Here is a 56,021-nt window from a genome sequence, read left to right as displayed (position 1 = left end):
GCATCCGTTTGCGTTTCACTGTCTCGTCGGAACCCGTCATGAAATCCTTTCAGGCGTCATGCCAATCGGTGTCGATCTTGACCCGATGACCGACGCTCAGGCCCTGCATCAAGGTCGTTTCAATGAAGCACCCCTTTTTCGCAAAGGCAATCAGGCGCAACTGGTCGGCGGTGGATGCACTGCTATCCAGATCGATATCAAGGTGAAAACCGACCGGTGCGGTCACATAGGGGTCATTGCCGACCTGTTCCCCGGTCCAGTGCAGCCTTGCCTTCACCTCGACCGTGCCGATGTCGATCTTCAGGCGTTTCGCAAAAGCGCGGATCTGCGTCATAAGGCACCCGGTCAACGCGGCGGTGAACAGCGCCAGCGGCGGCGGGGCGGTGCCGTCGCCGCCGTGAAACGGGCCTTCGTCGGTGGCCAGATCGAAGCTTTCCTTCATCATCGGCCAGGTGACGTGGATGTCGTTGCGCATTTTGCCGGACGCGGTGCCGGTGCCTTCAAAGATCACGTCGAAGGTCTTGACGGTGGGGTCTGCCATAACGGTCCTCTCTGTTTGTTATCGAATGATAACATCATTTGCGCGTCGCGTCGCAAGCCCATTGACAGCCGCAACGAATTAATTTGTCATTCGATAAATAACTATGTCACTTAGGGGAGGAGGCGCGCCATGGCCCGTCTGACACGTCAGGATATCTACGACACCGCCAAGGTGCTTTCGAACTGGGGGCGTTGGGGCGACGACGATCAGATCGGCACCCTCAACAACGTCACGGCAGACGATATCGTCGCGGCGGCAGGGCTGATCCGCAAGGGCAAGACCTTTGCGCTGGGCCTTGATCTGAAGGAAAAGATCCAATCCGGGCTGTTCGGTGGACGTTGGAACCTGATCCACCAGATGCTGGCAACCGGCACCGACGCGGTCGTCGGCGCGCAGGATGGCGACGGCCGCGCGTATCTGCGTTACGCTGACGATGCGATAAACATGCCCTGTCAGGTCGGCACCCAATGGGATGCGCTGTGCCACATCTTTCTGGATGACAAGATGTACAACGGCTATCCCGCGACCGATGTGACGGTGAACGGCGCCGCACGTCTGGGCATCGAACATGTGCGCGGCAAGATGGTGGGGCGCGGCGTCCTTCTGGATGTGGCGCGCTGGAAAGGCGTCGACAGCCTGGATGACGGATATCCCATCACCAACGCCGATCTGGACGGCTGTGCCGCGGCGCAGGGTGTCGCAATCCGCAAGGGTGACTTCGTCATCGTGCGCACCGGGCATCAGGAGCGCTGCCTCGCGTCCGGCGACTGGACCGGCTACGCGGGCGGCGATGCGCCCGGTCTGGCGTTCGAAACCGCGCATTGGATCAAGCAGCACGACATCGCCGCGATCTGCGCCGACACCTGGGGGTGCGAGGTGCGCCCGAACGAGACCGACGAGGCGAACCAGCCGTGGCATTGGGTCGTCATCCCGGCCATCGGCATCTCGATGGGAGAGATATTCTACGTCAAGGAACTGGCCGAGGATTGCACCGAGGACGGCGTCTATGAATTCTTCTTTACCGCGCCGCCGCTGCACATCCCGGGCGCTGCGGGGTCGCCGATCAATCCGCAGGCTATCAAGTGATCCTCTGGGGGCGGGCCAGTTCGGTCAATGTGCAAAAGGTGCTGTGGGCGCTGGCAGAGCTTGACCTGACCTACGCGCACCGCACCGTCGGCGGCAAATATGGCGGGTTGGACGACCCCGCCTTTGCCGCGCTGACACCGGTGCGCAAGGTGCCGGTGCTGCAGGATGGCGATGTCGCGATCTGGGAGAGCCACGCGATCCTGCGCCATCTGGCGCGGCGGACCGGCCGACTGGGCGATCCGCCGGGTGCCGTGGACAGCTGGATGGAATTCGGATCGACCGCCTTGCAGCCACCGTTCATCGCCGTGTTCTGGCAGCGGGTCCGTCTGCTGCCCCAGGACCGGTCGGCCGGGGTCGAGGCGGACAGCCTGGCGGCGATCGCGTCCGCACTGGCCATGCTGGACACCGGCCTGTCCGACGGTCGGGCGCATCTGGCGGGCGACGCCTTTACCATCGCCGACATTGCTGTGGGCTGCCTGTTTCACCGCCTGCTGGACCTTTATCCCGACAGTCTGGCAGACACACCGCATGTGGCGGCATGGCACGCCCGGATCGCCGGGCGGCCGCATTACCGCGCATGGGTCGCGGTGTCCTACGATGAACTGCGGGTGCAGGGATGATCCCGAACCGCTATGCGCCGCTGGTGTTCGGGTTCTTTCTGTCGATGATCATGTCCGCCATCATCTCTGGCGTGGCGACGACGTCGGCCATAGGCTTCACCGCGGCCCTGCCTTCCATCTGGGTCGAGGCGTGGCTGTCGAGCTGGGTCATTGCCTATCCGTCGGTCCTGATCGTGGCACCACTCGCGCGGCGGATCGCGGGGCGGCTGGTCGCCGCCCCGGCACCACTTGAGGGTCACATCCGCAATTGACCCCGCGGATCACATCCGCAATTGATAGGTGGCCGGCACCCAGCGATAGCTGTCGCCGTGTCGTTCGACATAGCCGATCGCCGGAAACGGCATGTGATGACCGCTGACCAGCACGCGGTCGGTGGCCACCATGTCGAGCACACGTTTGCGCGTCGCGATCGCCATGTCCCGGTCGTCGTCGAAGGCCACTTGACTGTCCGGATACTGCAACGAAAAGACATAGTGATTGGTGACGTCGCCCCAGATCAGCAGGGAAGCCGCACCGTCGTCGACCCGGTACATCATGTGGCCCAGCGAATGACCAAAGGCCGCGATAGCCCTCAGGCCGGGAACCACCTCATCGCCGTCCTCCAGCAACGTCATGCGGGAGGCCAGTGGCGGGATCAGCCTCAGAAACATCTCTCTATTCTGGGCGCGTTGCGGCGGAATCTGCGAACCGTCGGACCAGGCGTCGAACTCGCGCCGTCCCATGACATAACGGGCGTTGGGAAAGGCCGGGGCACCATCCTCCATCACGCCGCCGATGTGATCGGGATGCATGTGGGTGAAGGCCACGATGTCGATGTCCTGCGGCGCATAGCCGGCCTGCGTCAGCCGGCGGCGCAGATTGCCGGCATGGCTGTCGCGGCCGCCTTCACCGAATCCCGTGTCGAACAGGACCAGTTGCCCGCCGATGCTGACGACCGTGGGGGTGTAGGTGTTTTCAAACCCGTGCGCCGGCAGGTTGTTGGCCTGCGCCACCGCAGCGATCTGATCCGCACTGCGGTCCAGCGCGAACGGCGGGTTGATCGGTTCGCGCCGGTGCGCGCCGTCAAGGATGGTCGTGATCTCGGCCGCGCCAAGGGCAAAGCGGTGGATCGTCGGGCGGTAGGGGCCTTTCGGTGTCGTGGTCATGGCATCGGCACCTCTGTGGTGAAATGGGGGACGGAGTAACCTTTCTGCACAGCCTGGCGTTCGGCAATCCGCAGATACCAGTCGCGCACGTTGGGAAAATCGTTCAGGTCGATCTCTTGCCATTCGAAGCGGGATATCCACGGCCAGCAGGCCATGTCGGCTATCGTGTATTGCCCGCGCCCGTCGCCGGCGATGTAGTCACGCCCCGCCAGACGCGCGTTCAGGACGCCGTAGAGCCTCCGGCCCTCGGTCGCATAGCGCTGTTCGCCGTATTCTGACTTGCCCTTGTTGTATTTGACGAAGTGATGGACCTGCCCCAGCATCGGGCCAAGCCCGCCCATCTGCCACATCAGCCATTCGACCATGCGCCAGTATTCCGGGCCTTCGCACTGGAATTTCTGATACTTGCCCGCGAGGTAGAGCATGATCGCCCCGGTCTCCATCATGCGGATGCCGGTGTCCTGATCCACGATGGCGGGAATGCGGTTGTTCGGCGCGATCGCCAGAAACGCGGGCGCGAATTGTTCGTCCTTGGAAATGTCGATGGCGTGGACCGTGTAGGGCACGCCCAGTTCCTCCAGCAGGATGGACACCTTGCGTCCATTCGGTGTCGTCCAGGTATAAAGATCAATCATCGCGTCGTCCCTCTGGTTTCAATGTCCGGTGGTCATGGCTTGCAGGGTGGTGCGCAGGTGGGCCTGCATCGCGTGTTTCGCGCCAGTGCCGTCGCGCGCGGCGATGGCCGTCACGATGGCGTCGTGTTCGTCGAAGGAGTGATAGTCCGGTGCCGGTCCCGCCACACCGGACGACAGCTGCCGCCACACGACCACCTGCCGCACGGCATTCATGATCATGTGCAATTCGTGCAGCAGGCCATTGCCGGCGCTTTGTGCGATCAGGTCGTGCAGCGCGTGGTCCAGACGTTCGTAATCGTCCCATGTCCCAACCTGCCGGAGATCGTCGGCCAGCGTCCGCAGGCGGCGGATATCGAGCGATGTGGCATGCAGGGCAGCCAGATTGGCCAATTCAGGTTCCAGCACAAGGCGCGCCATCATCGCGTCATAGGGGCTGGTGCGGGCAGTCAGGGCCGCCAGCCCGGCATAGGTCGTGGCGGGCGGTCTGGTGATGAAGGTGCCGCGTCCGACCTGTCGCAGGATGCGGCCCTCGGCCTCCAGCACGGCAAGCGCCTTGCGCAGCGCAGGGCGGGAGATCGACAGCGTCTCTGCCAGCTTGCGTTCCGGCGGCATCCGGGTGCCGATGTCGTGGTGGTTGACCCATTGGCGCAATCCGTCGAGCCTGTTTGGTTGACCAATCGTGTCGTCGTCGATCTGTCCTATCGTCATTTCATATGGGCAGTATTCAAATTAATCATGCTTACTCGCGTCCGATATCAGTCATTCTGTTCCGGGGAAGAGCTTCATGACTTTGGTTTCACGATTCGTAAAATTGGTCAACCAATCTTGTAAGGGTCATGCAGCAGGGAGGAATGGCAGATGGACGATGCACGCACATCCGCGACACCGGCAAATGGCGCGTCGATGACGTTGCCTGCGTCGATGCGCGCCTGGGTACTGGGGGACCCGGACCAATTGATGCTTGTGGATAAGCCGCTGCCTGTGCCGGGCAAGGCCGAGGTGCTGGTGCGCGTCGACGCCGTCGCGATCTGCGCGACCGATCTGGAGGTCATCTCCTACGGTACCCCTGCGATGGTCGAAGGCGGCGCGCCGTTCAACAAGAACTGGACGCCCGGTCACGAATACATGGGAACGGTCGCGGCGCTTGGCCCCGGCGTGGACGAATTCGCCATCGGCGACCGCGTCACCGTGGAAATCCATGCAGGCTGCGGACAATGCAAGCGATGCCGGATGGGGATGTATACGTCCTGCCACAACTACGGACTGAATTACGGCGACCGCAACAAGGGGCACCGCGCGAACGGCTTTACCACCAATGGCGGCTTTGCCGAATATGCGGTCAATCACGTCAACACCATGATCAAGGTGCCCGACGCCATGCCTGACGAGGTGGCGACGCTGGTCGTCACCGCAGGCACGTCGATGTACGGCCTGACGGAACTGGGCGGGCTGGTCGCGGGCGAAAGCGTCGTGGTGATCGGGCCGGGGCCGATCGGCCTGCTGGCCGTCGCCGTGGCCAAGGCGCTGGGAGCCAGTCCCGTCATTCTGGTCGGCACGCGCGAGAACCGCAACGAGATCGGCCGCCAACTGGGCGCGGATCACATCATCGACGGGCGCGGCGACGACGTCGTGGCGCAGGTCAAGGCGCTGACGGGCAAGGGAGCCGATTACGTCGTCGATTGCGCCGGAAACGAGGCGACAGTGAACGACGCGGTGCATATGACGAACCGGGGCGGGCGCGTCTGTCTGGCGGCCTTTCCGAAAAAACCCGTGACCTTCGATCTGGGATATCTGGCGGTGAACAACATCTATCTTTACGGAATCCGTGGCGAGGGCCGGTCGGCGACGCACCGCGCGATGGCCTTCATGGCCGAGGGACGCTTTGACGCGTCGGTCATCCACACCCACACCTTTCCGCTGGATCATCTGCCAGAGGCGCTGCGATACGCCCGCGAACGGGTAGACGACGCGATTAAGGTCGTGGTGTCGATGCGGGGCCACGGGACAGCCAGCGGGGCGAAACGATGAAGGCGCGGCGCGGTATCCACGCGGCGGCGGTCACGCCGTTCGATGCGGACGGGCGGGTCGCGGTGCCAAAGCTTGTGGCCTATTGCCGGCATCTGCTGGGCGAGGGTGGCTGCGATGCCGTGGCACCCACCGGCACGACGGGCGAGGGCACCTCGGTCGCGATGGCGGACCGGTTGGCGCTGCCCGGTGCCTTTGCCGATGCGGGGATCGCGCCCGACCGGGTGATCTTTGGCACCGGCGCCCCGGCGGCCGGCGACAGTCTGGCCCTGACGCGGGCCAGTTGCGACGCAGGGTTCACCAACGTGCTGGTGCTGCCGCCCTATTACTACAAATCGCCCAGCGACGACGGGCTTTTTGCCTACTACGCCCACCTCATCGACGGGATCGGCCGCGACGACCTGCGGGTCTATCTCTATCACTTTCCCCAGATGTCCGCCGTGCCGCTGACGGTGTCGCTGGTCCGGCGGCTGATCGACGCCTACGGCCCGATCGTGGCCGGCTTGAAGGATTCCAGTGGCGATTTTGCCCAGTCCGCCGCGTTTCTGAAGGCGACCGGCGGGGTAAGCAGCGATTTCGACGTCTATCCCTCGTCCGAGGCGATGCTGTGGGACGGCCTTGACCTTGGCAGCGCCGGGGTGATTTCGGGATCGACCAACATCTCGGCCCCCGTGGTGCAGATCGCGAGGCAGGCTGCGGCCGGACCGGACCGCGACGCTGCGATGGCGCGGGTCGGGGCGATCCGCGCGATGGCGGGCAAATATCCCCTGATGGCCGCGATGAAACAGGCCGAGGCCTGGCGGAGCGGTGATGACAGCTGGGCGCGCATGGCCCCGCCGCTGGTGCCGCTGACACCGGACCAGAAAACGGCCCTGCGTGCCGACCTCGATACCCATTTCGGACAGGAGTGACGATGATGAAGGACCATGAGCAACACGGCCCCCACCATATCGAGACGAACCCCGATCCGGCAGCATTCGCCCATTGGCCGGCAGGGATCCATGAGGAAATGCTGGCCAGTCACGACAACGGCTGCGTCGGATCGGTGCTGGTGTCCGAAACCGACCGTGTGCGGGTCTGGCATCTGCACATCCCGGTCGGGTCGCGCTGCGGCTTTCATCGGCATGTGAACCCCTATTTCTGGTCCGCGCTGACGGCCGGCGTGGCACGCGGATATTTCTCATCCGGGGCGGTGCGCGACACCACGCATTATGTCGGCGAAACCAGGCATTTCCACTATGGGCCGGGCGATTACATGCTGCACAGCGTGGAAAACATCGGCGACACACCCTTGTCGTTCGCCACAGTCGAGTTCCTTGACGGAACCAATCCGCCGCTGGCGATCCCCGACACGGTCAAGCTGGTGATCCCCGGCGCGACCTGACCGCTTGAACGCGCGGGAGGGCGCGACCGGGCGAGACGTGACGACAACGCTGCACATCTTGAAATCTGGGAGGATGGAATGAGAACACTTGCATACGGACTACTGGCGGGGACTGCCTTTGCCACGAACGCCGCGGCAGAGGATATCACCTTGCGCATCGGGTCCGGCCATCCGCCGGGCGTGGTGTATGCGGGTCTGATGATCGATTTCTTCCAGTCCGAGATGACCAAGCGGGTCGAAGAGCGCACGGATCACACCTTGACCTTCGTCGAAGGCTATTCCGGGTCCATCGTCACGACGTCCGAAACGCTGGAGGGGGTGCAGGACGGCATTCTGGACATCGGTGGTTTCTGTTTCTGTTTCGAGCCGTCGAACCTGCCGCTGCATGCCTTTCAGGTCATGCTGCCCTTCGGGACGATGGACCCGGAGACCAGTCTTCAGGTCGCCCAGGACGTCTACGCCGAAGTGCCCTATCTGACGGACGTCTTCCCCGAAGAGTTCAACCAGATCCTGCTCGCCCGGATATCGGACGGCGGCTATAATCTGGGGACCAACTTTGCGTGGACCGATCTGGCCGATCTGGCGGGGCAGAAGATCGCCGGGGCAGAAGATCGCCGGGGCCGGCATCAACCTGAACTGGCTGGAAAACGCCGGGATCGTGCCGGTGTCGTCGTCGCTGGCCACGTCCTATACGGAATTGACCACTGGCGTCTACAACGGCTGGATCATGTTCCCATCGGCCTGGGTGAACCTCAAGCTGTATGAACCGGCACCGTTCTATACGCTGATCGGGTTCGGGTCGATGACGTGGCACGGCATGACGATCAACAAGGACACCTACGACGCATTGCCCGCCGACGTGCAGGAGATCCTTCTGGAAGTGTCCGCCGAGTTCGAGACGCTGACCGGCTCTGCCAACAAGGAACAGTACGGCAAGCAGATCGAGACGCTGCGCGATCTGATCACTGTCACCGAAATCGATCCCGCCGTCCAACAGGAATGGGCGGAATCGCTGCAGCCCTGGGTGATCAGGACGGCTGCAGAACTGGAGGGTCAGGGTTTGCCGGCCAAGCAGGTGATGAACCTCGTGCTCGATCGGGCAGAAGTGCACGGGTATAGCTGGCCGGTCCGGTACGCGCTGGAATAGCACGCGGCCACGGGCGCGGGGGCACACGCCGCTGCGTCCGCCATTCCCACCCATAGCAGGGAAAAACGGCATGTTTCTTGTCCGTATGACCGATCGCCTGACCAAATTCCTGATGATCGTCGGGGCGCTCTGGGCGTTCGGGCTGTGCCTTGTCGCGCTGACCGACATCGTCCTGCGGGCCGCCAACATTCCGTTTTCCGGCACCAAGGAAATCGTGGCCAATTCCGTCGTCATCATCGTCTTCATGCAGGTCGGTTTTGCGGTGCGCAGCGGTTCGATGCTGCGCGCGGATTTTCTGGTCATCATGTTTCCCGCGGGGGTGCAGCGGGTGCTGCACGTTCTGGCCCTGCTGCTGGGAGCCGCATTCTTCCTCTTTCTGCTGTGGTCGTCCGTCGAACCCGCGATGCGGTCCTATGTGCGCGGCGAATTCGATGGGGCGGGGGCCTTGCAGGTGCCGGTCTGGCCCGCGCGCTGGGCCATCGTCGTCGGGGCCGGGCTGGCGGGGATCAATTATGTCCTTCTGACGCTGGTCGAAGCCTTTGGCCTGCGGATCGAAAGAATGGACCTGTGAACGGAACCCCGAGCGATGTTTGATTTTTCGACCGAAGGCGTGATTATCGTCCTGCTGCTGTCCCTGGTCATGCTGGGGGTGCATGTGGCCGTGTCGCTGGCCGTGACCAGCGCCGTCGGCATCTATCTGACCACGGGCAAGTTGCATGTCGTGCAGGCCACCGTCGCCTCCACCTCGGCAGAGGCGTTGCGCGACTTCACCTTTGCCGTGATCCCGCTGTTCATGCTGATGGGCGAATTCATGGGGCGGTCGGGGGCCGTGACCGACATCTACATCGCGATCAACCGCAGCCTGAGGACCGTGCCGGCCCGTCTGGGCATTGCCACGGTGCTGGGCAACACGGTGTTTTCCTTCGTGACCGGCGTCTCCATCGCGTCCGCCGCCGCCTTTGCGCGCATCGGTTATCCCGAGATGAAGGCGCACGGCTACAACAAGGGCTTTGCGCTTGGCACCATCGCGGGGTCCAGCGTGCTGGGCATGCTGATCCCGCCGTCGGTGCTGATGATCGTCTGGGGCATCCTGACGGAGCAATCCATCGGGCGGCTCTTCCTGGCGGGCGTGCTGCCGGGCATGTTGCTGGCGACGCTGTTCATCATCTACATCCTGATTGCCGCCCGCGTGCGCCCCGATCTGGTCGGCCAGCAGATGCAGGACGCGCCCGTGGTGCTGGAAGAGGGGGCCTTCGACAGCACGGCCCACGAGCTGAAGCCGGCGCAGTTCGTCGTGTCCGTCGTCGGTGTGCTGGGCATCATCTGCTCGGTGCTGGGTGGCATCTGGTTCGGCATCTTCACCCCGACCGAAGGGGCGGGCGCGGGTGCGGCGCTTGCCTTGCTGCTGGCGTTCGTCAAAGGCATGACGGGCCGCGGTTTCATCGACGCCATCTATGCCGTGGGCAAGACGTCGGCCCCGATCCTGATCCTGCTGCTGTGTGCGGCGCTCTATTCCCGCACGCTCGCGATGTCGGGCGTGACAACGGAAATCCGGTCGTTCTTCGTGGACTCCGGGTTCGGGGCCTGGACCGTGTTCGCGATCATCATCCTGATCTGGTTCATCCTTGGCATGATCATCGATAGCATCTCGATCATGCTGCTGACCGTGCCGATCGTGGAACCAGTCGCAATGGCCTTCGGGTTCGACCAGCTCACCTTTGCCATCGTCGGCATCATCGCGATCGAGGCTGGATTGCTGACGCCGCCCTTCGGCCTGCTGGTCTACACCGTCAAGGCTGCGATCCGCGACGACAGCGTCGGCGTCCAGCACATCTTCTGGTCGGCCATTCCCTACTGGCTGATCATGCTGGCTCTTGCGGCCGCGATGATGGCCTTTCCATTCATTACAAACGTTCTGCCCAACGCGCTCATGTAGCGCCTGTCATCACAGGAGGAACCATCATGCCAGCCTACTGGCTTGCCCGTTCACGGATCAACGACCCCGTCGCCTACAAGCGCTATACCGATCAGGTGCCCGGCATCATCGCCCGCCATGGCGGCAAGGTGTTGGCGCGGGGCGGCAAGTTCCAGATCATGGAAGGCCCGGACTATTTCCAGCGCTTCGTGGTCATCGAATTTCCGACGTTCGAGGCCGGCGTCGCCTGTTTCCAGTCGCCCGAATACGACGAGGCCGCCCGCCATCGCCGCGAGAACGGCGCGGGAGAGGTGCAGACCATCATGCTCGAAGCCGGCGAGTTCACCAAATAGGAGTGCAGGCGATGATAGCGACACGCGTCATGATGAAGACCCAGGGCGGGCCAGAGGTGATGCAGATCGAACGTTTCGATCTGACACCGCCACAGGCGGGAGAGGTGCAGATCAGGCAGACCGCGATCGGCCTGAACTACATGGACGTCTACCAACGCTCCGGTGCCTATGCCCTGCCGCTGCCCAGTCCACTGGGGCTGGAGGCCGCAGGAGAGGTCACAGCGCTCGGCGAAGGTGTGACATCCTTCAAGGTGGGTGACCGCGTCGTCTATGGCGGCGTGCTGGGGGCCTACGCCAGCCACCGCAATGCGCCCGCCGCCCGCTGCATCGCGATCCCGGACGGCATCTCGGACGAGGTGGCCGCCGCCGTGCTGATGAAGGGGATCACCGTCGAATACCTGCTGAACCGGTGCTACAAGGTCCAGCCCGGCCAATCTGTCCTGTTCTGGGCCGCGTCCGGCGGGGTCGGGCAATTGGCGGGGCAATGGGGCAAGCATCTGGGCGCGCGGATGATCGGCGTGACGGCGGGTGCCGACAACTGCGCCGCGATCCTGAAGCTGGGCTATGACGAAGCGATCGACCGCACCACGGAGGACGTCGCGGCGAGGGTCCGCGATCTGACGGACGGCAAGGGCGTGCCCGTGGTCTATGACAGCGTCGGCGCGGCCAGCTTCGATGCCTCGATCGACAGTCTGGCACCCTACGGCTATTTCGTGTCGTTCGGGGCGACGACCGGTCCGGCCCCCGACGTGTCGCCGCATCTGTTGCAGGTCAAGGGGTCGCTGTACTTCACACGCCCCACGCTGGCCAACTACGTCGCCGTCCGCGCCGATCTGGAACAAGCCGCATCCGAAACCTTTCGGCTGATTGCCGAAGGCGTGCTGCGGGTGAACATCAACCAGCGCCTGCGCCTGTCCGACATCGTCGCATCGCACAAGGCGCTTGAAAGCGGCACGACGACAGGGTCCACTGTCCTGATCCCATGACCGACTGGACCCGCATCGTGATACCGCAACTGACCACGGCGCGGGTCATCGTCTGGACGGCCGCGGCCCTGCTGGCCGGGGTGATGCTGACGACCGGGCCGGACGATGTGCTGGTGCGCGTCGGCGCGATCTCGGCGCTGTCCGTCGCCTTGTTTGCCACCCGCCTGCTGCCAGAGGCGGTGACGGCGCTGGGCACGTTCCTCGCATTCATCGCCATTGCCGCCGCCCCGAACGAGGTGATCTTTTCCGGGTTTGCCAGCAGCGGTTTCTGGCTGTTGTTCGCGGGCCTGATCATCGGCACCGCAATCACCGCCACCGGGCTGGGGATGCAACTGGCCGTCCGCATCTTTCAGCACACCGGCGATTCCTATCCCCGCGCGGCGCTGTTGCTGGCGTTCTGCGGGCTGGGTCTGGGCCTGCTGGTGCCGTCGACCCTGCCGCGCATGATCGTGCTGATGCCCATCGCCTTGTCGCTGGCGCAGACGATGGGCTATGCCATCCGGTCACGCGGCCATGTCGGCCTGACCGTGACGGCGGCGACGGCCACCCTGCTGCCGACCTATGCCTTTCTGACCGCCAACCTGCCGACGATCATCCAGTTCGGCGCGACCGAGACGCTTTACGGGATAAGGCCCTCCTACGCGCAGTATTTCGTGGAACAGGCCCCGCTCAATCTCGTGCGGCTGGCGGCCCTTCTGGCGCTGATGCTGCCCTATGCGGGCAGCAGGGCTATCGCGTTTGGAAATTTGAGCGCGAAGAGGGCGAACGGAGCGTGAACTTTTGGGCTCTCTCGCTGCGTTCGTGGTCAGTTTTCGATGATTTTCGACCTCTACGTGACGAGACATACCCAAACGCGATTCCCCTGATGCGGGCAGCCGCGCCGACAGCGCATCCCGGATCGAGGTGCCGAAGCCCTTTGACGCCGTGCAGTGGCGTCTCCTGATCCTGCTCGGTATCGCGATCGGTTTCTGGGTGACGGACACGTGGCACGGCATCTCGCCCGCGTGGGTGGCACTGGGCCTTGCGGCGATTCTGCTGGTGCCGGCCTTTGGCATGCTCGACGCCGCCGCGATGAAGACCAAGATCGACCTGTCGCCCGCCCTGTTTCTGGCCGCCGTCTTTGCGATCAGCGCCGTGGCCCAATCCACCGGACTGGGGACAGCCGTGGCCCGGACACTGACCCCCTTGCTGGGTCTCGGCTCTGGCGGCGGGCTGCGTGATCTCTATGCGGTGACGGGACTGTCGGTCCTGCTGTCGCACCTGACGACGGCCCCTGCCGCCCCCGCCGTTCTGGTGCCCTTGGCTGCCGCCTTCGCGACCGAGACGGGCTGGTCCGTGGAAACCGTGGCAATGGCGCAGGTCATCGGGATTTCGACGCCGATCCTGCCGTATCAGGCCCCGCCGCTGATCGTGGCGATGGCATTGGCGTCGATCCCGATGGCGGCGCTGCTGCGGGTCTGCGCCGTGCTGGCACTGGTCGTGGCGGTGGTGGGCCTGCCCGTGACCTATGTCTGGTGGACGTGGCTGGGCATGTTTCAATGAAGCAGGATGTGACCTTCGATCTGAACGGCGCGCCAGTGACCGTGACAGCCATGCCCGGGATGCCGCTGATCCATGCGTTGCGGGGCGCGCTGGATCACAAGGGAACCCGGCTGGGTTGCGGCAGCGGCGATTGCGGGGCCTGCACCGTCACGCTGGACGGCGTGCCTGTCACCTCCTGCGACCTGCCGCTGTCGGCGGTGGCGGGCCGTCAGGTCGGCACTGTCGAAGGGGTCTTGGCCGCGCGGCATCCGCTGGTGGACGCCCTGATTAGCCATCAGGCCGGACAATGTGGCTACTGCCTACCGGGCATTCTGACGCGCGCGGCGGCGTTGATCGATCAGGGCCAGACGGCGGACCAGATCCGTCACGCGCTGGATGCCAACCTGTGCCGCTGCGGTGCGCAGACGCGCATCATGGCCGCCATCGCGTCGGTCACGGCATGACCGTGCCGGGGCCTTTGCTGGATTTTCCGAATGTCGATCAATGGCTGACCTTCGGCGACGACGGTGGGGTTCATCTGCTGTCGGGACGAGTCGAGTTGGGGCAGGGAATTTCCACAGCACTGGCCCAGATCGCGGCGGACGAGCTGGACGTTGCGATTGCATCGATCCGCCTGACGCAGGGCCATACCGCGCTGTCACCCGCCGAAGGGCCGACGGTCGGCAGCCTGTCCGTGACACTTGGCGGCCAATCCGTCCGCATCGCCGCCGCCGCCGCGCGGTCGTTGATGCTGCATCACGCAGCCGGGCTCTTGCAGTCGACGGTGGATCGCCTGACGGTCCGCGACGGACACGTCCTGAACGACGGGGTCGAGACAGGGTTGCATTACGGCAACCTGGCGGCTGCCGTCGATCTGGCCGTGCCGGCCGTGGATCACGGCACGCCAAAGCAGCCCGCGGACCGGTATCTGGCCGGCACATCGGTGCCGCGCATCGATCTGGCGGCGCGGCTGGGTGCGGGGCATCTGCTGCATGACATGACACTTGACGGTCTGTTGCACGGCCGCGTCGTGCAGCCGCCGCGTCTGGACGCCACGGCCGGGCCGCTGTCTGACACCGACCTGCCCGAGGGTGTGCAACTGGTGCGCGACGGCCAGTTCATCGCCGTCGTCGCGGCCTGCGAATACGCCGCCCAGCAGGCAGCGCAGCACCTTGCCGCGCGGATCGTCTGGGACCATGCGCCTGAAATCCGCCTGCATCCCGTGGATGCGCTGACCGCCGGTATCGCCAGCGAGGAGGTTCCGCACGAGCGCGGCGATCTGACTGCAGGTGACCGGGTCGTGCAGGTCACGCTGACCAAGCCTGCGCTGCACCACGCCTCCATCGGGCCATCCTGCGCCGTGGCGCGGTGGGACGACGGGCGGCTGACGGTCTGGGCGCACAGCCAGAACGTCTTTGCCCTGCGCACGTCGCTGGCGCAGGTGATGAAGGTGCCGGTCGCCCGGATCACGGTGATCTTTGCCCCCGGCGCCGGATGCTACGGTCACAACAGTTCGGACGATGTGGCCCTTGATGCCGCCCTCATGGCGCGGGCGACGGGACGGCCCGTGCGCGTCCTGTGGCATCGCCGGGACGAATTCCAGCACGGTCCGCTGAATCCCGCGATGACGACACGTTTGACCGCGCGGCTGGGCGCGGACGGGTTGATCGTGTCCTATGACGCGCGGATCGTCAGCCCGCCGCATTCGACCCGCCCGGGCGGTGCGGCAGAGCCGAACCTGCGGGCGCAGCAGTTCCTGTCGGTCCCGCGTCCGATGGGGCCGGGCAACGATGCGCCGCAACCGCAGGGCGGTGCCGACCGCAACGCCGTGCCGGGCTATGTCATCCCGGCCCTGCGGGTGGTGCGCGCCCGTCCGACGCATGTGCCTTACCGCCCCAGCGCGATGCGCGGCCTTGGTGCCTTCACCAACGTCATTGCGCTGGAATCCCTGATGGAAGGCTGCGCCGCCGTAGCCGGCATGGACAGCGTCGCCTACCGTCTGGCGCATCTGGACGATCCGCGCGCGCGTGAAGTGATCACCGCCTTGCAGGACATGACCCGCGACCGGACGCCGTCCGACACCGTGGGCTATGGCCTGGGTTATGCCCGCTACAAGAACAGCGCGGGCTACATGGCCTGCCTGGCGCGGGTCGACGTCGGCGACGACGTGCGCGTCACCGACGTCTGGTCCGTCGCCGAGGCGATCAATCCCGACGGCGTCGTCAACCAGATCGAAGGCGGCATCGTGCAAGCCATCAGCTGGGCGTTGAAGGAGGAGGTCGTCTTTGCCGGAGGGCAGAACATGACATTCGGCTGGCAGGACTACCCGATCCTGCGCTTTTCCGAGGTGCCGCGCCTTCATACCCGGCTGATCGAGCGGCCCGACATGCCGCCGCTGGGGGCGGGTGAAATCGCGGCAGGGCCGGCGGGTGCGGCCGTCGTGAACGGCGTGCAAAGCGTCCTCGGCGTCAGGCCCGACCGCCTGCCGCTGACCCGTCACGCGCTGGTCACCCTTCTGGGCCGGGACTAGGGGATCAGGGTTAGCCAGGTCCACCACACCCACGTCAGCGGCAGGCCAAGGGCCGTCGTGATGACGGCGGATACCAGACACAGCCGCGTCAGCGGCCCGACCGGGATCGCCGCGATGGCGATGCCGATCAGCAGGGGTGGCGACTGATAGGGCAGCGCGATCGTCGACATGCCGATGTTCTGTGCCATTGCGACCGCCGTGACGGACCAGCCCGTCGCATCGCTCATGGCCTGCGCAAGGGGGGCCACGACGACGGGCGTCGCGGGTGCGATGGTCAGGTGCGACAGCGCCGAGGTGAAGAGCGTGATCGCCGACAGGTTCCAGAACCCGCTGCCCGGCGCCAGTTGCAACGCCGGGACCACAACCTCTGCGATTCGTTGACCGAGAGATATATGCGTGATGACCGCGCTGATGCAGAGCACGGCCGCGATCAGGAACGCGATGGAGAGGTCGATTTCGGTCTTCATCGCCTGCGGCGCGAAGACCTTCGAGGTGGGCAGCAACAGAACCAGGGCGGCGGCTACGGTGATCCAGGCAGGCGCGATGCCGTGCAAGGAGTCCGTGGCCCACAAGACGACGGCCACCGCAAGAACGACGGAAAGTCTGCGCTGGCCTGTCGTCCAGCGGGCGGGCGCGTCGTCGCCAGATTTCGGCGACGGGGCGACCGTCTGGCCGCGTCCGTAGTCCAGAAGCAGGACCAGAAGCACCGCGAAACGCAGGGCGTTGATCGGCAGGTTCTGCACGAAATAGCTGCCGTAACCGAACTGGACACCATAGAGGATCTCGATGATCCCCACTTCCACGATGGTCGGCAGGTTGGCGGTCAGAAAGGCATAGGTGGGCACCAGCGTCATCATGGCGGCGGTCATCAACAACCCGGTCCGAGACCGCGATCCGGCGGGCAGCATCATGCGATGGGCCAGCGCCTGTGTGATCGGCATCATCACGATCACGCGCGGGATGGCCGAAGGCACGAAGGCTCCCAGCGCAAGCCCGCCCACCGACAGGAACAACACCGCCCGCGCATAGGACGTACCGGTGCAGGCAAAGATCAATCGTGCGATCTGGTCGCCAAGGCCCGATGCGGTGATTGCCGACCCGATCACGAGGCCGCCGACCAGCAGCCAGAACCCGCTGGACGCGAACCCCGAGAAGACGACGGACTGCGGGGCCGCGTCGATCGCGAGAAAACCGAGGAAGATGAAGAGCGCCGTCGCGGCCTCTGGCAGGCTGCGGGTCGCAAAGGCCACGATCCCCGCACCGGATACGGCCACCACCCGCAGGGCCGGGTCGCGCGTCGCGATCACGGTCGCCACCGCCGCCAGCGCCGCGATGGTCGATGTCCATTGCGACCCCGTCATGCGGGGCAGGGCCGTGACCTCGCGTCTCAATGTGCCACGGCCCGACCCCTGCCTTGCGTTGCGCGGTCAGGCCAGCTTGTCGATGTCACGGTACACCTCGAACACGGCGGCGGTGTCGTAGTCCTTGGGCACCAGCGACCAGCTTTTGCGGTACATGTCCGACACGGCGTCGAACATCGGCGTCGTGATGTCATGGGCGCGAAGATCGGCACCGATGATCGACAGGTCCTTTTCGAACATCGCCATATGCGCGGTCGCGGGTGTATATTCCCCCGACATCATCAGCGGCATCCGCAGGTCCAGCATGCGGGACTGGCCCGCCCCCTTGGACAGAAGGTGATAGACGACATCGCGGTCCAGTCCCAGCGCGTCTGCATAGTGCAGCGTCTCGGCGGCGGCGCAATTGTGCAGGGCGACCGCGTGATTGGCAACGTACTTCAGCTTGCTGCCGGCCCCGAAAGGGCCTGCGGCGATGACCGTATGGCACAGGTGGTCCATGAAGGGCCGTGCCTTGGCAATCGCATCGTCGGGGCCAGAGGCCATGATCACCAGATCGCCCCGCGCGGCCTGCACGCCGGTGCCGCTGACAGGCGTATCCAGCAGCACCGCCCCGTTGACCTGCACCGCGTCGCGCGCGGACAGCTTGTCGGCCATGGCGAAGGTCCCGGTCTCCATCACGACCTGGCCGGGTTGCAGCACCTCGCCCAGCGCGGCCGTGACCGATGCCAGCACGACCGGGGATGCAACCGAGATGATGACCAACTCGCAGTCCGCCAGCCACGGCCCGATTGCGTCATGCACCGTGCCGCCCAGACCTGTCAGGCGGTCGCGGGCGGCAGCATCGGGGTCTGTCCCCGCCACTGCCACCCCCGCCTTGCACAGATTGCCGGCATAGGCCGCGCCCATGATGCCGAGGCCGATGATGCCGACGGTCATGTCATGCGCCCTTCTGCTTCAGTCCGAACAGTTTCGCCGCCGTCAGACCGGCAACCTTGGCCTTGTCGTCGTCCGACAGGGCAGAGCTGACGATGTGTTCGACCGGATCATAGTCGGCCATGTCGAAGGGATAATCGCTGCCCATGATGACCTTGTCGGCACCGTATATCTTGACCAGATATTCCAGCTGGTGATCGGTGAACACGACGCTGTCGATCCACACCTTCTTGAGGTAGATGGTCGGCGGTTCGGGCAGGTCGGCATGACTGTCCTGCCGCGCGCCCCAGGCATGGTCGATCCGGCCGGAATAACCGGGCAGATAGCCGCCGCCATGCACGGCAAAGATCTTCAGATCCGGCATGTCGCGCAGCAGCCCGTTGAAGATGATGTAGTGCAGCGCCGTCGTCGTCTCCAGCGGGTTGCCGATGACGTTCGAGAAGTAGTATTCCGTGAACCGATCACCGCCGGTAAAGCCGTTGGGGGTGAATCATCACGACCGCGCCCAGCTCCTCGGCCTTCTTCCAGAACGGACGGAAGCGGTCGGCGCTGATCTCCTCGCCGTCCATGTTGGTCAGCAGCATCACGCCCTTGAGTCCAAGGTCTTTGACGGCGCGGGTCAGTTCGGTGGCCGCTTCGTCAGGGTCCTGCAAGGGCACGGTGCCAAGACCCGCAAAGCGGTCGGGATTGCGGCCGACCCATTCGGCCATGCCGTCGTTGACCATGCGGCTGGCATGGGCGGCGTGTTCGATGGGCGACTGGTAATAGCATTGCGGCGGCGGCGGGGCCACGATCTGCATGTTGATGCCCTGCGCATCCAGCACGCGCAGACGGTCGTCGCTGTCCTGCATCGCGACAGGCCCGCGATCCTTGTCTTGCTGGGCGTTAACGGCATTGGTCGCGGCATTGGCATGTTTGACCATCGCGATCCGCTGCGGGTCGACATGAGGCACCATGTACTGCGCCGCCGCCGGGATCACGACGTGGGCGTGACTGTCGACGGTCAGCGTCGACAGGCGCTGCGGCGTGGCCGGGACAGGGCGGGCCGCGGTGGGGCCATAACGGTTGACGGCGGTGCCGCGGTCACGGGTGTCGATGGTGGTATGACTCATGGTGTGGTCCTGTTGACTGGTGATGCGAGTGGGGAAGGAGAGGCCGCCGCGGATATTGCCCGCGACGGCCGGAGGCTTTTAGGGATTGGCTTCCATCCAGGCGGTGACGTCCGCTTCGACCTGCGCACGGTCGAAATCGTTGGCCGCCGCGATGTAGGTGTCATTCAGGAACGTCGTCACATCGACCTCGGACTCGATCGCGCCGGACGACAACAGCCGTGGCTGAAGCGCCTGCCAGACATCCGGCTGAAGATCGCCCAGCCGTTCGGTCGTGGACACGTTCATGCCGATCGACATGTCGAGGAAAAGCTGACCGGCTTCCTCGTTCTCCCACTCGGCCGGGACGCCCTTGCGGAGCATCTGTGCCACGGCTTCAGGTTTGACAGAAGCAACATACATGCCCTTGGACCAGGCGCGCAGGAAGCCTTCCATCATCGCGCGCTTTTCATCCAGCGTCGCCGCATTGGCGGCAAAGGTGTTTGCAGGGCTTGCCAGCAGTTCTTCCGGCGTGATCAGGCGGACCGGTATTCCGTTGGCATTCAGCGCGATCCAGTCCGGGGCGGCACCCGAGATCGCCGAGACATTGCCATCGCGCACGGCGGCGGCCAACGTCGGGCCGCTTTCACCCAGAACGACGGTCTGCACGTCGTCGATACTGGCACCGACGGTGTTCAATGCCGCCTACAGGAACGACCTGTCACGGTCCGACACCAGACCGACCGTCGTGCCGACCAGATCGTCGATGGAATCGTATTCGGACGATTCCAGCACCCCGATGCCTTCGGGCGCGTTCTGCATCACCTCGTAGACCGTGTTGATCTCGGCCCCGGCGTTCAAGGCGTTGATCGTCTCGACCGGGTCCAGCATGGCCAGATCCGCCTGGCCGTTCTGGATGAACGCGACATAGGGGATCGAGGTGTCGGATGGCAGCAGGTTGACCGTGACACCTTCATCCTCGAAGTAGCCAAGCGCCTCCCCGACGACCAACGGAAAGAAGTTGGTCGACCGGGGAAGGGGGTTGATCATGTTGATCGTAAACTCTTGCGCGACGGCCGCCACCGGAATTGCGGTGATGGCCAATCCGCTGCAAAACAGCACTGATTTTAGCATCTTCATCGTCTTTTCCTCCCTGGAATGTCGATTATTATGCGTCACTTGCCCAGCTGGCCTAACCAGGTCCGGGCCCGCGCACGGGACGCTGCCGCGCGTCGGCTTTCCCGACGCCAGAACACGATTCTGTCGTCGAGGAATTCCATCGTGTAGAACAGAAGCAGGCCGATGATCGTCATGCTCAGCAATGTGCCGATCGACGCCGCCATGTTCAGTTGAAACGAAAACCGGCTCATCAGGACGCCGACGCCGTCGGTCGCCTGCGCGAATTCGGCCACGACGGCACCGATCAGCGCGGTGGTCAGCCCGATCTTGAGCCCGGCGAACATCAGCGGCAGGGCCGCCGGCACACGCAGTTTCGTAAAGATCTGGGCGGGCTTCGCCCCCATCGCGGCGAACAGCTCCTCGCGCTCTTCGTCGATCTGGACAAGGCCCGTGAGCGTATTCACGAAGATCGGGAAGAAGCAGAGGATCCCAGCCAGCGCGACCTTCGACCCCATCCCGTAACCGAACCACGCGATCACCACGGGCGTCAGCGCGATCCCCGGCGTCACGTTCAGCACGACCGCGTAGGGGATGACGTAGCGCTTGAAGACTTCGGACAGAGACGACGCCACGGCCAGCCCCACGGCCACCGCCGCCCCGATAAGGAAGCCGACGACGGCCTCTGTCAGGGTGATCAGAAAGTGGCGGTAGATCGTGCCTTTCGTGATGTAGAGTTCCACGATCGCAGCCCCGATGGCGCTGGGCCGCGGGATCATGATCGACGTGATCACTCCGGCTCGCGCCGCCAGTTCCCAAGCGCCGATCAGGCCAAGAAACAGGATCGCATGCGGTGCGAAACGGATCGCGCGGTCAAGGGCGCGGGTCGAGACGGACAGGCGCGGCTCGGTCATGACACCCTCCCATAGCTGGCGCGGCGTCTGGCGCTGACACGCTCGCGGCCCGGTTCATGTTTCCAGTAGGCGATGTAGCGATCGATCAGTTCCATGCTGCGAAAGATCACGAACCCCAGGATCGTCAGGGTAAAGATGCAGGCAAAGGCGGACGCCATGTTCAGGTTGCGCGTGTAGACAAGGATCAGCGATCCGATGCCTTGATCGCGCTGGATGAATTCCGCCACCAGCGCCCCCGACAGGGCGGCGGTCAGTGCCAGCCGTTCGCCCGCCATGATGATCGGGATGGCATCGGGCAGCACCAGTTTGCGCAGGATCTGCCATTTGCTGGCCCCCATCGCCTTGAAAAGCTCCAGCTTGTCGGCGTTCACGTTCATCACCCCCGACAGGGTGTTGATGAAGGGCGCAAAGAAGCACACCAGCACGATGATCGCGATCTTGGAGCTGGCACCAAAGCCCAGGGCTGCGATCAGCAACGGGGCCACCGCGATGCGCGGCGTCGCCTCGAGAACGATGACATAGGGCTTCAGGAACCGCCGCAGCACGCCGTTCAGCCCGACAAGGCTGCCCAGGACGATCCCCAGGATCGATCCCCCGAAGAAGCCCGCGAACACGAGGCTCATCGTGACGCCCAGATGATACCAGACGTTGCCGTTCTCGACATAGATCAGCCAGAACGACCGCATGATGTTGCTGGGTCGGGGATAGAACAGCGGGTCCAGCCACCCGGCGCGCGACGCCAGTTCCCATGACAGGATCAGAACCACGAAGATCGTCGCATGGGTCGCGATGCGCCGGTTGCGCAGGGCGCGCGCCGCATCGGGGGCCTGCGCCGTGCTGCCGCTGTGGTCCACGGCGACCATCAGACCGCCCCCAGTGTTTCGCGCACGTCTGCGACGAGCCTGTTGAATTCGGGCGACGTCTGGATCGACAGCGGGCGCGGGCGTTCCAGATCGACATCGACGATCTTGGCCACCTGACCGGGCCGCGAGGTCATGACGAAGACCTGGTCTGCCAGAAAGATCGCCTCGCTGATGTTGTGGGTGACGAAGATCGTGGTGGCACCGACCTCTGCCACGATCCGCATCAGTTCGGTGTTCAGCCGTTCGCGCGTGAATTCATCAAGCGCGCCAAAGGGTTCATCCAGCAAGAGAATGTCCGCGCCGGTCTGCAGGAGCCGGGCAAGGGCCACGCGCTGCTGCATGCCGCCGGACAGTTGCGCCGGAAACGAGAAGGCGAAATCGCCCAGTCCCACCAGTTTCAGCAGATCGAACGCGCGGTTCTTGTCCGCCAGGGTCGGCGTGCCGGCAATTTCCGTCGGCAATAGGACGTTTTCCAGCGACGTGCGCCACTCCAGCAAGGTTGCCTTCTGGAACATCATGCTGATGTCGCGGCGCGGTCCCGTGACCGGCCTGTCATGCACCATGATTTGACCGGATGTGGGCGCGATCAGCCCGGACACCAGCCGCAGCAGCGTGGATTTACCGCAGCCGGAGGGGCCGACAAGCGACACGAACGATCCACGCTTGATGTCGAAGTCGGCGTTCTTGAGGGCGACGACGGTGCCATTGGCAAAGGTCTTGCCGACATCGCGCCCGCTGACAACGGTATCGTCCATGACGGTCTGTGGCGCACTCATGTGATCCTTCATCCTTCTCTCCTGTCTGCGTCGCCACCTGTTGCGCGATCGCGTGACATATCAGGCTTCGTCCCGGGTCTTACAGGACGACCGGTTGGTTCTGCAGTCCGCGCATCACCTGCGTCTGGGACTTGCGGACATGCTTGGCGGACAGACGCGCAGCGGTGCGCGCATCGCGGGCTTGCAGGGCGTCGATGATCCGGTTGTGCTCGCTCAGGGACGACGCCATCGCCTCTGCCTCGTTGCGACGCGACGACAGCGACACGATGCACAGCCGTTCGTAGTTTTCCATCAAGGTGTTAACGGTCGCGGTCTGGCGTCGATTTCCGGCCAGTTCGCTGATGCGGACATGAAACGCCCGGTTGTAGCCGGCATACTCGCGCAGCGTGTTGCAGTTGCTGGTGCGGTAGTCGTCCAGCGCCATAAGGTCATCGTCGCTGGCCTCTGCGCAGATCTTGCGCACCGCAGAGTTCTCGAGAATTTCGCGGAACTCAAGAATATCCTGCGCGTCGGCGATCGAGATCGGGGCTACGCGATGCCCCTGGCGCGGCGCGATCTCGACCAGCCCTTCCCATTCCAGCTTTTGCAGGGCGTCGCGGATCGGCGACTTCGACACGCCGTACTTCACGGCCAACGCGCTTTCGCGCATCTCTTCGCCGGGCTGCAAGCCGCAGGACATGATGTCTTCGCGCAAGGCATCGAACACATGATGCCGCATCAGCTTTATCGACATCCGGTTCCTCCCTGATATCTCAGACCATGCTTGCAGCCCCGGGAATGCTGGTCAACTTATCGATGGTGATAGTGACTATACCAAATCCTGATACGCCCCGTTACAGACGCACCGCCTCGCCGGTTTCGGCGGACCTCACGATGGCGTCGAGCACCTCGATGTTGTGGATCAGCTCTGCATCCGAGTAGGGATAGGGTGCCTCGCCCCGGATCGCGGCCCCGAAGGCTGCGATATTGGCGGTCACGCTGTCGGTCCAGTCGAAGACCTGCGTCGTGGTATCGTCGATGCTCCGATAGCATTGCATCGTCGCGGTGCCGCCGGGAGTGTCCGGGTGCGTCGCATTGCGGATTTCGACCCACATGTCGCTGCCGAAGACATGGGTGCGTATGAAATGGGGCGTATGCAGGATCGCCTGCAAGGTCGCCGTCATCCCGGCCTCGAACTGCAACTGCACGGTGACGACATCGCCGGTCTCCCAGCCCAGACTGCGGTCAGCGGTAAAGGCATGCAGCGCCGCGACCGGGCCGTAGAACGCGATCAGCAGGTCGGTCAGGTGAATCCCCATCTGCGTCATGCCAGCCGCCGGTGCGAAGGCCTTCGACGTGCGCCAGCTATCCGCCGTCAGGCCGATCAGCTTGTCATGGCTGAACGCCATTTCCGTATGCATCACGGTGCCCAGGGCGCCCGCATCCAGCATGTCCCGCAGCGCCAGGATCGCGGGCTCGAACCGCCGTTCATGCCCGATGCCCAGCACGAGGCCCGCGGCCCGACAGGATTCCACGCTTGTTCGGGCATTGGCGGCCGACAGCGACAGTGGCTTTTCGCAGAAGACGTGTTTGCCGGCGGCGACGGCCTGCGCGATCTGCGCGTCGTGCAGATCGTTGGGCGACGTCAGGATCACCGCCTGCACCTGCGGGTCCGCCAATGCGGCGGCATAGTCGGTCACCACCTTTACCCCCTGCGCGCTTATCTGATCGTGCAGCGCCGTGGCCGGTTCGACGATGCACCGCAGATCGAACGCGTCATGCCGGATCAGCCGGGGCGCGATGTGCTGCCCCCACCATCCGAAGCCAACCAGAGCCGTGCCGATCATGTTGCGTCCTCCGCCTTGCGCAGGCCGAACATGCCGACCAGTGAATTGTCGTAATTGTGCCAGCCGGCGGCCGCTGCCGTCTCGGCCTTGGACAGCACCGCACCGATGACGCCATGCGGACTGCCGGTCTCGTCCGCCAGCCCGGTCATCAGCCGCATATCCTTGATCGCGTTCGTCAGGGTAAAGCTGACGGCCCCCGGATCGCCGTCGACCACCATGTCGCGGATCGGCGGGATGCGTTTCTTGGCGGCACCGATGGCCCCGGAACTGTCAGACAGGATATCAAGCGCCAGTGCCGGATCGACGCCTTGCGACAGCGCCAGCCCCAGCGCCTCTCCCAGCGCGCTCCAATACACCATCAGCGGCAGGTTGACGGCCAGCTTCATGGCGGCCCCGGACCCGACCGGCCCCAGATGTTCCAGACGGCGCGTCATCTTGCGCAGCAAGGGGCTGGCGGCGTCGAAGGCGGCGGTCGTCCCGCCGGCCAGACCCATCAACTGCCCGGACCGCGCCGGCACGACGTTGCCGCTGACCGGACATTCCAGAAACAACCCGCCGCGCGCGGTCACGTCCCGTTCCAGTGCCTTGACCGTTTCGGGCGATGTCGTGCACATCTCGACGATCACCTTGCCGGTCAGATTGCCGTTCAGCAGCCCGTTCGCTCCGTGATAGACTGCATCGACCGCCGCATCATTGGCCAGGATCGAGAGGATGACCTCCGAGCCCTCCGCCACGGCCCGCGGTGTCGGGGCGACGGCACTGTTGGCGATGCCCTGTGCCTTGTCCGGTGTCCTGTTCCACAGCAGGAGGGTTTCCCCGACCTCGGACAGATGTTCGGCGATCGGGCGCCCCATGTTCCCGATTCCGACGATTCCCGTTGTCATGCCAAAGTCCCCCGTTCCGCATCCATTGGGGGGCATGATTTCACATTACGGTGGCCCGCAGGATCATAGTTTCAGATGCGCCGGTTCGGGATTCTCGATATCCGGCACCTCTTGCCAGTCAGACAGGATCACGCCGATGTGGTGCACAAGGCAATTCGCCAACAGCCGCGCGGCGCGGGGCGCTGCCATCTCGGCCTTTTCGACCAGGACATAGTCAAGGCTGATCGGCGGGTCCTTGATCGGGTTCAGGCGTCGCACGGACCCGTCCTTGTCCGGGTGACAGATCGCCGATGGCAGGATCGCGACCCAATCCGTCGCGCCGACCATTTCCAGCGTCGCCAGCATGCCGTCCATCTCCAGCATCTCGGCGACGTGGATGCCGTGGGTGTTCAGCAGGGTATCGAAATGCTTGCGCCGCACGTTCAGGCGGGACGGCACGATCAAGCGCTTGTCGTTCAGACACGACAGGGGAATATCGTCCAGATGCGCAAAGCCGAGGTCCAGATCGGCGTTCGACACCAGCATTTCGCGGTCACGCCCGACAAAGGTGCCAGTCAGTCCGGCGGGCAGGTCGGTCGACGGCACCAGCGCGAAATCCAGCTCTCCGTCCAGAACGCGCCGCATCAGGGAAAAACTGTACTCCTCCAGCAGGGACAGTTCGACGTCGGGAAATTCGGTCTTGAACTGGTCCAGCGCCGGGATCAGCACCGACCGGGTCAGGGATGGGATCATGCCGAACCGCACCAGACCCGCCACATTGCCGCGCAGGTCCTGCACGGCCTTCTCGGTCGCCGCCAGCGCCTTCAGGATCGCCTGCCCCTCGCGGTAGATGATCTCTCCCGCTGGGGTCAGGGCAAACTTCTTGCGCTCTCTCACCAATAGCTGGGTGCCGAGGACAAGCTCCAACCCTTTGACCTGGGTGGACATTCCCGACTGTGTCGTGTTTTCGCGGTCAGCGGCCCTGCTGAAGGACTGCTCTTCGTAGACGGCGATGATGGCTTGCAGGGCACGGATCTTGATGCTGGGATAAGCCACGACGCTACAATCTGAAAATGGGATATGATGCTGGATTAGGCATCACAAAACACGATTTGTCGAGTCTGCCGTCCCGATCCGGCACGTCGCGAAGTTTCGGATTCAACCCCCTGTCGGCAAAGCCGCAATGACCATGACACGGGCGGTTGAACGACCGGACGCCACCGCATCCGACGCTAGCGACCGATGGCGTAGGCCTGCATCAGACGTGGCGTCGCCGCAGCCCGCATCAGCCCGGAATCGTCGCGGCTGGCAGCCGTCAGGCGCCCGATGCTCCAGGGTTCGGCCACCTGCACGCGGTGCCCCCTGCTGCGCAGGTCATCGATCACGGCATCGCCGAACGACGGTTCCACCATGAGGTGGCCGGGATCGGTCGCGCGCGGATAGAACGAGCCCTGAAAGTGGGCGGTGTGGAACAGGGGGGCGTCGATCGCCGCCTGAAGGTTCGTCATGCCGTGAACGTGCCGCAGGAAATAGATCAGCTGCCACTGGTCCTGCTGATCGCCGCCCGGCGTGCCGAAAACCATCGATGCGCGCCCATTGCGTCCCGCGATCGAAGGCGACAGCGTGGTGCGCGGCCGGCGTCCCGGAGCCAGCGACGTGGGCAGTCCCTCGGTCAGCCAGAACATCTGCGCCCGGCTGTTCAACGGCATGCCAAGGCCGGGCACGACGGGCGAGGATTGCAGCCATCCCCCCGATGGCGTTGCCGACACCATGTTGCCCCAGCGGTCGATGACGTCGATATGCACCGTGTCGCCGCGCTTCTCGCTGAGGTGCGCCATCGTCGGTTCGCCCGCACCGACGCCGCTGTCCACGACATCGGCGCTGGCGCGTTTCAACGCTTCGCGGACCCACATGTCATGACCGACGATTTCGCCCGGACGCTGCACGAGAGAGGCGGTGGCGTCGATCATCGCGCGGCGCACCTCGGCGTATTCGCGCGACAGCAGGGTCTCTGTGGGGATGTCGGTATGGGCCGGATCGCCATAGTAGGCCTCGCGGTCCGCGAAGGACAGCTTCATCGCTTCGGTCACCCAATGCACGAAGTCGGCACCGACGGGGTCCATGTCGGCAATGCCGGACCCTTCCAGAATGCGCAGCGATTGCAGGAAGGTCGGCGATTGCGCCCACATCCCCGGCTTCCACACGGTCCAGCCGTGGTAGTCGACGGAAAGCGGAGTCTCATAAGTCGCTTCCCAGCCCCCCATGTCCTGACCTGTCAGCACACCTTTGCGGCGGCCGCCGGCGGCATCCATGACGCAGGCGTCCCGCATCCAGTCGTCGATCGCCTCTGCCACGAAGCCCTTGTAGAATGCATGACGCGCGGCCTCGATCTGGGCCTCGTGGCCGCTGGCATTCTCGGCCTCGGTCAGGATGCGGTCCCAAGTGTCGGCCAGATCCGGGTTGCGGAACAGGCTTTCGGGGGCGGGGACGTGGCCGCCCGGCAGCCAGGTCGCATAAGAGGTCGGCCATTCGTCGCGAAAGAAGTCCGCAAGACCGCCGATCGTCGCCGACACCCGTGCCAGCACCGGGTGGCCGTGGCGGGCGTAGTGGATTGCCGGTTCCAGGATATCGCGCAGCGGCAGCTTGCCGTGATCGCGCAGCATCAGCATCCATGCATCGAAGACGCCGGGAATGACCGTCGCCAGCAGGCCGGACCCGGGGATTAGGTCAAGCCCTTCGGCCTTGTAATGGGCAATGGTGGCACCTGCCGGTGCCGTGCCCTGACCGCAGACGACGCGGGGCGTGTCCTCTCCTGCCACCTGGATCAGCGCCGGCATGTCGCCCAGCGGGCCGCACAGGTGCGGTTCCACCACGTTCAGGACGAAATTCATCGCGGCGGCGGCATCGAACGCGTTGCCGCCCTTTTCGAGGATGCGCATACCCACGGCAGAGGCGATCCAGTGGGTCGAAGTCGCGACGCCGAAGGTGCCCAGAATCTCGGGCCGGGTGGTGAATTGCATGAAGAAAGATCCTGTTTTCAGTTGTCGCGAGGGTCGAGGGCGTCGCGCAGACCGTCGCCCAGAAGGTTGAAGCCAAGCACGACGAGAAAGATCCCGAGGCCCGGATAAAGTGCCAGCCAGGGGGCCTGTTCGAGGAACTGCTTGGCGGTGTTCAGCATCGACCCCCAACTTGGCGCGGGCGGTTGCTGTCCGAGGCCCAGGAAAGACAGCGACGCCTCTGCGATGATCGCGGTGGCTATGGTCAACGTGGCCTGTACCAGCAGGGGCGGGACGATGTTGGGCAGGATGTAGCGGGCGATGATGTCGCGGTGGGTCAGCCCGATGGCCAAAGCACCTTCGACGTAATCCTCTGTCAGGACCTGCATGGTCTGCGCACGGGCCAAGCGGATGAAGATCGGCACGGCAGAGATGCCGATGGCGATCATCGCGTTCGTCAGCGACGGGCCAAGGAAGGCCGCCATTGCAATCGCGAGGATCAGGAAGGGTGCGGCCAGCAGCGCCTCTGTCACGCGTGAAATGGCGGCGTCGGTCCAGCCTCGCATATAGCCGGCGGCCACACCCAGCGGGACGCCGATGACCAGCGCGATGGTGACGGACACCACGCCTGCCATCAAGGACGCCTGTCCGCCCCAGATCATGCGGGACAGCACGTCGCGACCGATCTCGTCGGTGCCGAACCAATGCGCGGCGTTCGGGGGTTTGCGCACGGCGGCAAAGTCCGTGACGGCGGGGCCGGGGATCGGCAGCACTGGGGCGAGGATCGCCATGATGCAGAAGAAGGCTACGATCCCGCCGCCCAGCAGCGCTGCCGGGTTCCTTTTCAGCTTGCCCCAGACACGGCCTTGCCGGGGTGGCAGGACCTCCGTGACCTCCTGCCGGGACGGGGCCGTGTCGAGGGTGACGGGATTGGTCATTGGTCTGACATTTTCGGGTTCAGGACGCGGTAAAGGGCGTCGGCCAGGATGTTCATCAGGATGAAGGCGATGGCGGTGCACAGGACGATGCCCTGCACGACGGCGTAGTCGCGGTTGAAGACCGCATCGACGACCAGCTTGCCAAAGCCGGGGATGGTGAAAATCTGTTCCGTCAGCACGGCACCCGCCAGCAATTCGCCGAACAGCAGCGTGACGACGGTGACGACGGGGACCAGCGCGTTGCGCAGCGCATGTTTGACCACGACCGCGCGTTCACCCAGCCCCTTGGCGCGTGCGGTGCGGACGTAGTCGGATTGCAGCACGCCCAGCATCGCGGACCGCGTGTGACGCATCAAAGTGGCGGCCAGCCCGGTGCCCAGCACGAAGGCCGGCATCATCATCGTCTTGAGCGATTGCAGCGGATCGTCGGTGAAGGGCTGATAGCCCGACGCGGGCAGCCAGCCGAGGTTCACGCTGACCAGCAGGATCATCATGATGCCGAGCCAGAAGTTCGGGATCGACAGGCCAGAAAGGGCGACGACGTTCGCGACCCAGTCGATCCAGGTGCCCTTCTTGTAGGCCGACAGGATGCCCGCCGGGATGCCGATGACCACGGCAAAGGCCAGCGCCATCAGCGCAAGCTGGATCGTGACCGGCAGCTTCTGCGCGAGCAGGGTGGTGACGTTCTGGTTGGTCCGCAGCGATATGCCCAGATCGCCCTGAAGCGCATTCCAGACCCAGTTGAAGTACTGGACATAGACGGGATCGTTCAGGCGATATTTCTCGCGCAGGAATTCCAGCAGCTCCGGGCTGCGATCCTCGCCGGCCAGCGCCAGCACGGGATCGCCCGGCAGCAGTTTCTGCAACCCGAACACGAAGACCGAGATCAGCAGGATCGTCGGAATCGCGATCAAAAGACGGTGGCCGAGGAATCGGAGCATGTTGCAGCCTTGCAGGAAGGGTCAGGCCCGGCGACGATGCCGCCGGGCCGGGTGGGTCATTCGGCCTTGGTCACGCCGGCCAGCCGGATCATGCCGTCGGGATAGGGCACGAATCCGGTGACGCCTGCGTCCATCGCCCAGATCCAGTTCTGGTGAAAGACATAGATCAGCGGCATCTCGTCGTTGAGGATCGCCGTCGCCTGGTCGTAAAGCGCCTTGCGTGCCGCCGTGTCATTGGTGGCGCGGGCCTCGTTCAGAAGCTCGTCGACCTGCGGATTGCAATACTTGGCGTCGTTGATGCCGCCCTCGCAGGTCACGAACTGGTGGATGTTGCCGTCGGGATCGACGCGGCCCGACCAGCCGACCTGGCTGATCTCGTAGTCGCCAGCGGTCTGTTGCGACAACTGGGTGGCAAATTCCTTGGCGACCACGTTGACGGTGATTCCGGCCTCCGCCGCCATCGCCTGGATGACCTGCGTCACCTGCTGGTCGATCCGGTCGGTGCTGACCTGAATTTCCACGGTCGGGTTTTCGACCCCGGCTTCGGCCAGCTTGGCTTTTGCTGCCTCCACGTCGCGGGCGGGGATCGGCAGGTCGGCGTTGTACCACGGAGAGGTCGGCGGCCAGGGCTGGTTGCCTGCCGCAAAGGCCCCTTCGAAGACCACCTGATTGATGACCTCGCGATCGATCGACAGCGAAAGGGCTTGACGCACCAGCTTGTCCTGGCCGAAGGGATTCTGCGACCGGTCGCCGTTGGCGACGTTGACCGTTAGACCCTGGTAGCCGAGCGATGTCGCCTGCTCCATCGTCAGAGCATCGTCGCCTGCCACGGACGCCACATCGGTGGCGGCCAGCCGTTCGATCATGTCTACGTCACCGGCCCGCAGGTTGGCCAGCCGCACGGTCGTATCCACGATCGGCAGGAAGGTCACGGTGTCGAAGGTATAGGCGTCGGCATTGTAATAGTCCGCGAACTTGGTCAGCACGATGCGGTCCTGCTGCACCCGCTCGGTAAAGCTGTAGGGCCCGGCGCAGACCGGCGCGTTCCCGAAATCGACGCCGGCGGCCTCGGCAGCGGTGGGCGATACCATCATGCCGGCCCGGTCGGCCAGTTGCGCGATCAGGGTCGCATCCGGCTTGGCCACCGTGATCTCGATCGTGGTGGGATCGACGACGTTCGTGCCGGTGATCGAGGACACCTCCGATTTGCGGCGGCTCTCTTCCAGCGTCTGGGACCGGTTGATGTTGTAGGCGACGGCCTCTGCATCGAAGGGGGTGCCGTCGTGGAACGTCACGTCGTCGCGCAGCTTCATGGTTAGGGTCAGGTTGTCGTCGGACCAGCTCCATTCCGTGGCCAGCATGGGGATGATCTCAAGCTCTGGCGTGATGTCCACGAGCTTGTCGCAGAGCGAGGCGTAGACGATGCGCCCGACGAACGTGCGCGACTGATCGGGATCGAGGACATCGGGATCCTCGGCAAGTCCGATCCGCAGATCGGCGGCGATGACGGGGGCGGCGGTCAGCATCAGCATGGCGCTGAGGGTAAAGATGGCTGGTTTTTTCATGGTCGGTCTCCTGACTGTTGTGTCACGTGGTCGGGGTCTTTGCGGGATGGGTCCGCGCACTTTGGGCGGCGCGGTATAGGTCGAAACGGGCCTGAACGGCGGGGCTGCGGCGGTGACCGCTGGGCATGTGCCCATCCAGTGACAGCGTCGCAGCATGGTGGCAGGCGGCCCAACGGTCCGGGCCCGTCGCCAGCAGGCGGGGGCGGTCGGTCCGGCAGACCTCGGTCGCGTGCGGGCAGCGCGGATGAAAGCGGCAGCCGGTCGGCAGATCGATGGGATTGGGCGGGTCGCCTTCCAGTTGCGGTGCCGCGTGGCGCGCTCCCATTTCCGCCACCGGGATCGCGGCGATCAGGGCGGCGGTGTAGGGATGTCTGGGAACGGCGAACAGGTCGTCGACAGGACCCTGTTCGACGATCTCGCCCAGATACATTACCGCGACACGGTCGGCCATGTGCCGCACGACGGCCAGGTCATGGGCGATGATGACCAGGGTCAGGCCAAGGTCGGCCTTGAGGTCCTGCAGGATGTTGATGACCTGCGCCTGGATCGACAGGTCCAGCGCCGACACCGGTTCGTCGCCGATCACGACCTTCGGCCCGGTGATGAGCGCCCGCGCGATCCCGATGCGCTGACGTTGCCCGCCAGAGAATTCGTGCGGATACCGGTCGATCACCGAAGCGGGCAGACCGACGCGCGCCAGCATCCGCGCAACCTTGGCCCGGCGGTCCGGCCGGTCGCCGATTCCATGCACCAGCAGCGGTTCCTCGATCAGCGCGCCGACGGTCATGCGCGGGTTCAGCGAAGAGAACGGGTCCTGAAAGATGAACTGCAGGTCGCGCCGCAGGTGGCGCATCTCCTCCGCTGCGACGGACGCGATGTTGCGGCCTTCATAGATCACATTGCCTTCGGTCGGCGGCAGAAGCCGCACCAGAAGGCGGGCCAGAGTGGACTTGCCGCAGCCCGATTCACCGACGATGGCCAGCGTCTCGCCACGGCGGACCTTTAGGTTGATGCCGTCGACCGCACGCACGACCTTGGCGTCGCCGAAGAACGGTTTGCGACCGATGAACCGCTTTTGAAGGGCCTGCGTCTCGAGGATGATGTCAGACGTCATGCGACCGCCTTCATCTGGTCGAGAGGGGCTTTCCAGCACGCGACGCGGTGGTCGCTGCCATCGAGGGCCACCATTGGTGGCACCTGCGCGCATTGGCTGTCGGCAAAGGGGCAGCGCGCGGCAAACCGGCAGCCGCCCGGCATCTCTCGGGCCGGAGGGACGACACCCGGAATCGTGACGAGGCGGTCTTCCCCGCCGTCGAGGCTGGGCATCGAGGCGATGAGCCCGATGGTATAAGGATGCTGCGGATCGTCGAAGATGTCTGCGACGAGACCGGTCTCGACCATCTGTCCCGCGTACATGACGGCGACGCTGTCCGCCATTTCCGCCACGACGCCAAGGTCATGCGTGATCAGGATCATCGCCGTGCCGGTGTCGCGCTGAAGGCCGCGCATCAGGTCCAGCACCTGAGCCTGGATGGTCACGTCCAGAGCAGTCGTCGGTTCGTCCGCAAGCACGAGGTCGGGGGCATTCGCCAAGGCCATCGCGATCATCACCCGCTGGCGCATGCCGCCTGACAGGTTGTGCGGATAGACGTCCATGCGCGTCTCGGGCGCGGGAATCCGCACGCGGCGCAACATCTCGACCGCGTGCGCACGCGCCTCGGTGTCGGACTGGCCGGTGTGGCGGCGCACGACCTCGGCGATCTGGTCACCGATCTTCAGCGCCGGGTTCAGGCTCGTCATCGGCTCTTGAAAGATCATCCCGATCCGGTTGCCGCGCAGGCGGCGCATTTCTGCGGGCGGCAGGGACAGCAGATCACGGCCCTGGAACGACGCGCTGCCCCCCGTGACGCGCAGCGGGGGTGTCGCAAGCAGGCCCATCAGCGCCAGCGCCGTCAGGCTTTTGCCGCAGCCCGATTCCCCGACGATGCACAGCGTCCTGCCGCGATCCAGCGTGAACGACAGGTCACTGACAAGGTCCCGGGCGGTGCCGTCGATGCGGATGCCAAGCCCCGCGACATCAAGCAGTGGGGCCTCGGTCATCGCGGCGCATCCTGAAGCGACTTGCGCAGATTTTCGGTCAGCTGAAGCAGGTGATCGGTCATGGCCTGCCGCGCGGCCAAGGCATCGCGCGCGTCGATGGCGTCGATGATCGCGGTATGCTGCGCGTCATACAACTTCAGCAGTGCGGGAGAGCGCGCGTGGTCGCGCTTGCGCTGCCAGTCGGCAGATCCGCGCACCTCGTCAATCAGCCCGAAAGCGATTGAAAGAAGCCGGTTGCCGGCGATCCGCGCGATCAGGCGGTGCATCGCACCATCCCACAACTCGGTGGAATCCCGGTCGTTCGACGCGCTGGCACGGTTCGCTAGCATCCGCAGACGGTCGACGTCTTCTGCCGTGGCCCGCCGCGCACAAAGGGCGGCAAGCTGCGGTTCGATCCCCAATCGGGCATCCATGACGGCAAGCGCGTCGACGTCGCCGGCAATCTCGGCCGCAAGACCGGAGATGATCTGCGGAGGCTGACCGACGAAGGTGCCTTTGCCTTGCTGGCGCCAGACGAGTCCCTCGGCCTCCAGCACTTCCATCGCGCGGCGCACGACATGGCGACCGACCCTCAACTGCGCCGACAACTCGCGTTCCGTCGGCAAGCGACCCTCGTGCGGCACCTCGCCGCTGTCGATCATCCTGCGGATGCGCGCCAGCGCCAGCGTCGTGTTGTCGGTCGAGGTGTCGAGAAGCGTCACTGTCAGCCCAATCCGATTCTTGGTTTCGCCCAATCATGGAATGGTTGATTTGACCCGAAGTCAATGCGTGGGCCGGCCAAAGTGGGGATCGTGAGGCTGAGGGGCAGAATATCGCAGCTTTTGATTAAACATTGATCGTTTGTCGCTTTTGTCGGCGGCAGATGGACGATTCTGCCCTCAGATCTCGAAATTTACTTCCTGCGCGGCCTGCGGAATCCTGTGCATGACGGCGCACCGGCCGCAAATCAGGTCGCTTGTCTTGCCGATGGGACCTGCAGAAGGCCCGGCACCGCAACGATCTTGACGGGAGCGATTGCGCAGGACAGGCTGGCATCAACATCCGGCTGAACGCCGATCGGCATCCGCGCCCCGACCCGAACACCAGTGCTCCTGCTGTGATCGGGGCGGGGCTTTTTCGTTGAGGCACCCCTCTTGCGACGCACCATTGCCATTGGTCTTCTGTATTCGCTGACCGGCAGCTATGCCCGGATCGGCACCGCCTGTCTGACCGGTGCCCTGGCGGCCATCGACCGGATCAACGCCGATCCGGCGCGGGGCGTCACGTTCCGGGCGGTCACCCGCGACCCGGGGGGCAACATCGATCTTTACGCGCCACTGTGTGCCGAGATCCTGCGCGACACACCGGCCCGTCACATCATCGGCTGCGTCACATCATGGAGCCGCAAGGACGTCATTCCGACGCTGGAAAAGTATGGCGGCAGCCTTTGGTATGCGGTGCCCTACGAAGGCTTCGAGGCCTCGGATCATGTCGTCTATCTGCACGCCTGTCCGAACCAGCATCTGCTGCCGCTGCTGGACTGGGCGTTGCCGACCTGCGGCAAACGCGCATACCTGACCGGCTCCAACTACATCTGGGGGTGGGAGATCAACCGCCTGGCCCGCGAACGGATCACCGCAGCGGGCGGCAGCGTCGCGGGCGAGAGATACCTCCCGCTGGGGTCCGTCGACATCGACCGGATGATCGAGGAGGTGCGCGCCACCGCGCCGGACTTCATCCTCAATTCGCTGATCGGACCGTCGTCCTATGCGTTCCTGCGGGCCTACGAGGCGCTGGGCGCGCAGGACTCCCGCTTTGCCGCCGACTGCTGCCCCGTCCTGTCCTGCAACCTGACCGAATGCGAACTGCCAGAGATCGGCGAGGCCGCCGAAGGGCTGATCGCGGCGGGGCCCTATTTCAGGGTCGCAGGCACGACGTTCGGCAGCAGCCACGAAGCGGCAGCCTGGCGGGCCGTCCATGCCTTGGCCGACCTGATGGAGGCGGCCCCCGCGGCGCAGAGCCTGGGTGATCTGCTGCGCGGTCCGGCGGGCCAGGCCAGCGGGATCGATCTCCAGACACACCACACCGTCCAGCCCGTCCTGATCGCGCAGGTGCGCGACGGGGCCTTTGCCGTGCTGGGGGATTACGGGTCACGCATGGGCGATCCCTATCTGACCGGCCCGGCCGCCCCTGCGGTACGCGCGTCACTGCGGGTGGTGTCATGACGGGCGCTGTCCGCATCGCGGATCTGGGCGGGGCGCGTGCGATCATCCTGCACCGTCCCCACGCTGCCGTCACGGCCCTGACGCGTCAGTTGCAGGCCGTCGGCCTGCGTGTCACGACCAGTTGGCCTGATCTTCAGGCCGATGCTCTGGGGGCTGATTTCGTGTTCTTTGACGCGGACATGGGCTTTGACGACCAATTTCCTTGGTCGCGTGGAGCCGCCCCCATGCCGCTGATCGCGCTGATCGGATCGGAGGCGCCGGGACGCATCGAATGGGCGCTTGCGACGGGCGCGCAGGCCCAGATCCTCAAGCCCGTCGGCGACAGCGGCGTCTATTCGGCCCTGCTGATTGCCCGTCACGGGTTCGAGGCGCGCCGGTCGCTGAGCGCCGAAGCGGCCGACCTGCGCCGCCGTCTGGGCGAACGCCAGACGGTCGTGCAGGCGGTGATCCTGCTGACCCGGTCCGGCGGGTCGGAATCCGCCGCCTATGCCACTCTGCGGCAGATGGCCATGACCGCGCGGATCACGCTGGAGGAGGCCGCGGCGCGTGTCGTGGCGGGACCGGACCGGCGCGGCCATGCAACCGGGGGCGGGACATGACAACCATCGTCGACGCCCCGACCCGCGCGCGGCCTGACAGCGTCTGGCGGAGGCTGCGCCGCCGCCCGCTCGCGCTGTTCGGGATGGCGCTGGTGGTCCTGATCGTCGGGTCGGCCATCCTCGCACCCTGGCTGGCACCCTACGACCCGTTCGCGCAGCACTTCGACGGACTGACCCTGTTCGGCGAACCGCTGCCCCCCGGCGGGGCCTATGTCTTGGGGACCGACCTGCTGGGCCGCGACCTGCTCAGCCGCCTGCTATATGGTGCGCGCACCTCGCTGATCATTGGCGTAGTGGCAAACGGCATCGCGCTGGTGATCGGCACGGTGATCGGGCTGACGGCCGGCTTCTTTCAGGGCTGGATCGGTGCCGTGCTGATGCGCTTCACCGACCTGATGATGGCCTTTCCCGCGCTGTTGCTTGCGATCTGCCTTGCGGCGATCTTTCAGCCCAGTCTCTGGATCGTGGCTTTCGTCATCGCGATGGTCAACTGGGTGCAGACGGCGCGTGTGATCTATACGGAAACCTCGGCGCTTGCGGCCCGCGACTATATCGCCGCGCAGCGGACGCTGGGTGCCGGCACGCCGCGCATCCTGTTCCGCCATATCCTGCCGCACCTGTTCCCCCTGATCATCGTCTGGGGCACGCTGGGCATTTCGACGACCGTGCTGCTCGAGGCGACGCTGTCCTACCTTGGCGTCGGTGTGCAGCCCCCGACGCCAAGCTGGGGCAACATCATCTTCGAGAACCAGACCTATTTTCAGTCCGCGCCCTGGCTGGTGTTCTTTCCGGGTGCCGCGATCGTGGCACTGGCGCTGGCCTTCAACCTCGTGGGCGACGCGCTGCGCGATGTCCTTGACCCGACATTGCGGGGGTCCGACTGATGACCGCCTATCTGGCCCGCCGCCTGATCCAGAGCGCCCTGATCCTGCTGGGTGTCAGCTTCATCACGTTCTTTCTGCTTTACGTGCTGCCCGCCGATCCGGTGCGCCAGATCGCAGGGCGGTCGGCGACGCCGCAAACGGTCGCCAACATCCGCGCGCAACTCGGGCTCGACCAGCCGTTCATCGTGCAATACGGCCGCTATCTGGCCGGATTGGTGCAGGGCGACATGGGCCGCAGCTACTTGCAGAAGACCGATGTCGCGACCCTGATCGCGGCGCGTCTGCCCGCGTCATTGCTTTTGATGGTGGCCGGCATTGGGGCGGAACTGGTGATCGGCCTGACGATGGGTGTCGTCGCGGCCCTGTGGCGGGGCAGGGCAGTGGACAACGGGCTGATGATGACCAGTTTCGTCACCGTGTCCGCCCCGCAATTCGTGGTGGCGCTGCTGCTGCTCTACGTCTTCGCGGTCAAGCTGGGCTGGTTTCCCATCGGCGGCTACGGCACACCGGCCCATCTGGTGCTGCCGGCCCTGACGCTCGGCATCCTCGGGTCCGGCTGGTATGCCCGCATGATGCGGTCCAGCATGGTCGAGGTGCTGCGCGCCGATTTCATCCGCACCGCCCGCGCCAAGGGCCTGACCCGCGCCCGCGTCATCCTGCGCCACGCCCTGCCCAATGCGATCCTGCCGGTCATTGCCATGATCGGCATCGACATCGGCATCTTCATGGGCGGTATCGTCGTCGTCGAAGGCGTCTTTGGCTGGCCCGGTATCGGGCAGCTGGCCTGGCAGGCGATCCAGCGCGTCGACATTCCGATCATCATGGGCGTCACGCTCGTCAGTGCCTTTGCCATCGTGCTGGGCAACCTGCTGGCCGACATGATCGCACCCCTGATCGACCCCCGTATCCGCATCCGCTAACCCAACAGGAGAGACGACCATGAAAAGACTGCTCGCATCCACCGCCTTGATCGCGGCCCTGTCGCTGCCGGCCGCAGCGCAGGAGACGCTGGACCCGAATGCCAAGGCCGGCGGCAACATCACCGTCACCTACAAGGACGACGTGGCCACGCTGGACCCGGCCATCGGTTACGACTGGCAGAACTGGTCGATGATCAAGTCGCTGTTCGACGGGCTGATGGACTATGAACCCGGCACCACGACACTTCGTCCGGGCCTTGCCGAACGCTACGAGACGTCGGACGACGGCATGACCTTCACCTTTCACCTGCGGCCCGGCGTGATGTTCCACAACGGTCGAGAGATGGTAGCCGAGGATGTGAAATACTCGCTTGATCGCGTGACGAATCCGGCGACGCAATCGCCTGGTGCCGGTTTCTTCGGTGCGATCGAAGGATACGACGCCGTGGCCGGCGGGACCGCTGACAGCCTGTCGGGTGTCACCGTGGTCGATCCCCAGACGGTCGAGATCAAGCTGTCGCGGCCCGACGCGACCTTCTTGCACGTCATGGCGCTGAACTTCGCGTCCGTCGTCCCATCCGAGGCCGTGGACGCCGCGAATGGCGATTTCGGCAAGCAGCCGGTCGGCACCGGCGCGTTCAAGCTGGGTGAATGGACCATCGGCCAGCGCCTGGTGTTCGAGAAGAACGCCGATTACTGGCGGGACGGTCTGCCCTATCTGGACACCGTGACCTTCGAAGTCGGGCAGGAACCCATCGTCGCCCTGCTGCGGCTGCAGAACGGCGAAGTCGACGTGCCGGGCGACGGCATCCCGCCCGCAAAGTTCCAGGAGGTGATGGCCGATCCCGAACAGGCGGCCCGCGTCGTCGAGGGTGGCCAGTTGCAGACCGGCTATATCACGTTGAACGTGACCACGCCGCCGCTGGATCAGGTCGAAGTCCGCCGCGCGATCAACATGGCGATCAACAAGGACCGGATCACCCAGTTGATCAACGGTCGCGCCGTGCCCGCGACCCAACCGCTGCCGCCGTCGATGCCGGGTTACACCGAAGGCTACGCCGGCTACGCGTTCGATCCCGAAGCCGCCAAGCAGATGTTGGCCGATGCCGGGCTGCCCGACGGATTCGAGACCGAGCTTTACGTCATGAACACCGACCCGAACCCCCGCATCGCGCAGGCGATCCAGCAAGACCTTGCGGCGATCGGCGTGACCGCGTCGATCCAGTCGCTGGCGCAGGCCAACGTGATCGAAGCCGGCGGTGCCGGCACGGCACCGATGATCTGGTCCGGTGGCATGGCCTGGATTGCCGACTTTCCCGATCCCAGCAATTTCTACGGGCCGATACTGGGCTGTGCCGGGGCAGAGGAGGGCGGCTGGAACTGGTCGAAATTCTGTGACGAAGCGCTGGACGCCGAAGCGACCGCAGCCGACAGCATGGTCGGCCAGGACGGTACCGACCGCCTGAAGATGTGGTCCGACGTCTACATGAAGGTGATGGACGCGGCCCCCTGGGTCCCGATCTTCAACGAACAGCGCTACACCATGAAGTCGGCACGCATGGGCGGTGATGACAGCCTCTATGTCGATCCGGTCTCGATCCCGGTCAACTACGACTACGTCTACGTGACGGACTGATCCGATGTGCAAGGCTTGCGACTATACGATCCACGGCGCGCAACACCACTTTGGCTGGGACAACGGCATTGCGCCGGCCCAGCGGGTCGAACCGGGGGCGACGATCCTGTTCCACTGCCACGACAGTTCGGCGGGCCAGTTGGGCCCGTCGTCCACCGTGGCAGACGTCGCCACGCTGGATTTCGGCAAGATCAATCCGGTGTCGGGTCCGATCTGGGTGGAAGGGGCAGAGCCGGGGGACGCCATCAAGGTGACGCTCGACAGCTTTGCGCCGCAGGTGCAGGACGGCCGTGGCTGGGGCTGGACGGCGAATATCCCCGGCTTTGGCCTGCTGGCGGATCAGTTCACCGATCCCGCACTGTACGTCTGGTCCTATGACCCAGAGAGCATGGCCCCCAGCCTGTTCGCCACCGAGGCCCGCGTGCCGCTGAAGCCCTTTGCCGGCACCATCGGCACTGCGCTGGCAGAACCGGGGCTGCACTCGATCGTTCCGCCCCGGCGGGTCGGCGGCAACCTCGACATCCGAGACCTGAGCGCCGGCACGACGCTCTGGTTGCCGGTCGAGGTCGCGGGCGCGTTGTTCAGCGTCGGCGACACCCATGCGGCGCAGGGCGACGGAGAGGTTTGCGGCACGGCCATCGAGAGCCCGATGGACGTGGTGCTGACACTCGATCTGGTGAAGGGGGCGAACCTCAGGACGCCCCGGTTCACCACGCCGGGACCGGTGACGCGGCACCTGGATGCCAAGGGCTACGAGGTGACGACCGGCATCGGGCCGGACCTGATGACCGCCAGCCGCGACGCGGTGGCGGGCATGGTCGATCACCTCTGCGCCACGCGCGGCATGGCGGCGGTCGACGCCTACATGCTGGTCAGCACCTGCGGCGATCTGCGCATTTCGGAAATCGTGGACATGCCCAACTGGGTCGTCAGCTTCTACTTTCCGCGCTGCGTGTTCGAGTGACGGTCGGTTTGGAGCACAGGTCCGGGGCCGCCACGGCCCCGGACGACATCGTCCTGTCTGCGCGCGGCCTCACCGTCTCGGTCCGCAGCGACAGCGGCCTCATGCCCCTTGTTCGGGATGTGACCTTCGACCTGCGGCGCGGCGAAACCCTAGCGATTGCCGGCGAAAGCGGGTCCGGCAAATCGATCACGTCCCTTGCGATCATGGGTTTGCTGCCACCACCCGCTGTGCGCGTGACCGGCGGCAGCATCGCGCTGGGCGAACGGGTGTTGACCACGCTACCGGAAGGCCAAATGCGCGCCCTGCGGGGCGACCGCATCGCCATGATCTTTCAGGAACCGATGACGAGCTTCAATCCTGTCATGCCCATCGGCACCCAACTGGTCGAGGCGATCCGCGCCCACACGCCGATGTCCCGCTCGGCCGCCCGGACAGAGGCACTGGCTGCCCTGACCGCCGTGCGCCTGTCGGAACCCGCGCGGCGGCTGGCCCAGTATCCGCACGAGCTGTCCGGCGGGATGCGCCAGCGGGTCATGATCGCGATGGCCTTGGCGCTGAAGCCCGATGTGCTGATCGCGGACGAACCGACGACCGCGCTGGACGTCACCGTGCAACGCGAAGTGCTGGACCTGCTGCGTGACCTGCAACGCGACCGTGGCACGGCGATCCTGCTGATCACCCATGACATGGGCGTGGTGGCCGAAATGGCCGACCGTGTGGTCATCATGCGACACGGTGTGATCGAGGAGACCGGCCCTGTCCGCCAGATTTTCGCCACCCCGGCGCATCCCTACACTCGTGCCCTTCTGGCGGCTGTGCCGCGTATGGGGCAGGGCGGCGCACCCATTGCGCGACCGGATCGTCCCGTCGTGGCTGACCTGCGCGACGTCGTCGTGCGCTACGACATCCGTGGCGGTATCCTGAACCGCGTGACACACCGGGTCCACGCGGTCGAGGGCGTCAGCTTCGACATTCGCGCGGGCGAAACCCTGTCGCTGGTGGGCGAATCCGGCTGTGGCAAATCCACCGTCGCCCGCGCCATCGTCGGGCTTGTGCCGCACGCGGGGCTGATCCGGATCGGCGACCAGACCGTCGGCACCATGACCGCCACCGCCCGCAAACGGCTGAGTGCCGTCACGCAGATCGTGTTTCAGGACCCGATGGCAGCGCTCGATTCCCGGATGACGGTGGGCGCGCAGATCGCGGAGCCACTGCTGATCCACGGCAGGATGGACGCAGCCGCACGGCGCGCCCGTGCCGCCGACCTGATGGACCGCGTGGGGCTGACGTCGGCGCAGCTTGACAACTATCCGCACGAATTCTCTGGCGGGCAGCGGCAGCGTATCTGCATCGCGCGCGCGCTTGCCCTGACGCCCCGGCTGATCGTGGCGGACGAAAGCGTCTCGGCGCTTGACGTGTCGGTCCAGGCGCGCGTCCTGGACCTGCTGCGCGCGCTGAAGGTCGAATTCGGGATCGCCGTGCTGTTCATCAGTCACGACATGGCGGTTGTCGAGAACATCTCTGACCGGGTCGCGGTCATGCACCTTGGTCAGATCGTGGAGATCGGAAGCCGCGCCGCTGTCTTCGGCGATCCGCGGCATCCCTATACCCGCCGGCTCATGGCGGCCGTGCCGGTGCCGGACCCCGCCTGCCAGCGTGCTGCGATCCCGCGCCTTGCGGGCGAAACCCTCAGTCCCGTGCGCGCGGTCGGCGCACAGATCGACCGGCACCGCCTCCACGCCGTGGCAGACGATCACGCGGTGGCAGAGGACTGAGGCGGACAGACCTTTACGAGGTCGCGCCTTGTCCACCGGATGCCGGGACTGGACACGATCATCGGTGCCTGTGATCTTGTGATCTGGTTGGAGGCTAGCGCGGCGATGCTTGAACCCTGCGCCTGAGCAGTCCGGGTTCGGCGACCTGTGACTCAATACGCTGTGCGGTCTGATGGTGATATGTGGGCCAAGCCATCGCTTGATCCGGCTTCGGGCCTCGCGGGGTGGCGACGCTGATGCGGATCAGCAACGGCACTGCAACGGCCGGGTCAAGCCCATTGCCGTGCGGCGTTCGCGATGACCGATTCTTCGTCCGTGGGGATCACCATCACGGCCACGGCCGAGTCCGCCGCGCCGATCTGCGTGGCGTGGCGCGCGTTCGCCTCACCGTCCAACACGACGCCCAGCCACGCCAGGCGCGCGCAGATCAGGCGACGCACCCGCGCAGAGTTCTCTCCGATCCCGGCGGTAAAGACGATCGCGTCCAGCCCGCCGTTCGCCGTCGCCAAGGCCGCCAGTTCGCCGGCAGCGCGATGGCAGAACATGTCGATCGCCAGACTTGCCAGCGGGGCGTGGCTGGATTCCAGGACAGCCATGTCGCTGCTGATGCCCGATACGCCCAAAAGGCCCGATTCCCGGTACAGCATCGTGCCGACCTGCGCCGACGTCAGGTGCATCTCATCCATCAGGTACAGCACCACGCCGGGGTCCAGTGCGCCGCAGCGCTGCCCCATCATCAACCCGTCCAGCGCCGTGAACCCCATGCTGGTGGCGACGCTGCGTCCTTTGTAAAGGGCGCACATGCTTGCGCCGTTGCCCAGGTGGGCCACGATGACGCGGCCCTCGGCGTGCGGGCTGAGGCCCGTCAGCGCGTCGGCGATGTAGGCATAGGACAGGCCGTGGAATCCGTAGCGCATCACGCCCGCCGCCGTGACGCTGGCCGGCAGTGCGAACATCTGCGCCAGCGGACCTTGCGAGCGGTGAAAGCTGGTGTCGAAACACGCCACCTGTGGGGTGTGCCGCAGCACACGGGCCACTTGGGCGATGGCGGCCAGATTGTGCGGCTGATGCAACGGGGCCAGCGGCACGAGGTCGGTCAGTTCGGCCATCAGGGCCGTCGTGACCCGCGCCGGTCCATCGTGGTGCCGCCCGCCGTGCACCACGCGGTGTCCAACGGCGACGATATCGACGTCCGGCATCTGGCGGCCCAGCCAACGCAGAAGGTCCGTGATCAGGGCATCGGGCGACACATCCGACGCAACGGACATGGGCTGATCGACCGGTTGCCCGTCGTGGTCGCGCGCGGCAAAGGCCGCCGCCGTGCCGATCCCTGCGACCTTGCCGCGCAACAGGGCCGGAAAGTCGTCCTGCACCGGAAACAGCGCGAATTTCAGGCTGCTGGACCCGGCATTGATCGTCAGCACAGCTTCCGTCATCCGATCACCAGCCGCGCCAGCGCGCAGGACGCCAGCCGCGACCAGGCATTGTCGGCACGGCTGGTCAGGATGATCGGCACGGATGCGCCCATCACCAGTCCCGCCGCGTCGGCCCCGGCCAGATAGATCATCTGCTTTGCCATCATGTTCGCGGATTCCAGATCGGGTGCCACGAGGATGTCGGCCGCCCCGGCGACCAAGGACACGATCCCCTTGGCCGCCACCGAGGCGGGAGAGATCGCGTTGTCGAAGGCCAGTGGGCCGTCCAGGATGCCTCCGGTGATCTGGCCCCGGTCCGCCATCTTGCACAGTGCGGCGGCGTCCAGCGTGGCCGGCATCCGCGTATTGACCGTCTCGACCGCCGCGAGGATCGCGACTTTCGGGTGCGGCGTGCCCAATGCATGCGCAAGGTCGATCGCGTTCTGCACGATGTCGCGCTTGGCGCTCAGGTCCGGCGTCACGTTGATCGCGGCGTCGGTGATCAGCAGTGGCTTGGGATATGTCGGCACGTCAAGGACGTAGACATGGCTCATCCGGCGGTCCGTGCGCAGGCCAAGGTCTGCATCCACCACCGCCTCCATCAGTTCATCCGTATGCAGGGCACCCTTCATCAGTGCCGCGACGCGGCTCGCCCGTGCCAGTGCCACCGCCTGTGCGGCGGCGGCGTGGCTGTGGGGGGCGTCGACGACCTCCACCCCTTTCAAGCTGCGCCCGGCGGCCTCGGCCGTGGCGGCGATCCGCGCCGCGGGCCCGATCAGGACCGGCACGATGATGCCGCGTGCCCCCGCGTCCAGCGCCCCGGTCAGGGACAGGACGTCGCAGGGATGGACGACGCCGGTGCGTACCGGTGTCAGGACCGTCGTGGCGGCGATCAGCCGGGCATACTGCGCTGCGGGCGCATGCAGCGCGACCTGCGGCAGCACCATGCGGGGCCGGCGGACCTTTGTGTCGGGGGCAATGACGCGGGCGATGCCGTCGATCACGGTGACGCCGTCCTGATTGACGCAGGCACAGGCCAACGTCACGCGGCCCTCCTTTGGCTTGTCGGTGACGGTCACCTGCGTGGTGATCGTGTCGCCAAGGCCAACCGGGGCCTTGAACGACAGGCTCTGGTCCAGAAAGATCGTCCCCGGTCCCGGCAATTGCGTCCCCAGGACGGCACTGATCAGCGCGGCACCCCACATTCCGTGGGCGATGACGCCGTGGAACATGTCCGTCGCCGCATAGACCGCATCGACGTGCGCGGGATTCACGTCGCCCGACATGACCGCGAACAACGAGATGTCGCGTGCCGTCAGCGTCCGCACGGACCCGGCGTGGTCGCCCACGGCAAGTTCCGCAAAGGTGCGGTTCTCGATGAACGAAGCGACGGGGTCAGGCACGGACATGCAGACCTCCGTCGACATGCACGACGTCGCCCGTAATACTGCGCGCGCCGTCAGAGGCGAGCATGACAGCCACATCGCCGACATCCGCAATTGTGACGAGCCTTCGTTCCGGTGCGCGGTCGCGTGCGGCATCGACCAATGCGTCGAAATGCGCGATGCCGGACCCCGCACGGGTGCGCAGCGGCCCCGGCGAAAGCGCGTTGACCCGAATCCGCTTTGGCCCGAGTTCGACCGCCAACTCGCGCACGACCGCCTCGAGCGCGGCCTTGACCGGTCCCATGACGTTGTAATCGTCCACGACCTTTTCGGCTCCATAGTATGACATTGTCAGAATCGTCCCGCCGTCGGTCATCAGCGGCTCCGCCAGTCGCGCCGCACGGATCAGCGAATGGACAGAGATGTCCATCGCCTGCGCGAACCCCGCGGCGCTGCAATCCGTCACCCGTCCGTGCAGGTCGTCAGCCCCGCAGAAGGCCAGGGAATGCACCAGCATATCAAGGCGACCCCATCGTGCAGTCACGGCGGCAAAGACAGCTTCCATCTCTCCGGCCACCGTCACGTCGAGCGGCAGAAGCAGTTTCGCACCCATGGCCGCGGCGAGCGGCGCGACAAAGGGTCTGGCCTTTGCGCCCTGATAGGTCAGTGCGACGTCCGCGCCCGCGTCCGCGAAAGCCTGTGCGCAGCCTGCGGCGATGGAGTGGGCGTTCGCTACCCCCAGCACCAGCGCCACCTTGCCATCCAGTACGCTCACGCCTGCATCACATAGGCACCCGGGGCCGCAGCCGTTGCGCTGTAACGTCCCTCGGCCTGACCCATCGGCGGCGGGTCCACATCGGGACCGGACCTCGCCTGAAGCCAGTCCGTCAGCACCGGCCACCACGACCCGTCCTGCGGCGCGGTTTCGGCCAGCCAGGTGGCGGCATCGCGATATGCGGCCTTTTCGGCCGTATGGCCGGTGCGGAAGTGCCGGTCGTGGTGTCCGGGTTCCGATACGATCCCCGCATTGTGGCCGCCGCTGGTCAGCGTGAACGTCACGTCCGTATCGGCGAACAGGTGCAGCTTGTAGACCGATTGCCAAGGGGCGACGTGGTCATCTTCGGTGCCCACCACGAACAGCGGCGCGTTGATGTCGGTCAGTGCGATGGCCTTGGGGCCGACATGGTAGCGGCCTTCGGCCAGATCGTTGTGCAGGAACAGTTGCCGCAGGTATTCGGCATGCATCCGGGCGGGCATCCGGGTGCCGTCCGCGTTCCAGAACATCAGATCGAACGCATCGCCGCGCCGCCCCAGCATGTAGTCGCGGATCATCGGTGCCCAGATCAGATCGCGGGCGTGCAGCAGCGCAAAGGCCCCCGCCATCTGGTCGGAGGTGAGGAACCCCTGACCCTCCATCATGTCCTCGATCAGCGTCACCTCGGCCTCGTTGATGAACAGCTTCAGCGGGCCGGCCTCGGTGAAATCGACCTGCGCCGCCAGCAACGAGACGCTGGCCAGCCGGTCGTCGTCGTCGCGCCCCATTGCGGCGGCGGCGATGGACAGGAGCGTGCCGCCAAGGCAGTAGCCGACGGCGTGGACCTTTGGCGCGCCGGTGATCGCCGTCACCGCGTCAAGGGCCGCCATCACGCCCAGCTTGCGGTAGTCCTCCATGCTGCGGTCCCGGTCGGCCATATCGGGGTTCTTCCACGACACCATGAAGACGGTGTAGCCTTGGTCCACGAGGTATTTCACTAGCGAGTTCTGTGGCGACAGATCGAGAATGTAGTATTTCATGATCCAGGCCGGCACGATCAGGATCGGTTCCGGCCTGACCCTTGCGGTTGTCGGCCCATACTGGATCAGCTCGATCAGGTCGTTGTGGAACACGACCTTGCCGGGGGTCGCCGCCAGATCGCGCCCAACGACAAAGGCCGTCCCGGCTTCGTCCTTGTGGGTCGCATCGTGGGTCAGGTTGCGCAGGCCCTGCAGGACGTTCGCGCCATGTGCCTTTAGCGTCGCAGCCAGCACGTCGGGGTTGGTCAGGGCAAAGTTCGACGGTGCCACCGCATCGGACATCAGCCCCGCTGTAAAGGCCATCAGGTTCTCGTGTTGTGGCGAAACACCGTGCACGCCGGTCATCGCGTTCTGCCACAGGGTCTCGTTCCGCTGGTAGGCCTGTGCCATCACGTTGAACGGCCAGGTCTGCCAGCGGTCAGAGGCAAAGCGACGGTCGTCGGGAACGGCGGCGGGTTCAAGGCCGAGGCTGGACATCCAGAAGGTCTGCACATCCGCGAGGGCCTGCTGCGCCATCGTCATCTGCTTGCCCGGCGAGGTGGCCATGTGGACGGCCCAGTCCATCCACGCCTCTCCCATCATGGACGGGGCAAGGCCCAGCGTGGCCTGGGCCACATGCGTGTGGGTGTGGCGGTCGAGCGCCTCGAAAGGGGTTTTCGTGAACGAGTCCCGCAGGACGGCTGCGGCCACCGGCGGCGGCCTGTCCTGATTGTCGGGCTTGCGGACGATCTGCGTGATGTGGCCTGGCATGGGATGTCCTTCATGAGAGGCGCGGCAGGCGTCTCCCTTCAGACGATGCTAGACGCTTCGGGGCGGGCCGGTGTTGATGCAGATCAACGAAGGTGCCGCGCCTGTGCCTAGCGTCCGCGTCCAACCGCTGATTCGGCGGCCGCGGCCGCGGTGCCAAGTTCGATGATCTCGGCCGTGATCGCGTCCTGTCGCACATGGCGCAGCCGCACCTGCCACGTCACCAGTTCCTCCGCGATCTGGTGGCCTGCGGCGGTCATCGCCTGCATGCGCGCCTCATTCTCGGCGGCATAGGCGTGCAGCGCGGCGCGTGTCACAAGGGCGTGCAGATAATCGCGCCCGACGCTGTCGATCAGCGTGTCGCGCGGCAATTGCGTCAGCACCTGCGTCCCTGCCGCCACCGGAAGCGCCGACAGATCCAATGGAAAGACCCGGTGTCGCGCCACCGTCGGCCGCCCCGCCCCCCAGGTCGTATGCACCACATCCAGGCTGCCGATCCGGCCTGCCGCCAGCGCTGTGAACGCGGCCGCGAGGATCGCCTCTGCCAGCCGCGGCATCCCCGGCGAGTGCGAGGGCAAGGCCGCGTGCCAGTGTGGCGTGACGCCCCGGCTGGTGGCCACCGCCAGCCCCCGCGTGCCGATCAGGAACAGCGGCGCATCTGTCGTGACGGTGTCCAGCACACGCTCGCTGAAGGCCCCGGCAAATCCCTGTTCGGCGCAGAATACCAGCAACCCCTCCGGGGCCGTCGGTGCGTCTGCGACGTCCAGCCGCGCGTCCGGAATCTGCGCCATCGCGCCGGCGAGTGTGGCGGCATAGCTGTCAACCGCCATGACCTGATCGCGCGCCGCATGGGCGCGCGCCGAGGCGATGCCCTTCATCGCATGGACCACCGCCTGCAACTGCCGGATGCCATCGATCCGGGCCGTGATGTCGGCCAGCCGTTCCGTCATGGAGTTGCGGCGAAGGTTGCGGCGAAGCTGCTCAGCCCCGCCAGCAAGGCCGTCCGAGCCGCGTCATCCAATCCGCCGCCTTGCGCAATGGCCTGGACTGCGGTCCCGACATCCCGGTCGAGCATGTCCGGCAGCCCCGCCCGAAACGCCTTGACCGCGCCAACGGGCATCGCGTCCAGCAGACCGGTCTGCACGGCCAGCATCAGCGCCACCTCGTCCGCCAGCCGGTAAGGGGCATGCTGATCCTGCCGCAGCGCCTCTCTGATCCGGGCACCCCGCGTCAACTGCGCCGTGACGCGACCATCTGGCATGCCGCCGAACCGGGTGAAAACCTCCAGTTCCAGAAACTGCGCGTAGTCCAGCCGCAGGCTTCCGGCGGCGATGCGCAGGACCGGTCGCTGCGTCTTGCCGCCGACCCGGCTGACCGAAAGCCCGGCATTCACGGCAGGCTTCTGCCCTTGATGAAACAGTGTCGCATCCAGGACGATCTGCCCGTCGGTGATCGAGATCAGGTTCGTCGGGATGTAGTCCGACAGGTTCCCGGCCACCGTTTCCGCGATCGGCAGCGCCGTCAGCGACCCGCCCCCCAGGGCGGGCGACAGCTTGGCCGCGCGTTCCAGCAAGCGGGCGTGGATGTAGAAAACGTCACCGGGATACGCTTCGCGGCCCGGCGACTGCCGCGTAAGCAAAGCGATTTCGCGGTGGGTGGCGGCGTGTTTCGACAGATCGTCGATCACGATCAGCGCGTGCTGGCCGGCATCGCGGAAGTGTTCCGCCATCGTCATCCCGGCATAGGGTGCGATCCATTGCAGACCGGGCGCGCTGGCGGCGCTGGCGACGACAACGATGCAGCGGTCGAAGTTGCCGCCGCGTTGCAGCGCGTCGATGGCGCGGCGCACGCTGGATGATTTCTGACCGATCGCGACATAGATGCAGATCATGTCGCTGTGCGACTGGGCGATGATCGCGTCGATGGCCAGTGTGGTCTTGCCGGTCGAATGGTCCCCGACGATCAGTTCGCGCTGACCGCGCCCAAGCGGAAACAGCACGTCGACCGCCACGATCCCGGTCTGCACTGGCTCTGTCACCAGATCGCGGTCGATGATCGCGGGTGCGGCGCGTTCGATGGGCATCCGTGCGGTTGCGGCAATCGGCCCCTTGCCGTCCAGCGGACGCCCCAGCGGATCGACGATCCGCCCTAGCAGGCCGGGGCCGACCGGCACATCGACGACGGTGCCGGTGCCATGAACCACGTCGCCCGCCTCGACCTCGGTCGTGTCGTCCAGCAGCACGCAGCCGATACTTTCAGGGTCCAGCACGCGGGCAAATCCGGTCTGTCCACCCGCGAACCGCAGGACCTCCTCCAGTCCGACATCGGGCAAGCCTGAAATCATCGCGACGCCGTCGCCGATCTCCTCGACCCGGCCCCGATGTGCGGGACGGGGGGCCAGGATCAGCGCGTCCAGCTTTTGTTGCGCGGCCGCCTGCCAGTCGGGAGTCCTGTCAGGCCGCATGGGTCAGGGCCCTTTCGACATCCTCCAGATCGGCGCGCCAACTGTTGTGCAAGGTGAAGTGCGGCGTGCGAAGCTCGCTTCCCGCAATCAGGGCCGGATCGCTGACGAAATGCAGCATCGGCTTGCCGCCGAGTGCGGTGGCGATGGCGGCTGTCACGTCCGCCGTGCCCGTCGGCGTCAGGGCGTCGGGCGTGACGACCTCGATCCCACCGTCGGAGGCCACCAAAGCCGCACGGTCTTCCGGCGCCATCGCCCCGATCCCCGCGACCAGCCGCGCAAGAAACGCGTCCTGCACGACCGCTGTGTCGAGGCCGGCCAGCAATTTGCGCGCCACCGCCAACGCCAGCTGCGCGGCGGCCCTCTCGGTCAGGGCGCGGTCGGTCTCCGCCTTTGCCGCAGCGGTCGTGGCGGCAGCGAGCAGCAACGCGTCGGCCTGAGCCTGCGCGGCAGCAGCCTCCCGCCTGCGCGCCGCTTCGCTATCCGCCGCAGCATCGGCCAACACCGCCGTCCGTTCCGCGGCGATCCCGGCGCGGGCGCGGGTCGCGTCGGCCAATGCCGCATCGGCCTGCGCCTGCGTCGCGGCAGCCGCATCCAGCGTGGCCTGCGTCGCGGCCTGCCGCGCGGCAATGGCCGCGGCCACGGGGGCCCAGAAGATGCGGCTCAACAGCCAGATGAGGATCGCGACGTTGACCGCCTGCAGGGCCAGCGTCCAAAGATTGATGCTCACGCCAGCAACGGATTGGCGAACAGCAGCAGCAGCGCGATGACTAGGCAGTAGATCGCCGTCGTCTCGATCATCGCAAGGCCCACGAAGAGGGTGCGAGAGATCGTGTCCGCCGCTTCGGGCTGTCGGGCGATTGCCTCCAAGGCCGCGGCGACGGCCCGGCCTTCGGCAAAGGCGGGGCCTATGGACCCGAACGAAACGGCAATTGCCGCGCAGATGATGCTGACATGGGGAAGATAATCCATCAGGTGTCCTTTGGGGGTAGGGGCGTGCCGTCGGTGATCGTAGCGGCAATGAAGACCATCGCGAGGACGGCAAAGATGTAGGCCTGCACGAGGCCCGTCAGCAGATCGAGCGCCATCAGCGGGATCGGCACCAGCAGCCCGGCAAGCGAGGCGACGATGCCGATCACGAACACCCCGCTCATGACATTGCCGAACAGGCGGACGAACATTGAAAACACCCGCGTCAGGCTTTGCAGGATGTTCAGTGGGATCATTACGGGGTTGGGCCGGGTGAAGGACCGCAGGTAGCCGACCGGTCCCGAGCCGCGCACGCCGAACCAGATGACCGAGACGAAGACCAGCGCCGCCAGCGCCCCGTCGGTCTCCAGCTGTGCCGTGGGCGGCTTTGTCCCCGGCAGCAGGGAGGACCAGTTGGCCGCGAGGATGAACAGGAATAGCGTACCGATGAACCCCCGATAGGCCCCCGGCGCAGCACCGGTGGCCTGCGTGATCTGGGTGTCGAGGGTGGCGACGATCAATTCGATTGCGGCCTGGCGGCGGGTCGGTGCCAGCGCCAGGCTTCGCGTCACGGCATAGGCTGCACCGACCAGCAGCGCCATGATGCCCCAAGTGGTCACGACGGCCTGCGTGATCGGCACGGGACCGAGTTGAAAGACCACGGTGGACGACAGCGGCGAGATCATGGTGCCGTCCGCACCATGATGGCCTTGGCAGTCATCACGCCCACAAGTGCCGCAAGCAGCGGGACCGCCCCCGCCAGCACGGCGAGATAGAATCCGGCGCACAGCAGCCCGAGCCGTCCGAATGTCAGCGCAAGCCCGATCAGCGGGTGGCCCTGCGCGACGATCAATCGGGCGGTCTCGTGCAGTGCACGGAAATAGACATAGCCGATCACGGTGCCACCACCAAGGCAGGCAAGCAACGTCAGGGCGAGGCGAAGGGTGTCGGTCATGAGGCGTTCATCCAGTTCCATGCGGTCCAGCCGCCCAATCCGAGGCCCAGCATCAGGCCGGGTGCCGTCCAGAAGATCCCGTCGCCAAAGTGCGCGTCCAGCCAGCGCCCGCCGAACAGACCGGCCAGCGTCGGAACCACGATCATCCAGCCCAGCACCCCGATCTGCGCCAACCTGCGCCCCACCGACATCTCGCCCTCGCGCAGCCAGCGGGCATGGCGGGCATGGCGCAGCCGAACCTGCCGGATCAGGGGGTCATCGGGGGGAGTCATCGGAATTCCCCTGCGTCGGCACCGGATGACAGGCGGCTGACCATCCGGCGGATGGCGTTGAGTTGCAGCGTGTTGGCGGCGGTGCGATCCACCAGTTCGGCGTCCGCCTCTGCCCGGAAGCGCGCCAGCACCTCCGCATCGAGGGTCGCAAGATCGTCGCCCGTGATCGCCTCTCGGGTTGCGATGTCCACATCGCGCGACACGGTCAGCACCCCCCCTCGCACGGCACAGAAATGATGGGCACCAGCGGTCCGCCACGACACCACTGAAACACTGAGTGCGGTCAGGAACGGCGCATGTCCGGGTAGGATGCCGAAACTGCCGCCCGCATCCTCGGCCCGCAGGCTGTCGATGGCGGTCTCGACCACGACGGACAAGGGCGTCACGATGCGCAGCTTCACGCCGACACCTTTTCGGTCGCGGCGGCCTTGGCGTTCTTGGCCTGCGCGTCCGCGAGCGTGCCAACCATGTAAAGCGCGCTTTCGTCCCAATCGTCCGCCGCACCATCCAGGATCGCGCGACAACCGGACAGCGTGTCGGCCAGCGTGACCCGGGCACCCGGCAGACCGGTAAACGCCTCTGTCACCATGAAGGGTTGCGTCAGGAACCGTTGCAGGCGACGGGCGCGCACGACGATCAGCCTGTCCGTCTGTCCCAATTCTTCGATACCCAGCAAAGAGATGATGTCGCCCAGTTCGCGGAATCGGGCCAAGACCCGCCGCACCGCTTCCGCGGTATTGTAATGGTCGTCGCCGACCACCTGCGGGTCAAGCAGCATGGATGATGAAGCGAGTGGGTCGATGGCCGGGTAGAAGCCCTCTGCAGCCTGACTGCGGGACAGCACGATCACGCAGTCCATGTGGCTGGAAATCGTCGTGACGGCTGGATCGGTGAAATCGTCGGCCGGCACATAGACGGCCTGAATGGCCGTCACGGACGATCCCGCGACACTTGCGATGCGTTCCTGCAAGGCCGCCACCTCGGTCGCCAATGTCGGCTGGTAGCCCACCCGCGACGGCAGGCGCCCCAGCAGGCTGGACACCTCGGCCCCGGCCTGAACAAAGCGAAAGACGTTGTCCATCAGCAGCAGCACATTCTGGTGCCGTGTGTCTCGGAAGTATTCCGAAATCGTCAGCGCCGTCATCGGGACGCGCCAGCGGGCGCCTGGGGGTTCGTTCATCTGACCATAGACCAGCACGGTGCGGTCGAGCACGCCGGACGCCTGCATCTCGGTCAGCAGTTCGTGACCCTCGCGCGACCGCTCGCCCACGCCGGCAAAGACCGAAATGCCGTCATAGCCTTCGACCATTGCGCGGATCAGTTCCATGACCAGCACCGTCTTGCCGACACCGGCACCGCCGAACATCGCGGCCTTGCCGCCCTGTGCCATCGGCGTCAACAGGTCGATGATCTTGATGCCGGTCTCGAAAACCGATGTCGTGCGGGTTTGGTCCCGCAAGGCAGGCGGGGCCGCATGGATCGAGCGGCGCGGCGTGTCCACGGGCAAGGGTGGACCGTCATCACGCAGGTCCCCCACCATATCCAGCAGCCGCCCCAGAACCGCCGGACCGACCGGCACGCGGACCGGTCCGCCTGTCGGTGTGACACGCACCCCGCGCGCCAGACCGGCGGTCGACTGAAATCCCACCGCCCGCAAGGTGCAGGGATCGAGGTGGCTTTGCACTTCGAGTATCAGCGGTGCTGCATTGTCCCAACGTACGGACAGCGCATCGTTGATCGGTGGAAGAGTGCCGCCGAAGCGCACATCGACAACCGCGCCGCGCACGGAAATGACGTGTCCGTCGCCCGGATTGGTTTGTGTCTGGTCTGCAATTGCGCCGTACATGGTGGCAGCTTCCGCCTGTTATTCACCCAAGCATTCCACCGCGATGGGCGCGCGTCGTTGATCTGGATCACGGCATTGCGGACTCTCATGCTGAACTGACCGCCGCCGGCACCACGGCCCGCAATCAGAGCCGGGTAAGCGGCCGCACTTCCTGTTCTCGTCACGGGCGGCCTATCGTGATCCGAACTTTATGGCGGCCCGACTGCGGATGCTCGCCACCAAGACTACCTGCTGCGGCCGCTGGCGGCAGGTCATCGACGGGTCAGACCGGACTCCGGTGAAACACCTCCTGACCTTACAAGTGGGCGTTTCCGAGGCGCAGTTCCGCGAAACGACGCAGGCGAATGTCCAGCTTGTCGTGCCGGAATCGTTGATTGGAAAATTTCCGGCGAGCATACGGGTAGACCTACAGACTTTTCAGAGCTTCAAGGTGATCTGCGGTTGCTCGCAACTGGGGCGACTTAAAGCTGGCTCACCGATATCTGACTTCCACTTTCACACCTGCCACAGGGTATATGGTCATTGACGGTCGGGGTCGTAGACCCGGGGTGGAACTGCCCTGTCTCGAGCACGCTCTTCAATTTCAGCAAGGTCCTCTTCGCAATCAGCAAGGGCGACGTGTTTCTCAGAGTTTCGATGTTTCGACATTCGCCGGTGGCGAGCCTCCTTCACGGGCCAGCCGTCGCGGAGTATGAGAAAGGGGTTCGGAAAACAGCCATGACCACCTTCGGACGGCAATTCTTGAATGCCGACAAAGTAGCTGAGGAGGCGGGCAAGGTTGCGATGGAAAAGATGCGTAACTCCGCCCTCATGTGGGTCGGTTTCGTCGCGTTTCTGTTCGCCGTGTTCAATAGGCTGTTTCGTGGGCCTCACCGGCTGCTGTCGATGGCTGGAATACGACTTCTCAGTTAAGAGAGGAAATAGACATGCTGAAGGCCTAGGCTCAGGACCCATTAAACGGGTTGAGGCTGCGCGGCCTACATGATTCATCGTCCCCGAACCAAGGGGGGCATGATGAGTAATCTGT

General features: G+C 65.3%; 60 protein-coding genes and 2 pseudogenes (1 of these 62 running past the window's edge). 25 read left to right on the top strand and 37 right to left on the bottom strand.

Going from position 1 to position 56,021, the window contains the following annotated elements; all coding sequences use genetic code 11:
• Both ACOI1H_RS06410 and ACOI1H_RS06405 read right to left on the bottom strand, forming a co-directional pair.
• Positions 1-40: the beginning of a TetR/AcrR family transcriptional regulator gene (locus ACOI1H_RS06410; protein ID WP_422435997.1), read on the bottom strand. Its footprint begins 611 nt before the window's first position; 40 of the gene's 651 nt are visible here — the first part of the coding sequence; the start codon lies at positions 38-40; its stop codon lies beyond the left edge, outside the window.
• Between the two features lie 9 nt (positions 41-49).
• Entirely contained in the window at positions 50-541 is a 492-nt protein-coding gene (locus ACOI1H_RS06405; protein ID WP_422435995.1) for an OsmC-related (seleno)protein, read from the bottom strand.
• 129 nt (positions 542-670) lie between these two features.
• Here ACOI1H_RS06405 and ACOI1H_RS06400 point away from each other — a divergent pair, with 129 nt between their 5' ends.
• Genes ACOI1H_RS06400 through ACOI1H_RS06390 form a run of 3 tightly spaced genes read left to right on the top strand, consistent with a single transcriptional unit; the run spans position 671 to position 2,498 of the window.
• Positions 671-1,627: a cyclase family protein gene (locus tag ACOI1H_RS06400; protein ID WP_422435993.1), complete on the top strand. Its 957-nt coding sequence runs from the start codon at positions 671-673 to the stop codon at positions 1,625-1,627.
• The gene (locus ACOI1H_RS06395) at positions 1,624-2,247 is read left to right on the top strand and encodes a glutathione S-transferase family protein (protein WP_422435991.1); all 624 of its coding nucleotides are present in this window, start codon (positions 1,624-1,626) and stop codon (positions 2,245-2,247) included. The genes ACOI1H_RS06400 and ACOI1H_RS06395 overlap by 4 nt, the downstream gene beginning before the upstream one ends.
• A complete protein-coding gene (locus ACOI1H_RS06390; RefSeq protein WP_422435989.1) occupies positions 2,244-2,498 on the top strand; it encodes a DUF2798 domain-containing protein in 255 nt (84 codons plus the stop codon). Before ACOI1H_RS06395 ends, ACOI1H_RS06390 begins: the two co-directional genes overlap by 4 nt.
• A gap of 9 nt (positions 2,499-2,507) precedes the next feature.
• On the opposite strand, the gene ACOI1H_RS06385 is transcribed toward ACOI1H_RS06390, so the two are convergent.
• Genes ACOI1H_RS06385 through ACOI1H_RS06375 form a run of 3 tightly spaced genes read right to left on the bottom strand, consistent with a single transcriptional unit; the run spans position 2,508 to position 4,735 of the window.
• Positions 2,508-3,392, bottom strand: a complete 885-nt coding sequence (locus ACOI1H_RS06385) for an MBL fold metallo-hydrolase (RefSeq protein WP_422435988.1) — start codon at positions 3,390-3,392, stop codon at positions 2,508-2,510.
• On the bottom strand, positions 3,389-4,027 hold the full coding sequence (locus tag ACOI1H_RS06380; RefSeq protein WP_422435986.1) for a glutathione S-transferase family protein: 639 nt from the start codon (positions 4,025-4,027) through the stop codon (positions 3,389-3,391). The genes ACOI1H_RS06385 and ACOI1H_RS06380 overlap by 4 nt, the downstream gene beginning before the upstream one ends.
• A gap of 18 nt (positions 4,028-4,045) precedes the next feature.
• Positions 4,046-4,735 (bottom strand): FadR/GntR family transcriptional regulator, encoded by a 690-nt coding sequence (locus ACOI1H_RS06375; RefSeq protein ID WP_422435984.1) that lies wholly within the window; start codon positions 4,733-4,735, stop codon positions 4,046-4,048.
• Positions 4,736-4,885: 150 nt separating this feature from the next.
• On the opposite strand from ACOI1H_RS06375, the gene ACOI1H_RS06370 reads away from it, so the two are divergent.
• From ACOI1H_RS06370 to ACOI1H_RS06310, 13 genes are all read left to right on the top strand, one after another.
• Positions 4,886-6,055 (top strand): zinc-dependent alcohol dehydrogenase, encoded by a 1,170-nt coding sequence (locus tag ACOI1H_RS06370; RefSeq protein WP_422435982.1) that lies wholly within the window; start codon positions 4,886-4,888, stop codon positions 6,053-6,055.
• On the top strand, positions 6,052-6,963 hold the full coding sequence (locus ACOI1H_RS06365) for a dihydrodipicolinate synthase family protein (RefSeq protein ID WP_422435980.1): 912 nt from the start codon (positions 6,052-6,054) through the stop codon (positions 6,961-6,963). The genes ACOI1H_RS06370 and ACOI1H_RS06365 overlap by 4 nt, the downstream gene beginning before the upstream one ends.
• A gap of 2 nt (positions 6,964-6,965) precedes the next feature.
• The gene (locus ACOI1H_RS06360; protein ID WP_422435979.1) at positions 6,966-7,436 is read left to right on the top strand and encodes a hypothetical protein; all 471 of its coding nucleotides are present in this window, start codon (positions 6,966-6,968) and stop codon (positions 7,434-7,436) included.
• 78 nt (positions 7,437-7,514) lie between these two features.
• Positions 7,515-8,201, top strand: a complete 687-nt coding sequence (locus ACOI1H_RS06355) for a hypothetical protein (RefSeq protein WP_422435977.1) — start codon at positions 7,515-7,517, stop codon at positions 8,199-8,201.
• The gene (locus ACOI1H_RS06350; RefSeq protein ID WP_422435976.1) at positions 8,095-8,583 is read left to right on the top strand and encodes a hypothetical protein; all 489 of its coding nucleotides are present in this window, start codon (positions 8,095-8,097) and stop codon (positions 8,581-8,583) included. The genes ACOI1H_RS06355 and ACOI1H_RS06350 overlap by 107 nt, the downstream gene beginning before the upstream one ends.
• A 70-nt stretch (positions 8,584-8,653) precedes the next feature.
• Positions 8,654-9,154, top strand: coding sequence for a TRAP transporter small permease (locus tag ACOI1H_RS06345; RefSeq protein ID WP_422435974.1), 501 nt, complete (start codon positions 8,654-8,656; stop codon positions 9,152-9,154).
• A 15-nt stretch (positions 9,155-9,169) separates the two neighbouring features.
• The gene (locus ACOI1H_RS06340) at positions 9,170-10,519 is read left to right on the top strand and encodes a TRAP transporter large permease (protein WP_422435972.1); all 1,350 of its coding nucleotides are present in this window, start codon (positions 9,170-9,172) and stop codon (positions 10,517-10,519) included.
• Positions 10,520-10,545: 26 nt separating this feature from the next.
• Positions 10,546-10,851, top strand: coding sequence for a DUF1330 domain-containing protein (locus tag ACOI1H_RS06335; protein ID WP_422435970.1), 306 nt, complete (start codon positions 10,546-10,548; stop codon positions 10,849-10,851).
• An 11-nt stretch (positions 10,852-10,862) separates the two neighbouring features.
• Positions 10,863-11,837, top strand: coding sequence for a quinone oxidoreductase family protein (locus ACOI1H_RS06330; protein WP_422435968.1), 975 nt, complete (start codon positions 10,863-10,865; stop codon positions 11,835-11,837).
• Complete coding sequence (locus ACOI1H_RS06325) at positions 11,834-12,613, top strand: anion permease (protein WP_422435966.1); 780 nt, start codon at positions 11,834-11,836, stop codon at positions 12,611-12,613. Before ACOI1H_RS06330 ends, ACOI1H_RS06325 begins: the two co-directional genes overlap by 4 nt.
• Before the next feature lie 127 nt (positions 12,614-12,740).
• Positions 12,741-13,379, top strand: coding sequence for an anion permease (locus ACOI1H_RS06320; RefSeq protein WP_422435965.1), 639 nt, complete (start codon positions 12,741-12,743; stop codon positions 13,377-13,379).
• An 8-nt stretch (positions 13,380-13,387) separates the two neighbouring features.
• Positions 13,388-13,822 carry a (2Fe-2S)-binding protein gene (locus ACOI1H_RS06315; protein WP_422435963.1) on the top strand — a complete coding sequence of 145 codons (435 nt, stop codon included), beginning with the start codon at positions 13,388-13,390 and terminating at the stop codon, positions 13,820-13,822.
• Positions 13,819-15,888 (top strand): molybdopterin cofactor-binding domain-containing protein, encoded by a 2,070-nt coding sequence (locus ACOI1H_RS06310; protein ID WP_422435961.1) that lies wholly within the window; start codon positions 13,819-13,821, stop codon positions 15,886-15,888. Before ACOI1H_RS06315 ends, ACOI1H_RS06310 begins: the two co-directional genes overlap by 4 nt.
• On the opposite strand, the gene ACOI1H_RS06305 is transcribed toward ACOI1H_RS06310, so the two are convergent.
• The 19 genes and pseudogenes from ACOI1H_RS06305 to ACOI1H_RS06215 form a co-directional block, all read right to left on the bottom strand.
• Positions 15,885-17,279, bottom strand: a complete 1,395-nt coding sequence (locus ACOI1H_RS06305; protein ID WP_422435959.1) for an SLC13 family permease — start codon at positions 17,277-17,279, stop codon at positions 15,885-15,887. The genes ACOI1H_RS06310 and ACOI1H_RS06305 overlap by 4 nt on opposite strands.
• Before the next feature lie 36 nt (positions 17,280-17,315).
• Positions 17,316-18,185, bottom strand: a complete 870-nt coding sequence (locus ACOI1H_RS06300; RefSeq protein WP_422435957.1) for an NAD(P)-dependent oxidoreductase — start codon at positions 18,183-18,185, stop codon at positions 17,316-17,318.
• A gap of 1 nt (position 18,186) precedes the next feature.
• The gene (locus ACOI1H_RS06295; protein ID WP_422436026.1) at positions 18,187-18,600 is read right to left on the bottom strand and encodes an amidohydrolase family protein; all 414 of its coding nucleotides are present in this window, start codon (positions 18,598-18,600) and stop codon (positions 18,187-18,189) included.
• A 43-nt stretch (positions 18,601-18,643) separates the two neighbouring features.
• Entirely contained in the window at positions 18,644-19,294 is a 651-nt protein-coding gene (locus ACOI1H_RS06290; protein WP_422435956.1) for an amidohydrolase family protein, read from the bottom strand.
• Between the two features lie 78 nt (positions 19,295-19,372).
• Positions 19,373-20,320: pseudogene (locus tag ACOI1H_RS06285) on the bottom strand (ABC transporter substrate-binding protein).
• A 125-nt stretch (positions 20,321-20,445) separates the two neighbouring features.
• Entirely contained in the window at positions 20,446-21,300 is an 855-nt protein-coding gene (locus ACOI1H_RS06280; protein ID WP_422435954.1) for an ABC transporter permease, read from the bottom strand.
• Positions 21,297-22,163, bottom strand: coding sequence for an ABC transporter permease (locus ACOI1H_RS06275; RefSeq protein ID WP_422435952.1), 867 nt, complete (start codon positions 22,161-22,163; stop codon positions 21,297-21,299). Before ACOI1H_RS06275 ends, ACOI1H_RS06280 begins: the two co-directional genes overlap by 4 nt.
• Entirely contained in the window at positions 22,163-22,951 is a 789-nt protein-coding gene (locus ACOI1H_RS06270) for an ABC transporter ATP-binding protein (RefSeq protein WP_422435951.1), read from the bottom strand. The genes ACOI1H_RS06275 and ACOI1H_RS06270 overlap by 1 nt, the downstream gene beginning before the upstream one ends.
• A 67-nt stretch (positions 22,952-23,018) precedes the next feature.
• Positions 23,019-23,672: a GntR family transcriptional regulator gene (locus tag ACOI1H_RS06265; RefSeq protein WP_422435949.1), complete on the bottom strand. Its 654-nt coding sequence runs from the start codon at positions 23,670-23,672 to the stop codon at positions 23,019-23,021.
• A gap of 100 nt (positions 23,673-23,772) precedes the next feature.
• The gene (locus ACOI1H_RS06260; protein WP_422435947.1) at positions 23,773-24,765 is read right to left on the bottom strand and encodes a Gfo/Idh/MocA family protein; all 993 of its coding nucleotides are present in this window, start codon (positions 24,763-24,765) and stop codon (positions 23,773-23,775) included.
• The gene (locus tag ACOI1H_RS06255) at positions 24,762-25,649 is read right to left on the bottom strand and encodes an NAD(P)-dependent oxidoreductase (protein WP_422435945.1); all 888 of its coding nucleotides are present in this window, start codon (positions 25,647-25,649) and stop codon (positions 24,762-24,764) included. Before ACOI1H_RS06255 ends, ACOI1H_RS06260 begins: the two co-directional genes overlap by 4 nt.
• Positions 25,650-25,712: 63 nt before the next feature.
• On the bottom strand, positions 25,713-26,684 hold the full coding sequence (locus tag ACOI1H_RS06250; RefSeq protein WP_422435944.1) for a LysR family transcriptional regulator: 972 nt from the start codon (positions 26,682-26,684) through the stop codon (positions 25,713-25,715).
• Positions 26,685-26,860: 176 nt separating this feature from the next.
• Positions 26,861-28,648, bottom strand: a complete 1,788-nt coding sequence (locus tag ACOI1H_RS06245) for a gamma-glutamyltransferase family protein (RefSeq protein ID WP_422435942.1) — start codon at positions 28,646-28,648, stop codon at positions 26,861-26,863.
• 17 nt (positions 28,649-28,665) lie between these two features.
• Entirely contained in the window at positions 28,666-29,562 is an 897-nt protein-coding gene (locus ACOI1H_RS06240) for an ABC transporter permease (protein WP_422435940.1), read from the bottom strand.
• On the bottom strand, positions 29,559-30,503 hold the full coding sequence (locus tag ACOI1H_RS06235) for an ABC transporter permease (RefSeq protein WP_422435938.1): 945 nt from the start codon (positions 30,501-30,503) through the stop codon (positions 29,559-29,561). The genes ACOI1H_RS06240 and ACOI1H_RS06235 overlap by 4 nt, the downstream gene beginning before the upstream one ends.
• Before the next feature lie 56 nt (positions 30,504-30,559).
• The gene (locus tag ACOI1H_RS06230) at positions 30,560-32,068 is read right to left on the bottom strand and encodes an ABC transporter substrate-binding protein (RefSeq protein WP_422435937.1); all 1,509 of its coding nucleotides are present in this window, start codon (positions 32,066-32,068) and stop codon (positions 30,560-30,562) included.
• A gap of 22 nt (positions 32,069-32,090) precedes the next feature.
• On the bottom strand, positions 32,091-33,182 hold the full coding sequence (locus tag ACOI1H_RS06225; RefSeq protein WP_422435935.1) for an ABC transporter ATP-binding protein: 1,092 nt from the start codon (positions 33,180-33,182) through the stop codon (positions 32,091-32,093).
• A complete protein-coding gene (locus tag ACOI1H_RS06220; RefSeq protein WP_422435933.1) occupies positions 33,179-34,168 on the bottom strand; it encodes an ABC transporter ATP-binding protein in 990 nt (329 codons plus the stop codon). Before ACOI1H_RS06220 ends, ACOI1H_RS06225 begins: the two co-directional genes overlap by 4 nt.
• Positions 34,165-34,869, bottom strand: a complete 705-nt coding sequence (locus ACOI1H_RS06215; protein WP_422435932.1) for a FadR/GntR family transcriptional regulator — start codon at positions 34,867-34,869, stop codon at positions 34,165-34,167. The genes ACOI1H_RS06220 and ACOI1H_RS06215 overlap by 4 nt, the downstream gene beginning before the upstream one ends.
• A gap of 432 nt (positions 34,870-35,301) precedes the next feature.
• On the opposite strand from ACOI1H_RS06215, the gene ACOI1H_RS06210 reads away from it, so the two are divergent.
• From ACOI1H_RS06210 to ACOI1H_RS06180, 7 genes are read left to right on the top strand one after another with little or no spacing between them, the layout of a single operon-like run.
• Positions 35,302-36,372 carry a transporter substrate-binding protein gene (locus tag ACOI1H_RS06210; protein WP_422435930.1) on the top strand — a complete coding sequence of 357 codons (1,071 nt, stop codon included), beginning with the start codon at positions 35,302-35,304 and terminating at the stop codon, positions 36,370-36,372.
• Positions 36,369-36,971, top strand: coding sequence for an ANTAR domain-containing response regulator (locus tag ACOI1H_RS06205; protein WP_422435929.1), 603 nt, complete (start codon positions 36,369-36,371; stop codon positions 36,969-36,971). Before ACOI1H_RS06210 ends, ACOI1H_RS06205 begins: the two co-directional genes overlap by 4 nt.
• A complete protein-coding gene (locus ACOI1H_RS06200; RefSeq protein WP_422435928.1) occupies positions 36,968-37,855 on the top strand; it encodes an ABC transporter permease in 888 nt (295 codons plus the stop codon). Before ACOI1H_RS06205 ends, ACOI1H_RS06200 begins: the two co-directional genes overlap by 4 nt.
• Positions 37,855-38,775, top strand: a complete 921-nt coding sequence (locus ACOI1H_RS06195) for an ABC transporter permease (protein WP_422435927.1) — start codon at positions 37,855-37,857, stop codon at positions 38,773-38,775. The genes ACOI1H_RS06200 and ACOI1H_RS06195 overlap by 1 nt, the downstream gene beginning before the upstream one ends.
• 19 nt (positions 38,776-38,794) lie before the next feature.
• A complete protein-coding gene (locus tag ACOI1H_RS06190) occupies positions 38,795-40,411 on the top strand; it encodes an ABC transporter substrate-binding protein (RefSeq protein ID WP_422435925.1) in 1,617 nt (538 codons plus the stop codon).
• 4 nt (positions 40,412-40,415) lie between these two features.
• A complete protein-coding gene (locus ACOI1H_RS06185) occupies positions 40,416-41,375 on the top strand; it encodes an acetamidase/formamidase family protein (RefSeq protein WP_422435923.1) in 960 nt (319 codons plus the stop codon).
• Positions 41,376-41,383: 8 nt separating this feature from the next.
• On the top strand, positions 41,384-43,150 hold the full coding sequence (locus tag ACOI1H_RS06180) for an ABC transporter ATP-binding protein (protein ID WP_422435922.1): 1,767 nt from the start codon (positions 41,384-41,386) through the stop codon (positions 43,148-43,150).
• A gap of 269 nt (positions 43,151-43,419) precedes the next feature.
• Here ACOI1H_RS06180 and ACOI1H_RS06175 read toward each other — a convergent pair whose 3' ends face one another.
• The 13 genes from ACOI1H_RS06175 to atpD form a co-directional block, all read right to left on the bottom strand.
• Positions 43,420-44,586, bottom strand: a complete 1,167-nt coding sequence (locus tag ACOI1H_RS06175; protein ID WP_422435920.1) for an acetate/propionate family kinase — start codon at positions 44,584-44,586, stop codon at positions 43,420-43,422.
• Positions 44,583-45,974 carry a bifunctional enoyl-CoA hydratase/phosphate acetyltransferase gene (locus tag ACOI1H_RS06170; RefSeq protein ID WP_422435919.1) on the bottom strand — a complete coding sequence of 464 codons (1,392 nt, stop codon included), beginning with the start codon at positions 45,972-45,974 and terminating at the stop codon, positions 44,583-44,585. The genes ACOI1H_RS06175 and ACOI1H_RS06170 overlap by 4 nt, the downstream gene beginning before the upstream one ends.
• Entirely contained in the window at positions 45,961-46,725 is a 765-nt protein-coding gene (gene fabI, locus ACOI1H_RS06165; RefSeq protein WP_422435918.1) for an enoyl-ACP reductase FabI, read from the bottom strand. The genes ACOI1H_RS06170 and fabI overlap by 14 nt, the downstream gene beginning before the upstream one ends.
• On the bottom strand, positions 46,722-48,494 hold the full coding sequence (locus ACOI1H_RS06160) for a PHA/PHB synthase family protein (RefSeq protein WP_422435917.1): 1,773 nt from the start codon (positions 48,492-48,494) through the stop codon (positions 46,722-46,724). Before ACOI1H_RS06160 ends, fabI begins: the two co-directional genes overlap by 4 nt.
• Positions 48,495-48,601: 107 nt before the next feature.
• Positions 48,602-49,441, bottom strand: coding sequence for a F0F1 ATP synthase subunit gamma (locus ACOI1H_RS06155; protein WP_422435915.1), 840 nt, complete (start codon positions 49,439-49,441; stop codon positions 48,602-48,604).
• Positions 49,438-50,955, bottom strand: coding sequence for a F0F1 ATP synthase subunit alpha (locus ACOI1H_RS06150; protein ID WP_422435914.1), 1,518 nt, complete (start codon positions 50,953-50,955; stop codon positions 49,438-49,440). Before ACOI1H_RS06150 ends, ACOI1H_RS06155 begins: the two co-directional genes overlap by 4 nt.
• Positions 50,945-51,682, bottom strand: coding sequence for a hypothetical protein (locus ACOI1H_RS06145; protein WP_422435913.1), 738 nt, complete (start codon positions 51,680-51,682; stop codon positions 50,945-50,947). The genes ACOI1H_RS06150 and ACOI1H_RS06145 overlap by 11 nt, the downstream gene beginning before the upstream one ends.
• Entirely contained in the window at positions 51,679-51,924 is a 246-nt protein-coding gene (locus ACOI1H_RS06140) for a F0F1 ATP synthase subunit C (protein ID WP_422435912.1), read from the bottom strand. Before ACOI1H_RS06140 ends, ACOI1H_RS06145 begins: the two co-directional genes overlap by 4 nt.
• Positions 51,924-52,607, bottom strand: a complete 684-nt coding sequence (locus tag ACOI1H_RS06135; RefSeq protein ID WP_422435911.1) for a F0F1 ATP synthase subunit A — start codon at positions 52,605-52,607, stop codon at positions 51,924-51,926. The genes ACOI1H_RS06140 and ACOI1H_RS06135 overlap by 1 nt, the downstream gene beginning before the upstream one ends.
• Complete coding sequence (locus ACOI1H_RS06130; protein ID WP_422435910.1) at positions 52,604-52,876, bottom strand: ATP synthase subunit I; 273 nt, start codon at positions 52,874-52,876, stop codon at positions 52,604-52,606. The genes ACOI1H_RS06135 and ACOI1H_RS06130 overlap by 4 nt, the downstream gene beginning before the upstream one ends.
• Entirely contained in the window at positions 52,873-53,148 is a 276-nt protein-coding gene (locus ACOI1H_RS06125) for an AtpZ/AtpI family protein (RefSeq protein WP_422435909.1), read from the bottom strand. Before ACOI1H_RS06125 ends, ACOI1H_RS06130 begins: the two co-directional genes overlap by 4 nt.
• Positions 53,145-53,549, bottom strand: coding sequence for a F0F1 ATP synthase subunit epsilon (locus ACOI1H_RS06120; RefSeq protein ID WP_422435908.1), 405 nt, complete (start codon positions 53,547-53,549; stop codon positions 53,145-53,147). Before ACOI1H_RS06120 ends, ACOI1H_RS06125 begins: the two co-directional genes overlap by 4 nt.
• Positions 53,546-54,994: a F0F1 ATP synthase subunit beta gene (gene atpD, locus ACOI1H_RS06115; protein ID WP_422435907.1), complete on the bottom strand. Its 1,449-nt coding sequence runs from the start codon at positions 54,992-54,994 to the stop codon at positions 53,546-53,548. The genes ACOI1H_RS06120 and atpD overlap by 4 nt, the downstream gene beginning before the upstream one ends.
• Before the next feature lie 130 nt (positions 54,995-55,124).
• Here atpD and ACOI1H_RS06110 point away from each other — a divergent pair.
• Together ACOI1H_RS06110 and ACOI1H_RS06105 are read left to right on the top strand one after the other, a co-directional pair.
• Positions 55,125-55,520, top strand: a pseudogene (locus tag ACOI1H_RS06110) (type II restriction endonuclease); the annotation flags it as partial.
• Positions 55,521-55,711: 191 nt separating this feature from the next.
• Positions 55,712-55,906 carry a hypothetical protein gene (locus tag ACOI1H_RS06105; RefSeq protein WP_422435906.1) on the top strand — a complete coding sequence of 65 codons (195 nt, stop codon included), beginning with the start codon at positions 55,712-55,714 and terminating at the stop codon, positions 55,904-55,906.
• Positions 55,907-56,021 lie beyond the last annotated feature (115 nt).

It is taken from the genome of Loktanella sp. DJP18, assembly GCF_049310965.1.
In the GTDB taxonomy this organism is placed as follows: Bacteria; Pseudomonadota; Alphaproteobacteria; order Rhodobacterales; family Rhodobacteraceae; genus Loktanella.
The sequence above is the reverse complement of the archived record's forward strand: the minus strand, read 5'-3'. Positions and strand labels throughout refer to the sequence as shown.

Coding starts and splice junctions, on each gene's coding strand:
- ACOI1H_RS06360 (WP_422435979.1), top strand. CDS start 6,966: ATGATGAAGGACCATGAGCAACACGGCCCCCACCATATCGAGACGAAC.
- ACOI1H_RS06230 (WP_422435937.1), bottom strand. CDS start 32,068: ATGAAAAAACCAGCCATCTTTACCCTCAGCGCCATGCTGATGCTGACC.
- ACOI1H_RS06390 (WP_422435989.1), top strand. CDS start 2,244: ATGATCCCGAACCGCTATGCGCCGCTGGTGTTCGGGTTCTTTCTGTCG.
- ACOI1H_RS06325 (WP_422435966.1), top strand. CDS start 11,834: ATGACCGACTGGACCCGCATCGTGATACCGCAACTGACCACGGCGCGG.
- ACOI1H_RS06200 (WP_422435928.1), top strand. CDS start 36,968: ATGACAACCATCGTCGACGCCCCGACCCGCGCGCGGCCTGACAGCGTC.
- ACOI1H_RS06225 (WP_422435935.1), bottom strand. CDS start 33,182: ATGACGTCTGACATCATCCTCGAGACGCAGGCCCTTCAAAAGCGGTTC.
- ACOI1H_RS06235 (WP_422435938.1), bottom strand. CDS start 30,503: ATGCTCCGATTCCTCGGCCACCGTCTTTTGATCGCGATTCCGACGATC.
- ACOI1H_RS06240 (WP_422435940.1), bottom strand. CDS start 29,562: ATGACCAATCCCGTCACCCTCGACACGGCCCCGTCCCGGCAGGAGGTC.
- ACOI1H_RS06140 (WP_422435912.1), bottom strand. CDS start 51,924: ATGGATTATCTTCCCCATGTCAGCATCATCTGCGCGGCAATTGCCGTT.
- ACOI1H_RS06265 (WP_422435949.1), bottom strand. CDS start 23,672: ATGTCGATAAAGCTGATGCGGCATCATGTGTTCGATGCCTTGCGCGAA.
- ACOI1H_RS06340 (WP_422435972.1), top strand. CDS start 9,170: ATGTTTGATTTTTCGACCGAAGGCGTGATTATCGTCCTGCTGCTGTCC.
- ACOI1H_RS06260 (WP_422435947.1), bottom strand. CDS start 24,765: ATGATCGGCACGGCTCTGGTTGGCTTCGGATGGTGGGGGCAGCACATC.
- ACOI1H_RS06270 (WP_422435951.1), bottom strand. CDS start 22,951: ATGAAGGATCACATGAGTGCGCCACAGACCGTCATGGACGATACCGTT.
- ACOI1H_RS06190 (WP_422435925.1), top strand. CDS start 38,795: ATGAAAAGACTGCTCGCATCCACCGCCTTGATCGCGGCCCTGTCGCTG.
- ACOI1H_RS06275 (WP_422435952.1), bottom strand. CDS start 22,163: ATGGTCGCCGTGGACCACAGCGGCAGCACGGCGCAGGCCCCCGATGCG.
- ACOI1H_RS06205 (WP_422435929.1), top strand. CDS start 36,369: ATGACGGGCGCTGTCCGCATCGCGGATCTGGGCGGGGCGCGTGCGATC.
- ACOI1H_RS06185 (WP_422435923.1), top strand. CDS start 40,416: ATGTGCAAGGCTTGCGACTATACGATCCACGGCGCGCAACACCACTTT.
- ACOI1H_RS06255 (WP_422435945.1), bottom strand. CDS start 25,649: ATGACAACGGGAATCGTCGGAATCGGGAACATGGGGCGCCCGATCGCC.
- ACOI1H_RS06300 (WP_422435957.1), bottom strand. CDS start 18,185: ATGACCGTCGGCATCATCGGCCTCGGCATCATGGGCGCGGCCTATGCC.
- ACOI1H_RS06345 (WP_422435974.1), top strand. CDS start 8,654: ATGTTTCTTGTCCGTATGACCGATCGCCTGACCAAATTCCTGATGATC.
- ACOI1H_RS06150 (WP_422435914.1), bottom strand. CDS start 50,955: ATGCGGCCTGACAGGACTCCCGACTGGCAGGCGGCCGCGCAACAAAAG.
- ACOI1H_RS06160 (WP_422435917.1), bottom strand. CDS start 48,494: ATGCCAGGCCACATCACGCAGATCGTCCGCAAGCCCGACAATCAGGAC.
- ACOI1H_RS06385 (WP_422435988.1), bottom strand. CDS start 3,392: ATGACCACGACACCGAAAGGCCCCTACCGCCCGACGATCCACCGCTTT.
- ACOI1H_RS06280 (WP_422435954.1), bottom strand. CDS start 21,300: ATGACCGAGCCGCGCCTGTCCGTCTCGACCCGCGCCCTTGACCGCGCG.
- ACOI1H_RS06175 (WP_422435920.1), bottom strand. CDS start 44,586: ATGACGGAAGCTGTGCTGACGATCAATGCCGGGTCCAGCAGCCTGAAA.
- ACOI1H_RS06130 (WP_422435910.1), bottom strand. CDS start 52,876: ATGACCGACACCCTTCGCCTCGCCCTGACGTTGCTTGCCTGCCTTGGT.
- ACOI1H_RS06125 (WP_422435909.1), bottom strand. CDS start 53,148: ATGACTCCCCCCGATGACCCCCTGATCCGGCAGGTTCGGCTGCGCCAT.
- ACOI1H_RS06335 (WP_422435970.1), top strand. CDS start 10,546: ATGCCAGCCTACTGGCTTGCCCGTTCACGGATCAACGACCCCGTCGCC.
- ACOI1H_RS06105 (WP_422435906.1), top strand. CDS start 55,712: ATGACCACCTTCGGACGGCAATTCTTGAATGCCGACAAAGTAGCTGAG.
- atpD (WP_422435907.1), bottom strand. CDS start 54,994: ATGTACGGCGCAATTGCAGACCAGACACAAACCAATCCGGGCGACGGA.
- ACOI1H_RS06375 (WP_422435984.1), bottom strand. CDS start 4,735: ATGACGATAGGACAGATCGACGACGACACGATTGGTCAACCAAACAGG.
- ACOI1H_RS06195 (WP_422435927.1), top strand. CDS start 37,855: ATGACCGCCTATCTGGCCCGCCGCCTGATCCAGAGCGCCCTGATCCTG.
- ACOI1H_RS06330 (WP_422435968.1), top strand. CDS start 10,863: ATGATAGCGACACGCGTCATGATGAAGACCCAGGGCGGGCCAGAGGTG.
- ACOI1H_RS06290 (WP_422435956.1), bottom strand. CDS start 19,294: ATGAGTCATACCACCATCGACACCCGTGACCGCGGCACCGCCGTCAAC.
- ACOI1H_RS06370 (WP_422435982.1), top strand. CDS start 4,886: ATGGACGATGCACGCACATCCGCGACACCGGCAAATGGCGCGTCGATG.
- ACOI1H_RS06355 (WP_422435977.1), top strand. CDS start 7,515: ATGAGAACACTTGCATACGGACTACTGGCGGGGACTGCCTTTGCCACG.
- ACOI1H_RS06155 (WP_422435915.1), bottom strand. CDS start 49,441: ATGACGGAACGGCTGGCCGACATCACGGCCCGGATCGATGGCATCCGG.
- ACOI1H_RS06220 (WP_422435933.1), bottom strand. CDS start 34,168: ATGACCGAGGCCCCACTGCTTGATGTCGCGGGGCTTGGCATCCGCATC.
- ACOI1H_RS06400 (WP_422435993.1), top strand. CDS start 671: ATGGCCCGTCTGACACGTCAGGATATCTACGACACCGCCAAGGTGCTT.
- ACOI1H_RS06365 (WP_422435980.1), top strand. CDS start 6,052: ATGAAGGCGCGGCGCGGTATCCACGCGGCGGCGGTCACGCCGTTCGAT.
- ACOI1H_RS06380 (WP_422435986.1), bottom strand. CDS start 4,027: ATGATTGATCTTTATACCTGGACGACACCGAATGGACGCAAGGTGTCC.
- ACOI1H_RS06405 (WP_422435995.1), bottom strand. CDS start 541: ATGGCAGACCCCACCGTCAAGACCTTCGACGTGATCTTTGAAGGCACC.
- ACOI1H_RS06245 (WP_422435942.1), bottom strand. CDS start 28,648: ATGCAATTCACCACCCGGCCCGAGATTCTGGGCACCTTCGGCGTCGCG.
- ACOI1H_RS06310 (WP_422435961.1), top strand. CDS start 13,819: ATGACCGTGCCGGGGCCTTTGCTGGATTTTCCGAATGTCGATCAATGG.
- ACOI1H_RS06135 (WP_422435911.1), bottom strand. CDS start 52,607: ATGATCTCGCCGCTGTCGTCCACCGTGGTCTTTCAACTCGGTCCCGTG.
- ACOI1H_RS06170 (WP_422435919.1), bottom strand. CDS start 45,974: ATGTCCGTGCCTGACCCCGTCGCTTCGTTCATCGAGAACCGCACCTTT.